The sequence below is a fragment of the Chitinophaga pinensis genome, assembly GCF_007896845.1.
GTDB classification, from domain to species: Bacteria; Bacteroidota; Bacteroidia; order Chitinophagales; family Chitinophagaceae; genus Chitinophaga; species Chitinophaga pinensis_C.
Map to the genome: position 1 here is coordinate 1 of NZ_VOHS01000033.1, position 50,619 is coordinate 50,619.

At 44.1% G+C, this 50,619-nt stretch carries 39 protein-coding genes and 1 tRNA gene; 15 read left to right on the forward strand and 25 right to left on the reverse strand.

The genetic code is table 11. The annotated features are described in order from the left end of the window. The first annotated feature begins 106 nt into the window (after window positions 1–106). Together FEF09_RS34930 and FEF09_RS22940 are read left to right on the forward strand one after the other, a co-directional pair. Window positions 107–166: a hypothetical protein gene (locus FEF09_RS34930; protein WP_409994877.1), complete on the forward strand. Its 60-nt coding sequence runs from the start codon at window positions 107–109 to the stop codon at window positions 164–166. 388 nt (window positions 167–554) lie between these two features. Then, on the forward strand, window positions 555–944 hold the full coding sequence (locus tag FEF09_RS22940) for a DUF2306 domain-containing protein (RefSeq protein ID WP_409994878.1): 390 nt from the start codon (window positions 555–557) through the stop codon (window positions 942–944). A gap of 7 nt (window positions 945–951) precedes the next feature. Here FEF09_RS22940 and FEF09_RS22945 read toward each other — a convergent pair whose 3' ends face one another. The 4 genes from FEF09_RS22945 to FEF09_RS22960 all read right to left on the reverse strand — a co-directional run bounded on the left by FEF09_RS22945 (window position 952) and on the right by FEF09_RS22960 (window position 3,805). Beyond that, the gene (locus tag FEF09_RS22945) at window positions 952–1,959 is read right to left on the reverse strand and encodes an alpha/beta fold hydrolase (RefSeq protein WP_146307274.1); all 1,008 of its coding nucleotides are present in this window, start codon (window positions 1,957–1,959) and stop codon (window positions 952–954) included. An 89-nt stretch (window positions 1,960–2,048) separates the two neighbouring features. Beyond that, entirely contained in the window at window positions 2,049–2,441 is a 393-nt protein-coding gene (locus FEF09_RS22950) for a VOC family protein (RefSeq protein ID WP_146307275.1), read from the reverse strand. Window positions 2,442–2,602: 161 nt separating this feature from the next. Beyond that, window positions 2,603–3,172, reverse strand: a complete 570-nt coding sequence (locus FEF09_RS22955; RefSeq protein WP_146307276.1) for a Crp/Fnr family transcriptional regulator — start codon at window positions 3,170–3,172, stop codon at window positions 2,603–2,605. A 15-nt stretch (window positions 3,173–3,187) separates the two neighbouring features. Continuing rightward, window positions 3,188–3,805, reverse strand: a complete 618-nt coding sequence (locus FEF09_RS22960) for a hypothetical protein (RefSeq protein ID WP_146307277.1) — start codon at window positions 3,803–3,805, stop codon at window positions 3,188–3,190. 108 nt (window positions 3,806–3,913) lie between these two features. Here FEF09_RS22960 and FEF09_RS22965 point away from each other — a divergent pair, with 108 nt between their 5' ends. The 3 genes from FEF09_RS22965 (at window position 3,914) to FEF09_RS22975 (ending at window position 6,507) form a co-directional block, all read left to right on the forward strand. Continuing rightward, a complete protein-coding gene (locus FEF09_RS22965) occupies window positions 3,914–4,498 on the forward strand; it encodes a Crp/Fnr family transcriptional regulator (protein ID WP_146307278.1) in 585 nt (194 codons plus the stop codon). A gap of 65 nt (window positions 4,499–4,563) precedes the next feature. After that, window positions 4,564–5,532, forward strand: a complete 969-nt coding sequence (locus FEF09_RS22970; protein WP_261387687.1) for a zinc-binding alcohol dehydrogenase family protein — start codon at window positions 4,564–4,566, stop codon at window positions 5,530–5,532. 249 nt (window positions 5,533–5,781) lie between these two features. After that, entirely contained in the window at window positions 5,782–6,507 is a 726-nt protein-coding gene (locus FEF09_RS22975) for a hypothetical protein (protein WP_146307279.1), read from the forward strand. 65 nt (window positions 6,508–6,572) lie between these two features. Here FEF09_RS22975 and FEF09_RS22980 read toward each other — a convergent pair whose 3' ends face one another. Next, complete coding sequence (locus FEF09_RS22980) at window positions 6,573–7,109, reverse strand: pyridoxamine 5'-phosphate oxidase family protein (RefSeq protein WP_146307280.1); 537 nt, start codon at window positions 7,107–7,109, stop codon at window positions 6,573–6,575. 128 nt (window positions 7,110–7,237) lie between these two features. Here FEF09_RS22980 and FEF09_RS22985 point away from each other — a divergent pair, with 128 nt between their 5' ends. The 5 genes from FEF09_RS22985 to FEF09_RS23005 all read left to right on the forward strand — a co-directional run bounded on the left by FEF09_RS22985 (window position 7,238) and on the right by FEF09_RS23005 (window position 13,371). Then, entirely contained in the window at window positions 7,238–7,981 is a 744-nt protein-coding gene (locus FEF09_RS22985) for an SDR family oxidoreductase (protein ID WP_146307281.1), read from the forward strand. A 97-nt stretch (window positions 7,982–8,078) separates the two neighbouring features. Beyond that, window positions 8,079–8,897 carry a hypothetical protein gene (locus FEF09_RS22990; protein ID WP_146307282.1) on the forward strand — a complete coding sequence of 273 codons (819 nt, stop codon included), beginning with the start codon at window positions 8,079–8,081 and terminating at the stop codon, window positions 8,895–8,897. A 230-nt stretch (window positions 8,898–9,127) separates the two neighbouring features. Next, window positions 9,128–11,482 carry a TonB-dependent receptor gene (locus tag FEF09_RS22995; protein WP_261387688.1) on the forward strand — a complete coding sequence of 785 codons (2,355 nt, stop codon included), beginning with the start codon at window positions 9,128–9,130 and terminating at the stop codon, window positions 11,480–11,482. Window positions 11,483–11,741: 259 nt separating this feature from the next. After that, window positions 11,742–12,824, forward strand: coding sequence for a phosphatidylinositol-specific phospholipase C1-like protein (locus FEF09_RS23000; protein ID WP_146307284.1), 1,083 nt, complete (start codon window positions 11,742–11,744; stop codon window positions 12,822–12,824). 121 nt (window positions 12,825–12,945) lie between these two features. Further along, complete coding sequence (locus FEF09_RS23005; RefSeq protein ID WP_146307285.1) at window positions 12,946–13,371, forward strand: SRPBCC family protein; 426 nt, start codon at window positions 12,946–12,948, stop codon at window positions 13,369–13,371. Between the two features lie 99 nt (window positions 13,372–13,470). Here the strand turns inward: FEF09_RS23005 and FEF09_RS23010 are convergent, their stop codons facing one another. The 11 genes from FEF09_RS23010 to FEF09_RS23055 form a co-directional block, all read right to left on the reverse strand. Beyond that, window positions 13,471–14,232: a hypothetical protein gene (locus tag FEF09_RS23010; RefSeq protein WP_146307286.1), complete on the reverse strand. Its 762-nt coding sequence runs from the start codon at window positions 14,230–14,232 to the stop codon at window positions 13,471–13,473. Between the two features lie 75 nt (window positions 14,233–14,307). Next, the gene (locus FEF09_RS23015) at window positions 14,308–14,787 is read right to left on the reverse strand and encodes a hypothetical protein (protein ID WP_146307287.1); all 480 of its coding nucleotides are present in this window, start codon (window positions 14,785–14,787) and stop codon (window positions 14,308–14,310) included. Window positions 14,788–14,962: 175 nt separating this feature from the next. After that, window positions 14,963–15,442, reverse strand: coding sequence for an HPP family protein (locus FEF09_RS23020; protein WP_222597080.1), 480 nt, complete (start codon window positions 15,440–15,442; stop codon window positions 14,963–14,965). A 148-nt stretch (window positions 15,443–15,590) separates the two neighbouring features. Next, the gene (locus FEF09_RS23025) at window positions 15,591–16,424 is read right to left on the reverse strand and encodes an aldo/keto reductase (protein ID WP_146307288.1); all 834 of its coding nucleotides are present in this window, start codon (window positions 16,422–16,424) and stop codon (window positions 15,591–15,593) included. A 91-nt stretch (window positions 16,425–16,515) separates the two neighbouring features. After that, window positions 16,516–17,061, reverse strand: a complete 546-nt coding sequence (locus FEF09_RS33485; protein WP_261387689.1) for a helix-turn-helix domain-containing protein — start codon at window positions 17,059–17,061, stop codon at window positions 16,516–16,518. Then, on the reverse strand, window positions 17,061–17,417 hold the full coding sequence (locus FEF09_RS33490) for a hypothetical protein (protein WP_261387690.1): 357 nt from the start codon (window positions 17,415–17,417) through the stop codon (window positions 17,061–17,063). Before FEF09_RS33490 ends, FEF09_RS33485 begins: the two co-directional genes overlap by 1 nt. 34 nt (window positions 17,418–17,451) lie before the next feature. Continuing rightward, window positions 17,452–18,777 (reverse strand): vanadium-dependent haloperoxidase, encoded by a 1,326-nt coding sequence (locus FEF09_RS23035; protein ID WP_146307289.1) that lies wholly within the window; start codon window positions 18,775–18,777, stop codon window positions 17,452–17,454. 3 nt (window positions 18,778–18,780) lie between these two features. Beyond that, complete coding sequence (locus tag FEF09_RS23040; RefSeq protein ID WP_186774473.1) at window positions 18,781–22,107, reverse strand: VCBS repeat-containing protein; 3,327 nt, start codon at window positions 22,105–22,107, stop codon at window positions 18,781–18,783. A gap of 87 nt (window positions 22,108–22,194) precedes the next feature. Further along, a complete protein-coding gene (locus FEF09_RS23045) occupies window positions 22,195–23,784 on the reverse strand; it encodes a SusD/RagB family nutrient-binding outer membrane lipoprotein (protein ID WP_186774474.1) in 1,590 nt (529 codons plus the stop codon). Between the two features lie 5 nt (window positions 23,785–23,789). Then, window positions 23,790–26,900, reverse strand: a complete 3,111-nt coding sequence (locus FEF09_RS23050) for a SusC/RagA family TonB-linked outer membrane protein (protein WP_146307291.1) — start codon at window positions 26,898–26,900, stop codon at window positions 23,790–23,792. An 894-nt stretch (window positions 26,901–27,794) separates the two neighbouring features. Further along, on the reverse strand, window positions 27,795–28,766 hold the full coding sequence (locus FEF09_RS23055; protein ID WP_146307292.1) for a glycoside hydrolase family 43 protein: 972 nt from the start codon (window positions 28,764–28,766) through the stop codon (window positions 27,795–27,797). Window positions 28,767–29,078: 312 nt separating this feature from the next. On the opposite strand from FEF09_RS23055, the gene FEF09_RS23060 reads away from it, so the two are divergent. The 4 genes from FEF09_RS23060 (at window position 29,079) to FEF09_RS23075 (ending at window position 36,193) form a co-directional block, all read left to right on the forward strand. Continuing rightward, window positions 29,079–29,636 carry an RNA polymerase sigma factor gene (locus FEF09_RS23060; RefSeq protein WP_186774475.1) on the forward strand — a complete coding sequence of 186 codons (558 nt, stop codon included), beginning with the start codon at window positions 29,079–29,081 and terminating at the stop codon, window positions 29,634–29,636. Between the two features lie 156 nt (window positions 29,637–29,792). Then, window positions 29,793–30,977, forward strand: coding sequence for a FecR family protein (locus FEF09_RS23065; protein WP_146307294.1), 1,185 nt, complete (start codon window positions 29,793–29,795; stop codon window positions 30,975–30,977). A 261-nt stretch (window positions 30,978–31,238) separates the two neighbouring features. Continuing rightward, a complete protein-coding gene (locus tag FEF09_RS23070; protein ID WP_146307295.1) occupies window positions 31,239–34,535 on the forward strand; it encodes a SusC/RagA family TonB-linked outer membrane protein in 3,297 nt (1,098 codons plus the stop codon). A gap of 26 nt (window positions 34,536–34,561) precedes the next feature. Next, complete coding sequence (locus FEF09_RS23075; protein ID WP_186774476.1) at window positions 34,562–36,193, forward strand: RagB/SusD family nutrient uptake outer membrane protein; 1,632 nt, start codon at window positions 34,562–34,564, stop codon at window positions 36,191–36,193. A 160-nt stretch (window positions 36,194–36,353) separates the two neighbouring features. Here FEF09_RS23075 and FEF09_RS23080 read toward each other — a convergent pair whose 3' ends face one another. The 8 genes from FEF09_RS23080 to FEF09_RS23115 form a co-directional block, all read right to left on the reverse strand. Next, window positions 36,354–37,811 (reverse strand): glycoside hydrolase family 30 protein, encoded by a 1,458-nt coding sequence (locus FEF09_RS23080; protein ID WP_146307297.1) that lies wholly within the window; start codon window positions 37,809–37,811, stop codon window positions 36,354–36,356. 22 nt (window positions 37,812–37,833) lie between these two features. Then, a complete protein-coding gene (locus FEF09_RS23085; RefSeq protein ID WP_146307298.1) occupies window positions 37,834–39,291 on the reverse strand; it encodes a glycoside hydrolase family 30 protein in 1,458 nt (485 codons plus the stop codon). Beyond that, on the reverse strand, window positions 39,288–40,148 hold the full coding sequence (locus FEF09_RS23090; protein WP_146307299.1) for a glycoside hydrolase family 16 protein: 861 nt from the start codon (window positions 40,146–40,148) through the stop codon (window positions 39,288–39,290). The genes FEF09_RS23085 and FEF09_RS23090 overlap by 4 nt, the downstream gene beginning before the upstream one ends. A gap of 181 nt (window positions 40,149–40,329) precedes the next feature. Next, window positions 40,330–41,187: a hypothetical protein gene (locus tag FEF09_RS23095; RefSeq protein WP_146307300.1), complete on the reverse strand. Its 858-nt coding sequence runs from the start codon at window positions 41,185–41,187 to the stop codon at window positions 40,330–40,332. Window positions 41,188–41,229: 42 nt separating this feature from the next. Then, window positions 41,230–42,771, reverse strand: coding sequence for a RagB/SusD family nutrient uptake outer membrane protein (locus FEF09_RS23100; protein WP_146307301.1), 1,542 nt, complete (start codon window positions 42,769–42,771; stop codon window positions 41,230–41,232). Window positions 42,772–42,792: 21 nt separating this feature from the next. Beyond that, a complete protein-coding gene (locus FEF09_RS23105; RefSeq protein ID WP_146307302.1) occupies window positions 42,793–46,146 on the reverse strand; it encodes a TonB-dependent receptor in 3,354 nt (1,117 codons plus the stop codon). A 291-nt stretch (window positions 46,147–46,437) separates the two neighbouring features. After that, window positions 46,438–47,553 carry a FecR family protein gene (locus FEF09_RS23110; RefSeq protein WP_222597081.1) on the reverse strand — a complete coding sequence of 372 codons (1,116 nt, stop codon included), beginning with the start codon at window positions 47,551–47,553 and terminating at the stop codon, window positions 46,438–46,440. Window positions 47,554–47,706: 153 nt separating this feature from the next. Further along, entirely contained in the window at window positions 47,707–48,288 is a 582-nt protein-coding gene (locus FEF09_RS23115) for an RNA polymerase sigma factor (protein ID WP_186774477.1), read from the reverse strand. A 241-nt stretch (window positions 48,289–48,529) separates the two neighbouring features. Here FEF09_RS23115 and FEF09_RS23120 point away from each other — a divergent pair. Next, window positions 48,530–48,603: transfer RNA gene (locus FEF09_RS23120), tRNA-Asp, on the forward strand. A gap of 79 nt (window positions 48,604–48,682) precedes the next feature. On the opposite strand, the gene FEF09_RS23125 is transcribed toward FEF09_RS23120, so the two are convergent. Next, window positions 48,683–50,431, reverse strand: a complete 1,749-nt coding sequence (locus FEF09_RS23125; RefSeq protein ID WP_146307305.1) for an SWIM zinc finger domain-containing protein — start codon at window positions 50,429–50,431, stop codon at window positions 48,683–48,685. Between the last annotated feature and the right edge of the window lie 188 nt (window positions 50,432–50,619).

The following is a 50,619-nucleotide window of genomic DNA, read 5'->3' on the forward strand; positions in this document are numbered from 1 at the left end:
TACCCCAAGGTAGTAGAAATGCAGCTAAGTGAACTGGAAGCCTTTGGTATTGTGAGTAAAAAGTACATAAGGATTCCCCTTACACGTAGAATATTCATTGACAGTGATGGGACAAAGTATCTTGCCTGTTATCATGTCCATGGACCAATGGGAGTCCTTATTCTGATAAGGTTAAAAGGTAGTCGGCGGAAAAATAACCATTCCTCAATCCTTACCCTGTCTGCATCCTGTTACCGAATAATTTTTCGGTTATTGATTCAGTCCTCCCCGCAACTGATTTTTGTGTTCAATCAACGACGTATCGAACATGAAAAATTTAATTGCACAAACACCATGGGGGCCTAACGATATATTTAAAATATCACTATGGGCGGTCATTGTATATATCACCTGGTATTTTATGCATGGCGCCGATCATTTCCTGACCCTTACACCTGCAGCACTTGGCAAATACTTTAAATTAAAATGGATCCTGCTCCTGCATATTACTGCCGGGTGGTGCATTAATATTAGGTCCATTACAATTCTGGGAAAGGCTACATGCCAAAAATTGGCTGCTTCACCGCATATTAGGTACACTTTATCTATTAGCCATACTCGCAAGCAGTTGCTGCGCTGTCATCCTCTCTTTTACCACCGCCTATAAAGTCAATTGGGCCTATGCGTTTTCTCTTCAGGTATGGGTAAGTGTCTGGATCTCCGCTTCCTTTATTGCCTGGTGGGTCGTACGTAAAAAACAGATCAAACTGCATAAGGAGTGGATGACCAGAAGTTACATCGTGACAATTGCATTCGTTATCTCCGGTCTGAGCTTCCGCTTACCGTTTGTGCAGGCTCTGGGAAGTTTTGAAGAGATCACGCCCTCCCTCTTCTGGATGGGATGGGCAGTACCATTGTATGTGTACGAAGTCATTTTAACACTCCGACAAAAGAAAGCACGTTAATCAACGGCTACTTTTTTTGCGCCGTTACCCGTTTCAGAAAATCCTGCATCAGACTCAGGATAACCGGCTCAGCTTCATCCAACGCAAAATGTCCTCCTTCTACAATATGTACCTCCGCATCCGGCACATTATCCTTGTATTTCCACGCGCCGGCTACAGTAAAAGAAGGATCATACTGCCCCCATATGACCTGCATGCTGGGCTGATGTTTGCTGAGCCATTCCTGCCATTTCGGGTATGACCTGACATTACTTTGGTAATCGTAAAACAATTCCAGCTGAATATCTGCCATACCCGGTTTATTCAGGAACAGGTATTCGTCTGTATAATTATCAGGATTAATCCTTTCCGGCATGGGTGTACTACCAATATGCCTTTGTCTGGTCGCCTCAAAGCTGATAAAATTCTTTTTTACGGCATCATAGTATTTCTCCTTATTCGCCCAGAATGCTTTTCTGGTCTCCCATAATGGTGAAAGTCCTTCGTTATGGCTAACGGCATTCTGTACAAGGATAGCCTGTATTTTTTCAGGATGCTTTTCCGCGATCCGCATACCAATAGGTCCACCGTAATCCTGCTGTACCAGTATAAATCTGTTTAGGCCTAACTGAGTGATAAACCTGTCAGTATAATCTGCGAGATTATCAAAAGTATAATCAAAGCTATCAACTGGTGGCTGGCTGCTATGCCCGAAGCCAATATAATCAGGCGCAATAACATGGTAGTCAGCCGCGAGCTTTTCCAATAAAGGTTGCCACATCCGTGAAGAAGATGGAAAACCATGCAGAAAGACAATAGCTGGCTGATCGCTGCTTCCTCCTTCCCGGTAAAAAATGTTATAGTTACCAACTGACACCGTTTTATATAAAACAGTGCTGGTATTATTACCCGTAGGATGATTACCTGCAGTTTGCGATTGTTCCATCTTATCGTCTTTGTGTTGAGAATAAAGGAGTGTATTGCCCATTATCAGGAATAATGATACAATGAATGCACGCTTAGCTGAGAATTTCATATACATGCTTTTGATATAGTCGGCCGGAATTGGAAATCCGCTGACAACAGTCTGACGTTATCCGTGTATATAAGCTAAGACTATTCCCTCTATTCCTCAGCATGCAATCCAACCCTATTTCCTTCAGTATCTATAATTACAGCAATATATCCCGCCGGAATCTGTGTTTTCGGTACAACTACCTTTCCTCCCGCCCCTTCTACTCTGTCTAATACAGCCTGTAAGGAAGGACTTGCATTAATGTACACCATCGTACCGGTAGCAGAAGGTTTATTCTTTTCTGATTTTGATAAAACGCCAGTCACCCTGCCAGAAGTAGCCTGTACAGTATTTGGATCATAGGGAAAAAAGACTGCTTCATTCCCTCCGTCATTACGGATTGTCATTGTGATGTCCAGTATTGTTTCGTAAAACTGCTTCGCCCTTTGAATATCTGTGACAGGTATTTCAAACCAGGTAACAATGTTCGTTTCTGCATCTATCTTTTAAGCTTTCCCATTTTCTTATATTTTATAATTGATGTGATCTATCTACAGGTATTCAAAAAACAGGCCTGTGACCAATGCAACCACAGCCCCGCAATACAGGACAAATGTCTGATTCCGGTTTGTTTTTCACCTGTGACGATCATCACAAAATATAATCAGGGAACTCTTCTCTTCCGGATCCTGCTGAGCGTTTCCCTTGCAACACCAAGAAAGGAAGCCAGCTGTGTCTGGGAAACTCTTTGTAAAAGGTGTGGATGCTTCTCCTCTATATAAGCAAGTCTGTCTTTAGCAGCATAAATATTAAACAAGGTGGCAAACTCATCTTGCTTCGCTGCAAAAAGCCGGATACAGTTTCTACCCAACGCCTCTATTTCCGCTGTCTGTGCAGCAGCTTCAAATAGTAGTTTCTTATCAAAAACAATCGCCTTTATTGGTTCACATGCAATAATACCGGCAGCGGACTTCTCTCCGCTCCCAAAACTTCTGATATTGGTGGCAATCTCATTCTCCAGATAAAAAGCTGTATTCTTCTCAACCCCATCTATCTCATAAAAACTCCGGCAGTAGCCTTTTTCAATAAAAAAGAGCGATTGACAAACCGCTCCTTCCTTTAGTAAAAATTCATTCTTTTTAAACTCCTGCGTTGACAAAGCTGGTTGTAAGCGTATCCAGCTTTCTTCAGAAAAGGTTGTCATCGCATGGATAAATCTCAACAAAGCATCCATGATCAATAATTTACACTACGCTGCTTTCTTTACCTGAAAATCTTCTGCTCTCGCGCCATAATGCAATGACAATACCCAGATCACCTCCATCACAATACCGACTTTTTGTACTACGGGTAATATCTGCATAAATTGCTGGCTATAATAAATATAAGTCATCAGATAAGAGAGCAGTAAAGTAATCACAGAGAGGATACTCAACAGATGCAGTTTTGCTTTGAATGTAAATACCATAATGTAAAATGCGCACAGCAAACCCAGTGTATCTGCAATTGTCACCATGATATCATGATAAGGCGTCACTGCCAGAAATGCAAATACCATAGCCCCGATCCCGGTATATTTAATAATATTGGCAGCTCCTTTTGCCGGAATCCTTTTCGAAAAATCAATAAAAAAGGCAACATAACATGCACACAGCAAACACCAGCCACTGATGGCCCAGATGCGGGATGTATTGCCTGCCCCATTAATGGCTTTGGGGCTAAACAAATTACAGAGATAATTATTCCCCCAGTCAAAACCGATAGTAGTGTCGCTTGCATAAGAACCGCCGGGGTAAACAATTGTGGCTATTATCAACAGGGCCAATGATATAATGACGCCGTAAATCAGCCAATACTTTCTGTTCATGTACAAAAGATTAGGGATTTAATGATCGAATTTAAGGTTTATTGTAGTTATCCACAATCTTTCGGAGATTTATTCCCCTATCTTCGCAAAAGCCATTACCTGATAAGTATGTTTTTTCATTTCAGAAATAAGTTTCCCCGCCTTAACGTCTACTGGGATAAATATCTGGAATTTCAGCAGCGACTGGATGTTCCTGCAAAGACCATCTTACTGGACGAAGGCAAAGTATCACAAAACTACATCTATATCGAAAAGGGATGTGTCAGAAGTTACTTCAATAAAAACGGCGAAGATAAAACCGTCCAGTTTTTCTTTGAAGAGGAGGGCTTAAGCTCCTTAGATAGTTTTGTAAATAACATCCCCAGCCAATTCACCATTGAAACCATCGAACCGTCAGTTATCTACTTACTACCCAAACAGTATGTCGCGCAACTGATTACAGAACTCAGTAATGAGCCGGACTTCACACAGATGATACTATATATGTCTGCACAGCGGCAGACCCACTACATTAACGAATTCGTGTCCTTTATCCGCGATACACCGGAAGAACGTTATCAACATCTGCTGCAGGAACGGCCGCATATCGTGCAACGCATAGCACAACACTATATCGCTTCTTATCTGGGTGTCAGCACCGTACACCTCAGCCGTATTAAAAGCAAACTGGCTAAAGGGAAAACCCGTTTCTGAAGTTGATAACATATGTTATCGTCCCAACCCCTGCTTCCCCACTAACTTTGTGTAAAACAAACAAAATGATGAAAGCAGCAGTAATGTACCCGCAGGAAGCACTTCCTAAATACGTGGACTTTCCCGAACCGGTTGCACAGGAAGATGAAATACTGGTGACTGTAAAAGCAGTGGCCATCAAACATTTTGATAAACGAAGAGCAGCTGGTACACATTATTCAGCAGAAACACCACAAACCAATGGACGCTTAATCGGAGGTGACGGTGTTTGTCTGCTGCCCGACGGAACAAGAGTATATGGTATTGGCGAAGGTATGATGGCGGAAAAAGCCATTATAGATAAAAACAGATTTGTAGCCTTGCCAGACAATCTGGATGATGCAACAGCGGCTGCCCTGCCAAATGCCGTATTCGGGTCGGCTATGGGACTAAAATTCAAGGCAGATATACAAGCCGGAGATGTAGTACTGATCAATGGTGCAACCGGATTTACCGGACGTGCCGCCGTACAGATTGCCAAACACTATGGCGCCGGAAAAGTTATTGTAACAGGACGAAACAAGGAATCCCTACAAGAGTTATTAACACTGGGCGCTGACATCAGCATCTCCCTGTTACAGGAAGATGAAGACTTCACCAAACAGATAAAGACCATCCACGCAGACACACCAATTGACATTGTGGTGGATTATCTATGGGGACATAGCGCAGAGATGATTCTTTCCTGTTTCAAAGGTGATGGCTCATTTACAAACCGTATCAGATATGTATCCATCGGTAGTATGTCCGGCGATGTGATACAACTATCAGCTGCCAACCTGAGAAGTGTAGACCTTCAGTTAACCGGCTCCGGACTTGGCGCATGGTCCCGTGAACAGGTCGGGCAACTGTTCAGCGAAATACTACCTGAAATGTTCCGGCTGGCAGCCGCAGGAAAACTAACAGTATCCAGCACCACCGTCCCTCTGAAAGATGTCGCCTCACTTTGGGACATGGAATTAACCAACGGCAAACGCATTGTCGTAACCATCTGATCTCACCGTTTCATAAAACACATAAACCAATAAACATGATAGCTGCATTACTGGTTGCCGTCTGGTCTTTTATTGTTTTGACACTACGGAAATCAAACCGCCTGAAGCGTCTTATGGGGAAATTATTAAGCCCCTTCCGGTCAGGAAAATAATTTCAAGAAATATAGCCGGCGCTAAGACTTTATTTCCTCCCTGTTCGTATATACTTATCATACCCCGGCATCATCAACCAAAATCTCAATATACCCCATGGTCTCAACTACCAAATTTATCCTGGAACTATTGTTATTTTCCGTCCTCAGCAGCTGTCTGTTACTTTTTGTACTTGGATTGATCTCTCCCGGACATGCGCTTTTCTGGCTCAAAGGCAACAGAACCAGACTCAGGTCTTCATTGATCTATGCATTCATCTTTGCCGTCGGTTTACTGATTGCCAATATCTGGTTTCCCGGAACGCCCAGAACCGCGCAAACACTTGCTGATGAAGCAGCATTAAGAAGTAAATATCGTAAAACAGACGAGCAGATCTCCAAAGAAGTATTTGCTGAGACAGGAAAAATTTACACGAAAGGACTCATCAAAAGTAGCATCGTGTATACGTATGATGCATTACCTGAAAGTATGCGCAAAGTGGCGCCGGAATCAGGAAAAGGTTACTATGTACAGATGGTACTGGATAATAAACTACTAGCTAAAGCCAGTGCCAGTGAGACATTTAAAGAAGATGACCTGCTGGATGACGTGAAACCGGAAAACCTGTATGGTAAATCCCGGAACTCGTTTGTGTTATACAATGCTGATAACGGAGAAATCAGCCGCACAGAAAAGAATACAGGATTTGCGCTCTTCTACATCAAACGGGATTATAATATAGATACTATCTGTATCGGCCCCTGTATAGAGAAGCCGACAAAAGTGCGTATCAATTGTTATCAACAGGCAATCGTTACCGATCCGGTTGAGTATACGTTTTAAACACTCTTTTATATAATATCAGGTGGACACTAATAATATCCACCTGATATTAATATTTTCATCTGCTAAAGCTCTAGTTTGCCCTCAATTGAATCGTCCAGCGTCTGTCCGGTGACAGCACCCATTAACTGTTTCGCAAATGCCACTATCTGTCCATGTTTGGTATCCCAATAATACCCTTCCACAGGCGTCACCTTAATAACAGATATCCGTGGATCATCCTCCCCTTCAGTAAACCATGTCTTGAATAAAGGCTCCCATAACTCTGCGATCTTAGCTTTATCCTGACTGATGGTAGCATGGCCATATATGGTCATAAAGTCCGAATGCTCACTTCCTTTAAACAATAATTGTACAGCAGGATCTGCCTGAATATGCGCGTTCTTATGGCTGTCAGTAGCACTCAGGAACCAGCAGTTCCCGTTGTCGTCTACCTGCTGTACGGCCATGGGCCGTGTATCAAATGGCTTTCCCGTAAGGATTTCCGTACAGAAAAAGCAGGTAGCGGACTTATCTACCAGTTCTTTCAATTTTTTGGCAGCCTCTGTACCCTGCAGGTCAGAATGATTTTGTTCAGGCTGCTGGCGGTTAATACTATCCATAACGTTTTTTATAAGTAGAGTCTGAAAATCATGCCAATAGAAAATATGTGATCCGTACATCTTTTAGTCCGATATATACATTGTGATACAGACACATTAGCCGGAATTTCGTCTTAAATTCTACAAGCATGCAAACAGCAGGAAAAGTAGTACTGATCACCGGCGGTGGTTCTGGTATCGGTATGGAAACAGCCAGATTATTTGTACAGAAAGGTAATCAGGTCATCATTACCGGCAGGAATAAGGAAAGACTTGAGCATGCTGCCGCAGAGATAGGGGCAGCGGCTTATTTCAGCTGTGATGTGACCAGTGAAAGCGATGTACTGGCATTGGTACAATTTATCAAAGACAAATACGGCAAACTGGATTTCCTGATGAATAATGCGGGACTGTCTTATCTGCATCAGTTACACGATGATACAGCCACGTTTATAAATGCTTCCAGAGAAATGACGACCAATTATCTGGCAGCTGTCAACATCACCGCACAATTCCTTCCCCTGCTGAAACAACAGCCGGAAGCAGGGATTATCAACATGTCTTCGATTACAGGTTTTGTACCTGCCTTTACTTTACCCACCTATTCTGCCAGTAAAGCCGCCTTACATTCTTATTCACAATCCTTGCGTTATAGCTTGTCAACAACGACAAATATTAAGGTATTTGAAGTGATGCCTTCATTGGTGGATACCGAATTTACCCGGGATATACCCACTAAAGAAAAGATCACACCGGAGGAAGTGGCCACAGCTACACTGGACGGTATTGAAAAAGACCTGTATGAAATTCATGTAGGTACTACCGGCGCTTTGCATCAGCACTTCTTCAGTCAGGCAGAACAGGCATTCAAAACGCTTAACCGCATCAGCTGACATATATTCGGACAGGGCAACTTCAGCCGGACTGCTTCCTTGTAAGCAATCCGGCTTTTTTAGTATCTTGCCTGTGCAAAATGTTCCCTGTTTACCTATGACCAAGTTTTTTAAGCGGGCATCAATAGCTGTCTTCGTTTTTATCGGACTTCCCATTATAATCGGCATTACACTCAGCATCCGTAAAGCCATTAAAAATGCCCCTCCCCCAACAATTTCAAAAGCTGATTCATTAAAAATAAGACGTGATAGCATACAGGCTGCAACGTGGGCGGCTGCGGAAGAAGAAAAGAAACATCCAAAGAACTGGTATTACCGGTCCGAAGAAGATCCTATGACATCAGATACGACCTTTTACGCTACTGTAAGTCCGAAGGAAAATATCAGTGTCAGGACAAACAGGGAAATAGTGAACGTTTCCGTTACCGAAACCAGCGATAACAACAACAGCAGTAGGGCTTATGACGATGGTTACAGAAATGGGTACAACAACGCCAAAAGAAAAACAGGCAGTTTCTGGGGAAAACGATCTACTTCTTATTCAAGTACCCCCAAAAAGCGTACGACCGTCACCTCATCTACGAATTACGCATCCGCCTATCTGACTTTTACATTGGTCAAAAAAGCAGGACGTAATACAGATGCTTATATTGATATTGCAGATGGCGCATTCAATCCCGGTTATTTTAATGGCGGACAAGGTCTTCATATCCGCTTTGATAAAGATAAAGATGCCTACTATCCAACACTTGGCGATAAAGCACAAACCGGACGCGTCCTTTATCTTGCTTCTACAAAAGGATTTCTCGGAAAACTGAAAAAGGCGAAAACGATGCTCATAGAAGTCGATATTGCCAATACCGGTCGCTTTGTGCTGGAGTTTGATGTGCATGATCTCGACTGGAAGCGTTCATAATCATACTATTTTACCACATTACCTATACTATATTGCAGCTACCTTATTAATAGCACTGCATTTTTTCCGCATTGCGTAAACCATTTTCCCAATTTGATAAACAGCCCCCTCCGCATTCCACTTAATTTTGCGGCGCGTTTACAATATTAATCAGCTAATCAGCTTATATGCATACTAAATTTAACCGACTTCTGGGGCTGTTATGTCTCCTATGTGCAATGTTTGTGGCTATGCCAGCCTTTTCAATTGATGAACCCCTTTCCGCTATCAAGGGTAAAGTAGTTACAGGTGATGGTGTTGCTGTTCCTTATGTGGCAGTACAGATCAAAGAAAGAAATAAGGGAACAGTGACCAATGAAAAAGGTGAATTCATTTTCAAAAGAATGCAACCGGGTCACTACACCATTCAGGTGATGTTAATGGGGTACAAGAGCATTACCAAAGAAGTAGATGTGCTTCAGGACCAGATCGTACATGTAGACATTCAGCTGGAAGCTACTAACCAGCAGCTGCAGGAAGTGATCATCAACAGTAACAGAAATAAATACAAAACTGAAGATGTTTCCGGTTCACTGCGTCTGAAAACGCCTATCATGGAAATTCCTCAGAATATTCAGGTAATCTCCTCCTCCCTGATCGCTGATCAGCAGGCTTTTGATATCGTTGATGGTGTTACCCGTAACGTGAGTGGTGCTACCCGCGTTGGTCACTGGGATAACCAGTACGCACAGATCCGTATGAGAGGTTCCAAGATTCCTGCCTTCCGTAACGGTATGAATATCGAAGCAAGCTGGGGTCCTACTGCTGAAGATGCAGGTATGATCGATCGTATTGAATTTGTAAAAGGCCCTGCAGGCTTTATGCTCGCAGCTGGCGAACCGGGTGGTTTCTACAATGTGGTAACCAAAAAACCTACCGGTGTTACACAAGGATCTGTTAACCTGAGCATGGGTAGCTTCAGCACTTATCGTGCAGCGCTGGACTTTGATGGTAAACTGAGCAAAGACGGTAAACTGCTGTACAGACTGAACACATCCGCCCAGCAGAAAGATTTCTATACCAAATACAACTATAGCAATCGTTATATGATCGCTCCGGTATTGAAATATCTGGTTGACGACAGAACTTCCATCACTTTGGAATATACTTTCCAGGGCTCTAAATACCTCGGTAATGGTAACTATCAGTTCTCCGCAAAAAAACTGCTGGATGAAGGTATAAACAATGACTTCTTCTATGGTGATCCTTCACTGGAACCGGGTCGTCTGAGAGACCACAGTGCTTATGTATACCTTGATCACAAACTGAATGACAAATGGCAGGCGCATGCGCAGGTAGCTTATTTCAACTTCAGCATGGTGGCCAATAGCGTATGGGCTAACAGCGTAACACAAAGCGGCGATATGGATCGTTATTTCAGCATCGGTGATGAAGCAGGTGAAAACAGATTCGGACAGTTATCCCTGTCTGGTGAAGAATACACTGGTAAAATCCGTCACAGAATTCTGGCCGGTATCGACATGGGTAACAAGAAATTCTGGGGTGACTTCCGTACGCTGGATCAGAGCCTCGGCCTGAAAGGTGGTCAGAAGTTCAATGTGTATAACCCTGTTTATGGTATTCCATTTGATTCTATTCCTACTATCGACCGTTCTAAGAGTGTAAGAACAAGAGCAGGTGCAAGTGCTTATCTGTCTTCTGTAAACTATACCTCTATCTATGCACAGGATGAGCTGGCCTTTTTCAACAACAACCTGCGTCTGTCTCTGGGTATTCGTTTCACCCGTGCAGAAACAGTTGGTCAGACAAAAACTGCAAGCCTCCTGAACAACGTTGTATCTCCAAGAGTAGGTCTTAGCTACTCCGTTAATAAATCTACAACTGTATACGCTTTATATGATCAGTCATTCGTTCCTCAGACAGGACTGGATTCTAACCTGAAAGCATTTGAACCGGTAAAAGGTAATGACCTCGAAGCTGGTATCAAGAAAGAATGGTTCCAGGGTCGTTGGATGACCTCCGTAACGGCTTACCGAATTGCCCGTCAGAACGCGAAAGTAGCACTGGGTATTAAAGACAGCCGTGGTGCAGATGTATCTGAAACACTGGGTGAAACAGTTACCAAAGGTATCGAAGCTGATATCAACGGTGAGATCGTTCCGGGTCTGAACGTTAACATCAACTACGCATATACAAAATCTAAAGTGACCAAAGATGCTCCTAACAAAACTGAAGCTAATACAACAGTAGGTAACATCACACCTAACACAGCAGCACACGTTACCAACGCATGGTTAACTTACCGCTTACGTACAGGTGTATTAGAAGGTTTTGGTGTAATGGGTGGCATTCAGTGGCTGGCAGATCGCGCATATGGTACTACCAAAGTATATAATATGCCAAACTACTTCCGTGGTGATGCTGGTCTGAGCTACCTGAAAGGTAAATACTCTATCTCTGCACTGGTAAACAACGTGGCAGATAACCGTAAACTGCTGACAGCAGCCTCCTTCTCTGCAGGTTACTACAGCTATATCGTGGAAGCGCGTCGTAACTTCCGTCTGACAGTCGGCTACCGCTTCTAATCAGACTTCAGTTATTAAATAATATAAAAAGGCCTGTTCACTTTGCAGTGAACAGGCCTTTTTATTGCAGTACAATGTTATACTATTGTAAAGCCCTTTGCTTCTTATCTTCCTTGTAAATACATTTGTCAGACTATACTCATCCTACCTTAATGCTACGTTATAATCGTAGCATTAAGGTAGGATGAGTATAGTCTAAGTATCATCAAAGCATATTTACATACCGGGCGATGTCGCCTACCTGCATAAACGACTCAATATGAAGATTTTAGGAGGAATTGCCTTAGCACTTAGCATCTGCCTGATGCATGACGAAATACCTGATAACCTGAAAATGAACAGGATACAGGTGATTGGTTCTCATAACAGCTACAAAAGAGCCATAGATCCGGCCCTGTTTAAGTTATTTCAGCAAAAAGATTCAGTGTCAGCCAGTAAACTGGATTATGAACACATCTCCATTGCAGAACAGCTGGATATGGGTTTATTAAATCTTGAAATTGATGTTTATCCGGATGAAAAAGGGGGACGTTTTGCACATCCGAAAGGATTGCAGTGGGCACCCGGACAAGCACCATTTGACGAAAAAGGTGTGATGAAAGAACCCGGTTTCAAAGTACTGCATGTACCGGATCTGGATTTCCGTAATGATTACCTGACTTTGAAGAATATACTGGCTGAATTGAAAAACTGGTCCGATAAACATCCTGACCATTACCCGATCTTCATTACCCTCGAACCAAAGGATGGTACACATAAAAACGCAGAAATGACCGTTCCGGAGCCATTCACGGCAAAAACGTTTGAAGAACTGGATAAGGCCCTGATTGAAGGACTCGGGAAAGAACACATCATCACACCAGATATGGTGAGAGGCAAATATAAGACCCTTGAAGATGCGGTGCTGCATGACAACTGGCCTACTCTGAAAGCTGCAAGAGGTAAATTTGCCTTCCTGCTGGATGATAAAGACACTAAAAGAGACATGTATATTGCCGGCCATCCTTCACTGAAAGGCAGGGTAATGTTTGCCAATGTAGATCCGGGTAAACCTGAAGCAGCCATGTTATTCAGAAACACGCCTACAGCAGCAGAAATCAAAGACCTTGTAGCGAAAGGATATATTATCCGTACCAGAGCAGATGCGGACACAAGAGAAGCGCGTCTGAACGATAAATCCAATTTCATATCAGCCTGCAATTCCGGTGCACAGATTATCACCACCGACTATTATAAGAAGAGCACACACTTCACTTCTGATTACGAGATCAGTTTTGACGGTAAAAAATATGTACGACTCAATCCGGTGTTGAATGATATAGCAGTAGGCGGTAGTAAATAAACAATGGCCGGGGTCGTAAAACGCCTCTTCTTTGTCTTTTTCACCCCTCTTTGGAACGAGGTTCTCAGCGTAAGTTTGTATCGTTAACAACAACGGACAATCACACTAAAAACTCACTGATATGACAACGCAAATAAGGACTGCAATCACCATCGAAAGTACTATTCAGGCACCGGTAGCTAAAGTCTGGGATTACTGGAACCAACCGGAGCATATCACACAATGGGCGTTTGCTTCTGACGACTGGCATGCGCCAAAAGCAGAAAATGATCTGCGCACCGGCGGTAAATTCAGTACTACCATGGCAGCCAAAGATGGCAGCTTCAGTTTTGATTTCGGAGGTGAGTATACAGACGTGAAAGAACATAAACTGATAGAATATACCATGGGAGATGGCAGAAAGGTAAGCGTACTCTTCACTACTATTGATGACGCAACCAAGGTAGTAGAAACATTTGAGGCAGAAGACCAGAATCCGGTTGAAATGCAGCGCGAAGGCTGGCAGACCATCCTGAATAACTTTAAGAAATACACAGAAAGTCACTAAGGCCCCTGAGAGCCCTACAGACTGATAAATGCCAAAAAAGCCTTTTAAGATGTAAGTCTTAAAAGGCTTTTTTGTTTGCTATGATCAATTGACGGATCGCTAGTTTTTGAAATACTCCGAAGCGGTCCGCACTTTTTCCACCCAACAACCGGTAGACGCCTGAAGGACATATTCACTTAAACCTACCTTCTTCGATCCCGGCGCCCAGTCATAGGTATAGCCCATTCTGGTCCATGGATAATGAAAATCAGTTTCAGAGGTCAGTGTATGGTAATAAGCATATATAATATAGTTGTTAAACCAGCTCTCATACTCCGGTGTCACCGTTTCAATCAGATCTGCAGTAGCAGTGGTAGTGGTGATAGAAGGATTGCCCGCAGGACGGTTCAGACGGGAAGCAGGTACCCATATTTCAGCAATATGTGTGTTACTGCGACTGTTTTTAGGCGGTAAACCCAGCAGCTGACAGATACGCATCACCGTATCTGAGGAAGCATTGAAGCTTTGTCCGATCCTGCTTTTCATCTGCGAGGGGATGAACAACCATGATTCGCCCCATGTATTGGTAATAGAATCTCCCTCCGGATAGCTGGCCGGGAAACGCATAAAGGAAGCCATCAGTACATAAGACTGCCCATTGATCGTTTTCCACTGCAGCTTTGTATTGGCAGCTGTGATGGGCCACAAAGAATCTACTGCTTCAGATGCTTCTGCATGCATCGCATCAAGGATAGAATTAGCGTACAACTGCTCATTGGTGAGGGTAGGCGGCGTTTCTTCATCTTTGGAACATGCTACAGCACCAAGGCAGATCAGCAGCATTAAAAAGAATAACTGGTTACGGGATGTGGTGTTTATCATTGGTAATCTGAATGGTTATTTAGTAAGGAGGCTAAAATTAGCAGCTATTTATATTCAGGGGCTGGTCATTTCAGATCATTTTTTATGATCGTATTCATTTTGTTCATTTACAAGGAAGTACATGTGGTAAACACAGCTGTCTTTTATAGTCCTGAACCAACTGGAAGACGCCGTCACGTCCAGCAGCAACTGACTCAACATATGCTCATCCAGTTTTCCTTTATAAGTAAGTTTGATATCAGGACGTTTTTGGGGCAATAACGTAAACTGAATCAGTACCTCCCCCGTATCCCTGCTACTCTCCAGATGATCCAATACCAGATTCTCACTCTTTCTTATATACTCCGTCAAGGTATCCGGCTCAATACGCTGACGCGCTTTCGCCTCGTCCGTCTTTAAGACAATCATGCTTTTCGTACTGGCAACATATGTTTTGTCACCATTCAATTGAGATGGATCTGATGTCGCCTTACGGGCAGTTCTTTTATCCGTGCAGGCGTAAATACAGGTAATACATCCGATAAGCAGGGATAACGTGGTTATTTTCTTAGGCATGGATACGATATGAGACTATAAAATTAGAATATATTGATATACATACCTAATAAGATCCATGAACATATACAGGTTTAATGTGCATGCCTTCTCCTCCTGATATGCCAGATACGGCGATGGGGATATTTTCTGTGAGAAGTCATGTTATTGAAAATCAGGGCGACCAGCAGCAGGATCAATACACCTGACAAACAGGGCTCAATACATAGATGTACCCCAGATCTTTAATACGCTGGGTACCGATATTGGCAATCAGTGCCGTTGCCCCTCCGGGAGGATGCAGGGTTTTAGTGATCTGCATCAGAACAATGGAAAACGCTACGGAAAGTGCTGCCGCCAGCCATAATTCATCCGGCACCAGTTTATGGATGGTCACGCCGACCAGCGCACAAATAAGGTGACCGCCTACAAGGTTTCTGGGTTGTGCCAGCGGACTATTGATAATACCATAAATCAGCACGGAAGAAGCGCCAAAAGAGCCGATCAGGAAGATATTGTCAGCTGGGTCGAGGAATTTACTCTGTAGAAAGCCAATAAGTCCAATTCCGGTAAATGCACCCAGAAATGTCCATAAATGTTCCCTGAAGTCCAGTAAGGTCTCTTTGTACAGGACATAACGTACCCTGCGCATGTGGCGCTTTACTTTTTTTCTCATTTTCCCTGAAGTTCCCGTTTTATGAGCCGCAAAGTTACGCTAAAAAATTTTTGAGACACCATGAACTCCCCACAATGAAGACACCCGAAGATTCCGGGTGTATAACACAGATTCTGATTCGTTAAAATCCTTTTTTGGATGTATGTTGCTAGAAATTAAAGTTTGCAGGATCTGGTCCCATACGGGCACCCTCATCCAGACTGTTTAATATCTCCATATCCTCCTGCGGCAACACAAAGTCAAACAACTGCGCATTTTCTATAATTCTCGCCTGACGGATACTCTTGGGAATGATAACAATACCTCTCTGCAGATTCCAGCGCAACAATAGCTGCGCTACTGTAATCTGATGCTTCGCGGCTATTCTTGCAAATAGCTCAACACCAAATGCACGACCGTGCATCAGCGGAAACCAGGACTCAAACTGTATATGATTTGCCCTAGCGAAAGCCACCAGATCCGGCTGCTGCAAAAACGGATGAAACTCCACCTGATCTACCATAGGAGTAATATGGGCACTGCCCATCAGATCTTCCAGCTGAAATTGCAGAAAGTTGGATACCCCTATCGCCCTGACCTTTCCCTCATTGTATAAGGTCTCCATAGCCCGCCACGTCTCCTTGTACTTCCCTTTGACCGGCCAGTGCTGCAGATAAAGATCAAGATAATCCGTCCCCAGACGACGCAGGGAATCATTAAAAGCCCTGATCGTAGTATCATATCCCTGATCTGAATTCCAGACCTTGGTAGTGATAAAGATGTCCTTTCTGTCCATCGGATGTTTTGCAATAGCTGCACCTACACCTTCCTCATTGTAATAGGCAGCCGCAGTATCTATATGTCTGTAACCCGCGTCCAATGCATAAGTAACTGCATCGATCACTTCCTGTCCGTTCTTCGTTTTATAAACACCCAGTCCCAGGTAAGGCATGTTCACGCCATTAGCCAATGTGACGGTGCCATTGATATCTGTTATGTTCATCTGTATAACTTTTACGTATTGAATGGTACTGCAAACTTAGCACGTATATCCACGTAAATTGCTATAATAAACAAACTAAAAGCTACAAAAATCAATCAATTGATTTCCGGAAGACAGCAGGACTGACAGTAGTGTTCTTTTTGAAAAAATTGATAAAGTGAGGTAGCTCTTCGAAACCCAGACTCCAACCTATTTCTGAGATGTTCCAGTCAGTATGCTTCAGCAGGGAACGGGCTTCCTGTAACATACGTTCCCCGATCAGCCGGGAAGTGGTCTTCCCCGTGGTTTCTTTCAGTGCCTTATTCAGGTGATTGACATGGACGGATAACTGGTTGGCAAAGTCATTCGCTGAACGCAGTTTCATCTGCTGTACAGGAGATTCTACCGGGAACTGCCTTTCCAGCAGTTCTGTAAAAAGGGAAGATATACGCGTAGCGGCGTTGGTATTGGTATATAATGTAGCAGCAGGTTGCAGGCGGATGGCTTCATGCATCAGTTCAAAGACACATGTTCGTAATACGTCATATTTGTAGGCAAAATCAGCAGCGATCTCTCTCAGCATCTTCTCAAAAATACCCTGTACCCTTTCAAACTGTTCGTCAGACAACACATAGATCGGTTGCCCGCCCGGTTTCATCACCGGATATTCATGAAGCCGGCTGGCGCCGAATTGCTGAAAAAAGCCTCTGTAAAGATGCAAAAGTAACCGTCATGTTCCTCATCCGGAACATCGTAGTGATACGGTACCTGCGGATTTGAAAAGATCAGTGCATTTTTCTCAGTCTCAATCACCTTGTCAGCATACTCATACCTGTTGCGCCCCCTGATAAGACTGATCTTGTAATATTCTTTCCGGTTGTGCGCGGAACATTTCTTCCCCGCAAAGTCTTCCAGTTTGAATACATTGAAATGCCCCAGTTCTTTCTTGAGGTTGTCAGGCATCCAATTCAGTTTGGAACGATAAAAGGTTTCAATACTTTCTACACTTTCCATTCTGTAAAGTTACAAAATTCAATCAAGACAACACTCACCTACCGTATACAGGGGTGATTCCCGCATTTTTGATCTTCTCCACCACCTTCTCCCCTACTTTGTGTCCCTGTTCAACACCATTTTCTATCGCATCCCGGAAATGGATACCGCCATATAAACGGGAAATAGCCGCTTCATTACAGGCTGCCTGAAAAGAACTGAATTTGCGGGTCGCTATTTCAAACATCTCTTCCGTATTGTCTTCATATTCAAAATGATCGCCCATCATATAAGTCAGTACCGTTGCTACTGCAGAAGATACCACACTATGTCCGCTGGTATATTCCGGGAAAGGCGGTGTTTGCAACAACGGTTTCCAGCGCACATCCATATACTTGTTGATGTAGGTTTCAGGACGGATACGGTTGCTGGTATATTTGGAATCCCAGCAACTGATAAAAGCATCCATCATGGTAACAGCCGCTACCGCATGGACCAATACAGTCTTATCGAAATCCAGTTGCACTTTCCGGGCGGCAATACCAGTGATATTCATCCAATGTCCGCCGGGGGTGATCTTTTTAAAACCAATAGCCATATGCCCATAGGTACTCACCGCAAACGGATTACAATCCCAGAAGGACGCAATAACGCGTTGTTCCATATTCAGGTTCACACCCGCGTCATGTACTTCTTTATTGAGCGCGTAAAAAGCACTGCCTGTATCCTTACTGAAAGGTACGGGGGGTAAAGGCAGGAACTGATTACAGGAATCGATCACCATGGGACGGATCGTTTTCCAATGGGGTTCCACAGCTTCAATATAAGCTGGTGGAGTGGGATACCAATACCCTTCTCCTTTCACAGGCGTATAACGCACCCTTGTACTGAGTCTGGTATAACCATCCGGACGGGCCCACTGTACCGATTGTTTTGCCACATCCACAGCTACCGCAATCGAATTACGGATAATACTGTCTGGTGTTTTATCCTTTTTGAACAATAACACCAGCTTCTCCTCATCCTTCTCCAGCATAAAGCCTGATGGCAGCATCAGTTTTCCGGTTTCCAGAATACTATATACTGCTGCAATACGATAATCATATACCCGGCCACTGTCGTGTACAGCAATACCGGGATAAGAAGCAATAAAGCGCTTCGCATCAGGGATCTGCTGATTATGTGCGGCAACAATACTATAAGCTGACATCATCGCGTAACTATAGAAACGACAGGCAGCAGGCGGATTCACTACATCATGCATCATGACCATCGATAATGAAAATACCGCAGGCTGTATATAGTCCGTAAACGTAGTTTTATGTTGTTGTGCATATCCTGTCTGACAAAATATCAGCAGTATGATGATCCATCTCTTCATAGCTTAGTTAACTTTAAACAGGGTTATTCCTTTATTATTGATACCAATCATTACATAAGGCTGGCCGCTGATATTCATCACCACAGCAGATTTCACATCTCCTTTCACACACAGACCTGACTGTGTCTGCGGAACATATGTAAAACCTCCTTTTCCGTCTCCCCTGAGCAGGCAACCATAGCCTGCATCAAAACTTCCCAGTTTGAGACGGTTATCACTATGATTACCCAGCAGCAACAGATCCATCTTACCGTCCTTGTCATAATCGGCCGGCAATATCTTTGATACAACAGAGAACTGCGCTTCTACGGGCAATGGGGTTGAGACGAACTTACCATTCCGATACAGGAGACAGCGGGTCTTTGTATCTGTAACCGTCAACTTACCCGCCTGATTCAATTCCTCCGCAGAAAAAATATCTTTCATAGTCGCATTGGAATAGTGACGGTAAGAGGAGAACTTACGACGCATGGGATAAATCTGATCATTCAACTCATCTCTGCTCACAAAGGGATAACTGACTCCTTCAATATAGAAATTCAAAAAAGGATCAATAGAACCGTTCTTGTCAAAATCAGCATAATACAATTCGGCCGGCTGTCTCACAGATGCGTGGATCTGTGTATTCTCACCCATATTACCGGCAATAATATCGTCATGGCCATCACCATCCACATCGGCCAGCGTCAGACCAAACCAGCAACCTCCTTCCGGCTGATCAAAATACTGTGCTGTGGCATGCTGAAAACCGTCCGTTTTATTGAGAAAAACAGTCAGTGGCATAAACTCTCCACACATAATAAGATCCTTTCGTCCATCTCCATCGATGTCTGTCCAGCGGGCATCTGTGATCATACCACTATTGGCAAAAGGAACACCGGCGCTGGTGAACTGGCCTTTCCCATTGTTTACCAACAGATAGGATGCCGGCGGTACAGGGTATTTACCGGGAATTATCCTTCCTCCTACAAACAGATCCATATCCCCATCATTGTCAAAATCGCAGGGACGTACACAGGACTTACTACTTGCACTTACATAGGGTAAAGCGCCTTTAGAGAGCATAAAATTACCTTTCCCGTTGTTGAGGTACAGTTCATCCTGTAAAGCCGGCGTATTGGGCTCAAAAAGGCTATAACCACCCTTTGCCACATAGAGATCAGGAGCCCCGTCACCATTTGCATCAAAAAAAGCTGCCGCCGCTACCTGAGAAGGGATATCTGTTCCTGACACGATCTTAGTGCCCGGCGTAAAACCACCACCTGCTTTTTGCAGGTAAATCATGGCAACCTGTTCATTATCTCCCGCGATATATAAATCTTCCAGTCCGTCTTTGTTGACGTCCGCTTTTTCAAACACAGGTCCTGTTTTCGAATACATGAACATCATCAGTAACTGGCGTTTGAAGTCATTCTCCGCAATATCGCTATGCTTGTAAGTAAAGAGGCTGTCTGCATTACGAAACCACGTGGGAACTGTCTTGTGTATTTCAGGAGCTGCATCCGGCGCATAAGCAACGGTCAGCAATTGATTGGCTGCTACATTTGTCAGGTGTTGTACTTTGTTATCAGGCCAGACGATACGCACAGAGTCTACCTGTGTATTATCTCCCAATCCAAACAATAAACGGGTAGATACCGCCGAAAGATAACCACGATTAGGATTGACCTCCTGATATTGGGTATTCCCCTTACTATACACATACACTTTGGCGCCTACGGCAACCGTATTCATACCTGTTCCTTTTAATTGCAGGGAAAGATATGCAGCGGACTTCCCCTGTTCACGACTCATGTTCCTGTACACAGCTGCCGGTTCATTGATCTTATTGATCACCAGATCAAGATCACCATCATTATCCAGATCCGCATATACTGCACCACTGGAAATACCACCGGCGTCAAACCCCCATTTCTGCTGCATGTTGGAGAAAGTAAGGTCTTTGTTGTTACGGAAAACGTAGTTCTGCAGCGATGTGGATGGCATGGCTGATACCAGATCCATCAACAGGACGGGTTCTCTGTCAATAGCCTTCTTTACTTTATAATCCCCCCAATAGCGGAGGAAATCTTTATTGGTATAGTCTCTTAAATAGCCATTGGTGACAAGAATATCCTTATACCCATCATTGTCCAGATCTGCAATGAGCGGGCACCAGCTCCAATCTGTATTAGACACACCGGCCAATTGTCCTATTTCACTGAAAGTACCATCTCCATTATTCAGTTGCAGCATATTGCGCATGTACTGCTTATACAGGTCCTGAGAAATCATCAGTTCAAAGGATTCATAATTCTCCTGTAGTTGTAATAACTTCTGTCTTTGGTTATCTTCCGGCAGCATGTCCAGTGTCATGACATCCGGCAATGCATCATTGTTAAAGTCAGCAATGTCAACGCCCATGGAAAAATGAGACAGGTGACTGAAGCAGTTGGTGGCATCTTCTGCAAAAGTACCGTCGTGTTTATTGATATATAGATAATCGCGTTCATTGTAATCATTGGTAACATAAATGTCCTGCCAGCCATCCTGATTGATATCAGAGATGGCCACACCCAATCCGAATGTCAGTGGGTTTTGTATAATACCAGCCTGTTTGCTGACTTCCGTAAAGTGATTATTATCGTTCCGGTATAGTTTATTGCCTGCAAAAGGGTCTGTTTCACTTTTGTACCGGGCAAACTCCATATTATCGATCTTGACCACATTATGATTTAACAGGAACATGTCAAGATCTCCGTCATTATCATAGTCAAAGAACACCGCATTGGTACTGTAGCCCGGATCATCCAGACCATATTCTTTTGCTTTTTCTGCGAATCTTGAATTCCCAAGATTAATAAACAGCTGGTTCCGGCGTAGTTCGTCACTCTTCTTACCGGAATAACAGACATAGATATCCAGTAATCCGTCCCCGTTTACATCTGCCATGGTTACGCCTGTTTTCCATCCCTCTGGTCTGCCTTCCAGTTCTTTTGCGGCGCTACGGGTAATGTCTGCAAAGACCATATTGCCTTTGTTCAGATAAAGTTTGTTGGGGGCCATATTGGCGGTAAAAAACAGATCCTGCAAGCCATCATTGTTGATATCACCGACGGCCACCCCTCCACCATTATAGAAATATTCATAGGCGAGTACATTCAGTTTCTCCGTTTCATTCAGCGTATTGCTGAACTTAATATTGGTAGCTTTTAGCGGCAACTGCTGAAACAAAGGTTGTTGGGCAACTGTAGCGACAGTGATGAATGTGAATAACAGCGTAAGAAAAATACCTTGTTGAATTGCGGAGCGTGGACTGCTTTGGTGTATTGCTGTGGAATAGCTTATCATTCGGGTAATTTTTTGCTGAGGGCGGTATGTAGGATAAAAGCTAATGCGACCACTAAGGGTCGCATTAGCATAAGTTCAATAGTTATATTACTGTGCATCCCACCATATCCTTGCGGTGTAGGTATCCCCACCCTGCAGGCGGCCAACGGCAGCTGCATAGTTAACAGGATTGGTTGACCCTTCGGTTGACTGATAAGCAATTCTCCTTGGTACAGTACCACCCGTGAAATTGCCTATGTAGTTAACCGGCGTCAGAACAGGATAACCAGATCTTCTCCAGTTAGTCCAGGCTTCAATGAAGTTAAATAATAAACCATTTGTGGCCCAGTATTGTTCATTGATCTGTTTCATTGATGCAGCGGTAGAACTTACATCCAGAGGATGGGCAGTCGCATAGGCGTCAGCTGTAGCAGCAGAAATAGCCGCGGCAGAGCTGAAAGTAGCCAGTGACTGTAAAGCTGCGGATACACCATTTGCATAGTGTGTAGCAGCGGACCCTGTTACAGTCCATCCGCGTACCGCTGCTTCTGCCAGCAATAATTCTGTTTCAGCATAAGTCAGTACAAACTCCGGTGCACTACGTCCCAGATAAACAGCGGTAGTAGGACGGGAATATTTACCCAGTGGATATATATCGCTTCCTGTACCGGTACTGCCGGGATAGTCTGATCTTTTGGTGATATCTGTTGTACCACCCGCCAGATCATAGCCATTAGGCATACCTACCTGCAGAGCGGGGGTCTTATTACCTGCCAGTGCACTGTTTGTACCATCTTTAAGACCAGCAGGAGGCACCTCAGATGCTACATTCAGACGAGGGTCATTGTTGGCTTTCAGGTAATCGATCAGTGGTTTGGACCATTTTACTTCTCTGTAATCTTCTACCACCAGCAGGGCACCGCTTGTGCCGTTACCATTACCGGTGGAGTTGTCTGTAGGGCAAACTGCATTATCAGAAATACCTGCAAACGTACCACCTGCTGCAGCTTTTTCAGCGTACTGACGAGCCAGAGTAGGATTTGCTTTCACAATACGCATTGCGGAACGCAGCATCAGCGAATAGCCAAACTTCTTCCATTTAGCGATGTCTCCACCGTAGAAGAGGTCTGAAGTCAGCTTATCAGCAGCCGGATCAAACGCATTAATAGCGGTTTCCAGTTCTGACAGCATAGAAGTATAAATAGACTCCTGTGTATCGTAAGCCGGTGTAAAGGAGCCGGTCTTGCCTTTCAGAGCTTCAGAATAAGGTACATCACCATAACAGTCAGTAATATGCTGTATGAGCAATATTTTCATGATCGTTCCGGCGCTTGCCAGATTGGTCAGGCCCTTTTCATTGGCCAATGTAACCATCTCATAAGCAAAGCTGGCACCTTTGTAATCATCATTCCACAACTGGTTCTGATAACCAATGATACCGGATGAAGCCACATACTTATCCCCATTACTATAGTAGTTATAAGTGGAAGACAGCAATTGTGCCCACATACTCTGGAACAGCAATTGTGCATATCCGGTATTAGCGTACTGATACTGTGACTTGGCCAACAACAGGTTCGCATTATATTTGGAACCATCTACAGCAACAGGGTCAGAGTTAATCTCATCAAAGTCATGGGTACAACCTGTCGAGAACAGTGTCAGACCCAGTGTTATATATAGCAGACCTTTTTTCATGTTCATTATTTTTTAAATTTTACGTTCACATTCACACCATAGGTACGGGTACTTGGTAAACTGGTACCTTCAATACCGGCGTAGTTGATGAGTGAAGAAAATCCGGATTCTGGGTCTATGTTGTCAGATTTACGCATGAGTGTAAGCAGATTACGCGCAACCAGTGATATACCGATAGATTCAAATGGCGTTTTACCCATTACTTTGCTACCCAGTGTATAACCGAATGTCAACTGACGCAGTTTTATGAAGTCAGCATCCAGTACACTGTTTTTAGAGATCTTATTTGCATATGCCTGATAATAAGACTGCGCATCTACTCTTGTAGCATTTTTCAATCCTGTGCTTTCGATGATACCATCTACTACGATACCTGACTCTCTGCCTTCAAGGGTTGATTTATCCAGACCACGGAATACAGCGTAGTCTTTTGTAGCAGACAGGATCTTTGCACCAAACTTACCATCGATCAGGAATGACAGATTGAAACCTTTGAAGGAGAAGTCGTTATTGATACCACCAAAGAACTTAGGCAATACGCTACCCATTGGTCTCAGCACACCATCATTGATCGGCAGACCGGAATTATCCAGCAGCACTTCACCTTTGTCGTTACGTTTGAAATCATATGCAAGGATCTGCGGACCGGCAAGACCTTTTACGAGCGCCGTATTCGCATTCAGAGGACGGTAAGTACCCAGTGTCAGGATAGTACTGCTACTATTGTCACCATAGATATCAAGAATCTTGTTCTTGATATAAGTACCATTCACAGAAGCATTCCAGGTGAAAGCAGAGCTGGATACGATTGTACCATTGATCTGTGCTTCAAAGCCAGTATTCTGGGTAGAGCCGGTCGGGAAGTAAGCTTTTTCATAACCAGTGGCCGGAGAGATCGTACCCTGTATAATCTCGTTCTTCGTCTTACGGTGGAAGTAAGCGAGGTCAACGCCCAGTCTGTTATTGAAGAATTTCAGTTCCAGACCAACTTCTGCTTCTTTCAGCGTAAATGGTTTCAGGAACAGGTTAGGCAGTGTTGAAGAGAAATCACCAGTACTGACGCCGCCAATAGTACTTCCCACGTTGTAGTAAGATTTCGTAATATAGGCATCCACCGGCTCGCCACTCGCATTTGCATAAGATGCACGTAACTTACCGTAGGTCATCTTAGGAATATTCAACAGCTCAGAGAAAATAAAGCTACCTGAAACAGATGGTACGAAGATACTTCTGTTATCAGAAGGCAGAGTTGAGTACACATCATAACGACCGGTTGTTCCAATAGTCAGGAAGCCTTTGTAAGAGAAGTCCGCAGTATAATAAGCAGACTGTGATTCTCTGGATTCATAATCATAGTTCCTGCTGAAATTGGTCACGTTGCTGTAAGAATATACATAAGGAATGATGTATTGGTTACCAGCTACACCTACCATTTCCCAGGTTCTTTTGCGCAGGTTACCACCCACAGCCACATCTACCTGCAGGTCTTCAACGATGTTCTTTTTAAAGCCGATCAGACCATCCGCGTTGAACTCAGTTGATTGTTCATTACGCAGATCCAGATCACCACTCACAGTTGTACCATTAGGCAGTGTGCTGGTTGAATAAGCAGTTCCCCATGGGGTTACTTTAAATTTGCGGTCATTGATATTATCATAACCAACGCGTCCCTGTGCATATAAGAAGTCAAAGAAATCGTAACGAACAGTCAACGCGGAGATCCAACGTCTTCTGTCAATGTTATTGATATACTGGTTTACAACAAACCATGGGTTTGTAACATAGTTATCATCTGTCCATACGATTTCACGACCATTGTTGTCAGGATTAAAACCTGGCTTCAGCAGATCTTCATTGATATTTGTGGCCAGAAAGACACCGTTGTTCGCATTCAGAGGACCATCACTCAACTGAGGGCGGTTCTGGGAGCGGTCATCTATATAGTTGACCATTGCGCTTACTTTGAGTTTGCTGGTCAGGTTCTGATCCAGGTTCAGGTTGAAAGTCTTACGTTTCAGACCACTGTTCCTTAAAACAGAATGATTATCCATGCTGGAAGCAGATACGCGGAAGGTACCTTTGTCACCACCACTGGATACTGCTATTGTATTGGTGAAGGTTGGACCCGTTCTGTAGAAACGGCTGATGTTATCATCAACAGCGGAATAAGCGTATGATTTACCATCAAACTGTGGCGTTTGTGATCCATCCAGTTTTGAACCCCAGCTCAAACGGCTGCTGGCCAGTGCATCCGTAGCGTTAGCAGGTTTTACACCATGCTGCCCCTGACCATATTCATATTGAAATTCTGTAAAGTCGATCGCTTTATCCAGCGTGTAGTTCATGTTATATTCCACCTGCATGGTTCCTTTCTTACCACTCTTGGTGGTGATGAGGATTACACCATTTGTAGCACGTGTACCATACAATGCAGATGCAGACGCACCTTTCAGTACGGTCATACTTTCGATATCGTCAGGGTTGATATTGGAGATACCATCACCATTATCAGAACCACCCCACTCACCAGCGGCACCTCTTTGCGAGTTATCCATCGGCACACCGTTGATAACATACAGCGGGCTACTGGCGCCAAAGCTGGCCATCCCTCTCAACAACACGCGTGCAGAAGAACCGGGACCACCGTTTGTACCACTTACACTCAAACCAGCCACACGACCACCGAGAGAGTAAGCCACGTTCGTTTCACGCGCCTGTGTGAGAGAAGCACCATCCACTTTGGTCACGGAGTAACCGAGTTTTTTGGATTCTTTGGAAATACCCAAAGCGGTGACTGTTACTTCACCTAACTGAGAAGAAGATTCTTCCATGGTCAGGTCAACAGAAGTCTGACCTGCAGCTACTTTAATTCCCTTTGAAGTATAACCTATCAGTGAAGTTTCAAGTGTAATTTCTCCGTCCGGTGCATTCTTCAATGTAAATGCGCCATCAGCACCGGTGATTGCAAAGATGTTCTTACCCTGTACTTTAATACTTACAGAACCCAGTGGAGCACCGGATTTTGAATCTTTGACAGTTCCCTGCAACTGCCTTGTCTGAGCCAATGCAACCGTGGAAAGAAGCATCGCAACAAACAGCAAATGTAGATGTCTCATTATCGATTTAGTTTTTGGTTAGAGAATAGACAAGTGACTGACACTTGCGGGCATAGAAGCTCTGGTCGCCGTGCGACATTGTTTCGTTTCATTGTTCGTTCAGTTAAAAATTGGTTGTCGAAAAAAAATACTTCCCCCTTATGCTAATTCATAGCAATGTTTACATTTTCATTGTCAATAAATTTTGGTCTCGCTTATGTTTTTCACAACGCTATCCACCTACCATGTTAAAAAGACACTTATTCTCTTTCAAACACATTTATTATGCCTTCCATAGCAGGCAGATAGCTGTAAACTCAGTAGAAATTTGAGATGATTAATAATTGTTCATTGTTCTAACTTCCCGTTTGCAAATCTGATTTTGGCTTTTTTGATTTGATTGCAGAAAGAAAAAAGTTCAAATAGTTAGCTGTTCAATAGTTTATTTATCTAAAGTCGCTCTATACTCTTACGAGTAAATACAATTCACTGTTACTGTTTGTTCCAAAAAATCGATAAATGACAAGTTTCTATACATGGACGGCTGTCAAACCGTGAATTTCATAACCAAATACCGCTTACGTTTTCTCGTAGTTCACGTTTCTCTCGTAGTTCACTTTCTTAGTTAACGCTCATTGTTCACTTTTATTTAACACAATGAATGTACTTAATTTTAACATTTTGTACAATAACAATTGCGTTGTACATAATTATAACCATTTGCGCGCATCACCAAATACTATTTTAACACTTATTGGTTGTATGTAAACCGTTTTAGCTTCTTGATCACAAAGGGTTTCAGGGTAAACGATTACTAATATTATTTTGCCTGAAAAAAAGACGCTGTACCGATATTCAGTACAGCGTCTTTTATACACTTATTCAGCAGACCGTATAGCCTGTATGTGTGACACTTTATTTCAGTTTATCTGCTTTAACACCCTCTTTTGTGATCTTCACAGGAACGATCAATCCGTTCTCGTCAAAATGCATTTCGTCAATACAGGTTACGCGGTTATTAGCTGCTGTTTCTGTCAGTGGACGTCTGTGATAAACAATATACCAACGGTCAGTGCCAGGTACATTGATCACAGAGTGGTGACCTGCACTCGTAGCTACAGACGTATCCTGTTGCAGGATCTTACCGATACGTTTAAAAGGACCTACCGGAGAATCAGCGATAGCGTAAGCAACGGAATATTCCGGACCTCCCCAGCCACCTTCTGACCACATGAAATAATATTTACCATTGCGGATAAACATAAACGGTCCTTCTACATAACCGGAAGGCGTTATCTCTTTAAAGGTATTACCGTCTTCAAAAGGTGTGAATCCTTTGAAGTCATTGTTCAGTTTTGCGATGTTGCAATGACGCCATCCACCATATATAATATAATACTGTCCGTCTTTATCGTGAAAAACGAATTGGTCGATTGGCTGTGCTTTGTTATAAAATTTGTCAATGAGTGGTTTCCCGATATGATCTTTATAAGGACCTCCCGGCTTGTCTGCTACTGCCACACCGATACCCCCTTCTTCATTATCACTCTGGATATCATTGGCTGCAAAGAAGAAGTAATACTTATTGTCTTTCTTTACAATAGCGGGTGCCCACATGGCCTTTTTAGCCCATTTTACGGCTGCAGTATCCAGAATGTGCGGATGTTTGGTCCATTTGATCAGGTCCCGGGAAGAAAAGGCATCAAAAAACACCTGTTTCTCATATTTGTCAGAAAATGTAGGATAAACCCAGTACTCTTTTCCCCATATAACTGCTTCAGGATCAGCATACCATCCCTGCACGATAGGGTTACCGGACGTCTTTTGCGCTGCCGCGGGTAAAGAAGCAGCTGCTGCCAGCAATAATAATGTTAAGACCTTTCTCATAATATATTTCCAGTTTGAGGCACAATATAATAATTGAGTCCCGAGGTTGTATGCACCGGCTGGCTTTCTCTGGCTAAAGCAGGCATTCCCGAGTCCCGAAATCAACATAAACGATTAACAAACAACAGCTTAAACCATCCCGAATGACTACCCCCCCTTCCGGAGGTCAGAGCATACGAATAAAACTATTAAATAATATATCCGCAAATAGTCAATCGAAAACCGCTATTCTGCCAATATGCTCATCACATCGGGCAGTTTCGATATCATTTTTTGTTCCTACTTTTACCGCAGCATTCAAACGATAGGAAATTGTCATATTCATCCTTACCAGAGGAGCGGGAATTATTACGGCAGATTGCCAGGGGTGACGAGTCTGCATATACACTTGTATTCAATCATTATAGTAAACAAGTGTTCAATGTGGCCATGCTTTATCTGAAAGACACCACACCGGCCCGGGAGGCCGTACAGGAAGTTTTTCTGAAAATATGGCTGAAAAGGGAAGCTATGTCCGATGTGGAAGACCTCACCGGCTATCTCTTCATTCTTACCCGTAATCATATATATGATAGTTTCAAAAAACAGGCAAACCTCCTGAAAGCGTTGGATAACTTCATCCAGTTACAGCCGGCAGTCATTGCAGATACCGACCATCGCTTACAGGAGCACCAATACGACCACCTCCTGAATAAAGCAGTCTCCAGCCTTCCCCCTGAACGTAAAAAGGTATATATCGCCCGTAAAGAAGGCCTGAGCAATGAAGAGATCTCCCATAAAATGAATATCTCTATTCATACTGTCAAGAAACAGATGCAACTTGCCGTACAAACTGTCAGAAGTTTTGTAAAACAGCAGCTCCATATCTGAGTGGCGCCCCTATTTCCCCCGAAAATCTGAAAATAATTCCCCCTCTCCCTCCTAAGCAACTGATAATCATCGCCAAAAAAAATTTCCACCCGAATACTCCTTTCGATTTTGACGATCGTCTTTATATCTATCAACCCAGTGCCAAACTAATCGTTTATGACAATATCCGAGATAAAGCGATTGCTAGAAAAGTATAAACGTCGTGAGATCACCCCGGAGGAACACCTGCAGCTAATGCAGGCCGTGAAGGATGACGCCTATACCGCCGCCATCAAAGCTGATATAATGGACACATTATATGGCGAAACGCCCGACATGGGGTGGGATGAAGGCCAGGCTGCCGCTATGCTGGAGGGTATTTTCAGCGAGGGGCTGGCTGAACGCCATCACCTGAGAGTGGTGAAACGCAGAAGACTGGTATATCGCTCATTAGCTGCGGCTGTGGTAGCCGGTCTGATCGCCACCGGGGTGTATTATATGTCCCTGACGGAAAAACAGGTGGCACCGGCAGTAGCAGTAAAAAAGCAACCACTGTTGCCCGGCTCAGACAAAGCTATGCTGACTTTGGCGGATGGTACAGTGATACCGCTGGACAGCGCAAAAAACGGCGCACTGGCACAACAAGGAAATACACAGATCACGAATACCAACGGCAGGCTTAGTTATAACGGAGGCGCCACAGAAGAAAAGGTGATGTACAATACCGTGGCTACACCACACGGCGGACAATACCAACTGACACTCGCCGATGGCAGCCGCGTATGGTTGAACGCGGCCAGTAGTATCAGATTCCCGACTGCCTTTACGGGTAGTGACAGGGAGGTAGAAATTACCGGCGAAGCTTATTTCGAAGTAATGCAACAGGCAGACAAGCCCTTCCATGTGAAAGTGAACGAAGTGCAGGTGAATGTGTTGGGTACAAGTTTCAATATAATGGCCTATCAGGACGAACAGGCCATCAAAACTACCCTGGTCGAAGGTGCAGTGCAATTAAAACACGGCAACGACGCCAGTTTGCTAAAACCGGGCCTTCAGGCCAGCCTGTCAGCGAAAGACGATCATTTTGTGATCTCTACTGCTGATATGGAACAGACACTTGCCTGGAAAGAGGGCAAGTTCCGCTTCAGGAATACAAATATCCGGACCATTATGCGACAACTGTCGCGCTGGTATGACATTCAGGTGAACTATCAGGGAGATGTGTCTGATATTGATCTGACAGGGGTAATATCCCGGAGAGAAGAAGCCGGCAATTTATTGACCGCGCTGGAAGCCACTCAAAGGGTACAATTCGAGGTCAACGGAAACAATGTAACCGTACGACCCTGGGGACAACGGTAAAGCCTTCTGTCAGAAGGGGACCGCATTATGTAAAAACTAAATTTTTCCAGTTATGACCACGTAAGAAATTAACGTCTGTCAAATTCCCGGTAGAAAAACCGGATTCCGACTGCCATCGGAACCCGGTACGAAATGGCTACCAATTTCCTTAACGTTTTTGAAAATCGATTATTAAGCCAAGAACACAAAAGTATGGAACTACGCGAGACCTGCAAGGCCTTTCCGAAGGAAGGCTTCTTGCACAGAAAATTATTGTTAGTTATGAAATTAACTGCTATTCTGACCCTGGTATTCTCACTCCACCTGAGCGCCAGATCTTATTCACAATCTGTTACTATTACAGGCAGACACCTCGCTCTTTACGACATATTCAACAGCATCAGCAAGCAGACCGGCTACGAGTTTGTTTATGATGAGAAAATGTTACAGGGTACAGGTACAATAGATATTAACCTGAAAGGCGCCAGCATTGCAGCAGTACTGGACAATTGCCTGAAAAACAAACCACTTTCTTATACCATCACCGACAAAATTATTGTCATCCGTCCCAGAGCAGCCCAAAAAGAAGCAGCTACCACTGCAGAACAACCTGCTGCTCAGGTTGAAGGTACTGTGGTGGATGGTGCAGGCCAGCCTTTACCTAATGTTGCCATTCAGGTAAAAGGTACTACCCGTGGTGTATTAACTGATGCAAAAGGTCACTTCTCCATTCAGGTAGAAAGCACTGATGTACTCGTGTTCAACTACGTTGGTTATGATAAAAAGGAAGTGCCTGTAGGTACCCAGACCTCCCTGCAGATCGTATTGCAGGAGTCTAACAAACAGCTGAACACAGTAGTCGTAACAGCATTGGGTGTAAAAAGAACCGAAAAATCCATCACCTATGCTACGCAGCAGGTGAGCGGTGTGGAACTGACCAAAGCTAAAGATCCAAACCTGATGAACACCCTGAACGGTAAAGTAGCCGGTCTGAATATCTCTTCCAGCTCTTCCGGTGTAGGTGGTTCTGCAAAGGTGATCCTGCGTGGTGCTAAGTCTGGTCTCGGTAGCAATCAGGCATTATATGTGATCGATGGTGTGCCGATGAACAACTCCCTCACCTCTCAGCCTAACAGCTCTTATGGTGGTAGCAGTTCATACGATGGTGGTGACCCGATCTCCAACCTGAACCCGGACGATATCGAAAGCGTATCCGTACTGAAAGGTGCGTCCGCAGCTGCGTTATATGGTAGCCAGGGTGCAAATGGTGTGGTACTGGTAACTACAAAAAGTGGTAAAGCCGGTCGTACTATTGTAAACTTCTCTTCCAGTCTGACACTGAACACGGTTGCCTACAAACCTGAATTCCAGAACAGCTATGGTCAGTCTACGCCTACCAGCACACAAAGCTGGGGTAGCAAACTGGCAGGTGGCGCACAGGACAATCTGGGTTCTTTCTTCCAGACAGGTAACAACCTGACCAACTCTATCAGCCTCTCCGGTGGTACTGATAAGATGCAGACATACTTCTCTTATGCCAATACCACTGCAAAAGGTATTGAGCCTAAAAATAAACTGTCCCGTAATAACATCAGCTTCAAAGAAACAGGCCATTTCCTGAACGATAAACTGACTGCTGAAGCAGATGTTAACTACATCACACAGACAATAGACAATACTCCTCTGAGTGGTTTCTATTTCAATCCGCTGAGTGGTCTGTATCTGTTCCCTCGTGGTAAAGACCTCGCACCGTATAAAAACGGTTTCGAAGTATTCGATCCGGCAAGACGACTGATGACACAAAACTGGGCTTTCAACGAAGACATTCAGCAGAACCCATGGTGGATCACCAACCGCAATCCAAACTCTCTTGATCGTAACCGTTTGCTGTTAAATGCAAGCCTGAAATATGAAGTAAACAAATGGCTGAATATTCAGGGCCGCGGAAGCATCGACAGAATCAATGACGTATACGAGCAGAAAGTATATGCCGGTACAGTAACAACCCTGTCTCCTGCGAATGGTGTATATATCTATAGCAATACCACTACAAGTCAGCAATATGGTGACGTACTGGCCAACTTCAACATCCCGATCGGAGACAAAATCCGCATCACGGGTGTACTGGGTGGTAGCATAAGAGACGTGGTGACCAAAGGTGATAAATATAACTCCGGCCAGGAAGGTCTGAATATTCCAAACATCTTTGTACTGCAGAACTTCAAAGCGATTAATCCGCTCAATACCGGTACCCTGCAGGAAAACCATAGCCAGGTACAGTCTGTATTCGGTAGTGCCAATATCTCTTATAAAGACTGGGCATATTTAGACCTGACTGCACGTAATGACTGGGCTTCCAATCTGGCATTCACACCATCAGGTTCTTACTTCTACCCTTCTGTAGGTCTGAACGTGATCCTGAGCTCCGTGGCAAAACTGCCTGAGTTTATCAGCTTCGCGAAAGTACGTGGTTCCTTCGCACAGGTGGGTAACTCTCCTCTGGCTTACCAGTCTAATCCAGCTGTGTATACATTCAGCGCAGGCGGCGGCTTCAGCATCAACCCATCCGCACCATTCACTGACCTGAAACCTGAAAAGACCAACTCACTGGAGTTCGGTACTGAATGGCGTTTCTTCGACAACAGACTGAGTGCTGATGTGACCTACTACAAAACAAACACAAAGAATCAGACATTACAGATAAGAGCACCTCAGGGTTCTTTCTATGATAACTTCTTTATCAATGCCGGTAACATTCAAAACCAGGGTGTGGAAGCAGTAGTACGCTACGACGTACTGCGTGACGGCAAATTCAAATGGAATACAGGTCTCAACTTTGCTACCAACCAGAACAGGATCAAAGAACTGGCTCCTAACGCACCAGAATTTACACTGAGCGGCGCATCCGGATCCAACTATGTATCCAAGTTCAAAGTAGGTGGCTCCTTCGGCGACATCTACGGTACCGTATTACAACGTGATGCACAGGGCCGTGTGATGATCGATGCAAATGGCAATCCAATCAAACAGGGTGGTGACTTCGTATATCTGGGTAACTCCAATACCAGGTGGCAGCTTGGCTGGAACAACAACCTGGAGTACAAAGACTTCACCCTGTCTTTCCTGATCGATGGCAAATTCGGTGGTAAAGTAATGTCTATCACACAATCTGTGATGGACCAGTATGGTGTATCCAAAGCAACCGGTGATGCAAGAGATGCAGGTGGTGTAGCAGTAAATGGTGTTGATCCTAACGGTAACGCAGTTTCTATGGTAGACGCACAGAAATGGTATTCTTCTGTAGGTGGTCGTGAAGCGGCTTCCGGTGAATACATTTATAGCGCAACCACCGTACGTCTGCGTGAAGTTGCACTGGGTTACACAATTCCTGTAAAAGGCACAAGCTTCATCAGAGCGATGAAACTGTCCCTGACAGGTCGTAACCTGCTGTACTTCTCCAAGAAAGCACCATTCGATCCTGAGCTGACAATGTCAACTGCCAACGGCCTGTCTGGTGTGGATATCTTCATGCCGCCAGCAACCCGTAACTACGGTCTGACTCTGAATGCCACCTTCTAATCATTGTTGCCACTAAAATGAAAAAAATGAAACGCTACTATAAAAAAAGCATGTGTGTGATCGCAGCAGCTGTATTGCTCGGCGCAAGCGCATGTACCAAGAACTTCGAATTATACAACACAGATAATACCGGTATCTCTCCTGACGATCTGAAAGGAGATTTTAATGACGTTGGCGCCTTCCTGACAAGGGCACAGCGTTCCATTATCAACTTCTCAGATGGTGGAGATCCAAACTCTTATCAGTTACAACAAAATCTGAATGCAGACTGCTATTCAGGTTACTTTATGTCTCCGAATCCATTTAACGGCGGACAAAACAACCTCTCCTACTCCCTCATCAGCGGCTGGAACGGCGAACCATTCAAGGTAGGTTACCTGAATATCATGTCATCCGTTAACAGACTGCGTGTAAATGGAGTAAACACCTCTTACCCTGCAGTATGGGGCATCGCCCAGATACTGCAGGTGGCAGGTATGAGCCGTATTACTGACATCTACGGTCCTATTCCTTACAGCCAGGTAGGTACAAGCAAAAGCGCTATTCCTTATGACAGTCAGGAAGACGTATACAAACGTTTCTTCCTTGAACTGGATAGCGCAAATATCAATCTGCGTAATCAGATCAATCATGTAACTGATTCACTGCCTTTCGATTTTGCAAAATTTGATCTGGTATACGACGGTGACTTCTCCAGATGGTTACAGTTCAGCAACAGCTTACGCCTTCGCCTTGCGATGCACATTGTAAAAGTTGCACCAGCAGTGGCAAAAGAACAGGCTGAAAAAGCAATGGATCCTGCTAACGGAGGATTGATCACTTCGAATACCGGCAACATGAAAGTAAAAGTAGCCGGCTCCGGTTTCAGTAACCCATTGGTGTTTATTGCACTAAACTGGGCAGATATCCGTATCGGTGCATCTATCCAAAGCTACATGACCGGCTATGCTGATCCTCGTATCAGCAAATATTTCGACATGTCTACAGATACCACTTTCTCTTCCAGATATCAGGGTATCCGTATCGGTTCTGTAGGCGGTAACGCAGCTAAAGGAGACTATACCGGTTATTCCAATCTGGATGTAACAGGTACGAACCCTTCATTTACCCTGACAACACCGACACAGGTAATGACAGCAGCAGAAGTATACTTCCTGCGGGCAGAAGCTTCCCTGCGTGGTTGGGCAAATGCCGGCGGATCTGTACAGACATTATATGAACAGGGTATCAACACTTCCATGGAACAATGGAATGTAAATGCCGGTACTTATGTAAATGACAATACACACAAGCCTGCTGGTTTTACAGATCCGAAGAACAGTGCTGCCAATGCGCCTGCTCCTTCTGAGATCACTGTGAAATGGGACGATGGTGCACTGGAAGCGGTTAAAATGGAACGTATCATCACCCAGAAATGGATTGCGATGTTCCCTGAAGGGCAGGAAGCATGGACCGAGTTCCGTCGTACCGGTTATCCAAAACTGTTCCCTGTTGTGAACAACTTCAGTGGTGGTGTAATTAACTCAACCACTCAGATCAGACGTTTACCTTTCCCACAAAACGAATATAACACCAACAACCCGGAAGTACAGAAAGCAATTACTCTGCTGAACGGTCCCGATAATGGTGCTACAAGAGTATGGTGGGATGTACAATAGTTTACCGATAACGCTTGGACGTTAGGATTGTCAAAAAGTGAAAGTTTAGTTTTAAACGGAAACCATCAGTTGAGTTGAAGAATAACTGACTGGATTAAAGAGTGATGACAAAAGGCCCGCCATATGGCGGGCCTTTTGTATGTATGATGTTGTCCACTATTTAGTCAACGATCAAAGTGGCAATAGAGTGCGGCAGACTGTTTGCAGCAGCTGCTTCGCCTTTTATCCACAGTTTGTAAGGGATCTCCTTATCAGAAAGGTTCAGCACAACAACCGCCAGTTTACCATCTTTATTGATAAAAGCAGTCGTTTGCAGATCTGTTCTGTTAGAAGAAGCGATTACACGTTTAGCACCCGGACGGATGAATTTGGAGAAATGACCGAGGTAATAATAAGCGTTGGTGTAGATCAGTTCTCCGGTTTTTGTATCTGCATGTACAGGCGCAAAACAGAAGTTACCGACGTGATTAGGACCACCATTCTCATCCAGCAGAATATTCCAGTCAGTCCATGCAACAGTACCATTGTTGAAATCATTCACCAGCGAAAGACCATAGCGCTCTCCAAGGAACCATTCATTGATACGATTGTATTTGAAAGCCTCTACACAACCTTCTGTAAAGACAAGGTTCTTACCCGGGAATGTCTCTGCTACGCGACGTACGTTGTCAAACATCATGGAACTGCCGGTCCATGTTTCATACCAATGATAACCGATACCCCATACATACTTTGCAGCTGCAGGATCTTCCAGAATGGTACTGGCACGCTGATATACCTGATCACGGTTATGATCCCATGCGATCAGTTTTTTAGCAGCCATACCCTGTTTCTGTAAGGTGGGTCCAAGGTAACGTTTGATGAAATCTCTTTCTTCTTCAGCAGAATAATTACAGGATTCCCATTTCTGTACAGCCATTGGTTCATTCTGCACGGTCAGGCCCCATACAGGAATACCCTGTGCCTCATAAGCTTTGATAAATTTCACATAGAAGTTGGCCCATGACTGGTAATACTTCGCTAACAGTTTACCGCCATGCAGCATGTCGTTGTTGTCCTTCATCCAGGCCGGAGGGCTCCATGGGCTTGCATACAATGGTATCTTTCCACCTGCAGCGCCTATTACCGCCTTAATAAAAGGGATACGGTACTGCTGGTCATGTTCAATACTAAATGTTTTCAACAGGCTGTCATTCTCCTTTACATAGCTGTAAGAACCGCTGGAGAAGTCGCAGCTCTGAATATTGGTTCTGGCCAAAGTATAACCGATACCATTCACGGGATCGTAATAAGCCTTCAGCAGTTCCTGTTGTTTCTCTTTCGGGAGCTTTGCCCATACTTCTGCAGAAGCATCTGTAAGAGCACCACCGATACCTGTCAGTGTCTGGAAACTCTTCGCCGGATCTACAAAGATGCAGACTTCTGTCTCCAGTGGCTGCTTCATTGGTGCAAAAGACAGCGTAGCTGTTTCTGACAAGCGAAGTTTGGTATTCTCAGCGGTCGTGTAAACCGTCACACCTTTGCGGAGAGTGGAATCTTTCCTGTTACTCAGGGCCTCACTTTTTGCATAGCCGGTATATGCTACCAGCAAAAAGCCCATTAAAGCATACTTTCTCATCTATGAATACTGAATTATTATGTTACCAGATATAAGTAGCTACCGCACCATTGGTCAGGGAAGTAGTTACGACTTTACCGTTGTACTGGATATTAAACGTCTGCGGCGTAGACCCGCTATTCACCACGATCAGTGCATGCTTGCCATCAGGTGTTTTGAACGCTACGTTGTCCAGCTGACTGGTAATATTGGAAGCGATCCTGACAGCACCCGGACGTACAAATTTAGACGCATGTCCGATGATATAATATGCAACGTTACGAATTACTCCTGAACCAATTGTCAGCGCGCCCAGACAGGTTGTACAACCACCGTCTGTATGCGGACCATAATTAGCGTCAGCAGCCAGATTCCATTCCAGTACATTACGGCTCCAGTTACGGGTAGCACCGACAATCAGGGTACTCACATGCCATTGCAGGTCATTGCCGAAGTTGCCGGGACCACCTACCCACTGTTCAGTGAAGTAGATATTTTTCTCCGGATAAGCATCATGCAACTGTGTCAGCGCCGTGATACTACCACCATAAAGATGGAAAGCCGAACCGTCTACATAAGGATATGCAGCAGCGTCACCAAGTATGGCAGCCGGGTATTCAGGTTTATCTGCATTGTGATCATATACAATGATTTTAGTGGTCAGCCCTGCAGCTTTAAAGGCTGGTCCGAGGTGATTCTTTACAAAATCAGCCTGTTCGTTGGCCTGCATTACCATGCTTGGATTATTACCTCCATGCAAAGGCTCATTCTGCGGGGTGATGGCATCAATAGTGATACCTTCGGCCTTCATGGCCTGAATGTATTTCACGAAATATTTAGCGTAGGCGGCATAGTATTCCGGCTTCAGACTACCACCTTTAGAGGCATTGTTAGTCTTCATCCAGGAAGGCGCGGACCATGGAGAACCCAGTATTTTAATGTTGGGAGAAAGGGCCACTACTTTCTTCAGAATGGGCAGCAGGTCTTTTCTTTCCTTCTCTATACTGAATTTCGTCATGTCCACATCCGTTTGACCGGCCGGCAGATCGTTATAGGTAAACGGCGCCACACTCAGATCGGAGGCGCCAATGCTCACGCGCAGGTAGCTCACACCCAGATGCGCTGTATCAGGCAGGAATAATTCTTTCAGCAATGCATCCTGTGCATCAGCTGGCAGTGTATTGATCAACATGGCACTACCGTCGGTCAGACAGTAACCAAAGCCATCTATTGACTGATAAGTTTGAGAGGGATCCACTTTAATGGTAGGATATACATTCAGCGTATCCTTAAAAAGCAGACTGACTTTTTGCTGCTTCAGGAGTACGGATCTATCTCCTTTTGTCAGCCACATCAATACATCAGTTGTGTCTTTTTCTACAGTTGGATCTATAGGTCTGATCGGGTTTTCGTTACCATTATCCTTACAACCGGCAAAAGCGATCATCCCTGACAACAGCAAAGCCGTCAGGCTGATACGGGTTTTATATTGCAATATCATTTTTCAATCATTTTATAAACACGGACATAATCAACATCCATGGTAACGGGATAAATAGAATCATCCATACCCTGTGCACCACCCCAGTCACCACCAACGGCGATGTTGAGCAACAGATGGAATTTCTTGTCGAAAGGCCACACGGTATATCCTTTTCCTTCATTTACAAATTTGAAGATCAACTGGTTGTCGATATATCCGCTAATGGCATAAGGCGTCCAGTCAATGCGATACAAATGATATTCTGTCGTTGCGTTCGCTATTTTCTTTGTGGCTGTTTTCTGTGTACCTATTTTGAAGTAATAGGCTTCCGTATGTGTAGTGATGTGGATAACATCAGGATCATATCCTACATGTTCCATGATATCGATTTCACCTGATTTCGGCCAGTCGCCATATGCCCAGTCGGTAGGCAACATCCAGATAGCAGGCCATGTACCTTTACCGGCAGGCAGCTTTGCTTTGATCTCAAAACGTCCATATAGGAAGTCTCCTTTCCCTCTGGTTACCAGACGGGCAGAAGTATAATTACGGTTCTCCTTTGCTTCTTTTTTGGCAGTAATGGTGAGTTTGCCATTAGCTACCGATGCGTTATCAAGACTGTTGGTATAGTATTCCAGTTCATTGTTCCCCCATCCGCCACCGCCGAGGTCATAACCCCATTTGGTATTATCGGGTAGTCCGGTATAATCAAATTCATCCGCCCATACGGGAGTTGTTTCAAATGTCCAGCCTTTGTCAACAGGTCCTTGCGGCCTGACAGGATCAGGCGAACTTCCACCACCGTCTCCTTTTCCCGAGCAGGAAAGTATATTGATGCCCAATAGAATAAAAGGGAGATATTTCAGTCTTTTCATAAACGCGATTTTAAAAAAATCAGGAATCAGGAATTAACGACTAAGAATTGGTTAGCCATACAGTTATTATATAAGGCTATCTGAGCAAATTTCGTTGCTTAAACTAAGCAGACATTTACTAAATATTGCTCGCTTTTCCGGTTCTTAATTGCTAATTCTTAATTCCTGATTCCTGATTAAATTATATTTCTTCCAGGAACTTTACATCGTCGAATACAACACCACCAGTGCCCAGTGTACCACCAGCACTACCAGCTTTAACAACGATATAGATATCTCCTGTTTTAGTAAACGACATAACACCGTTTTTGTTCTTACCGGTACCATCACAACCGATAGTAGACAGGTCGCCGGCAAATTTTACAGCGCCGCAACCAGACCATGTATTCAGGGAAATGTATTTGTTTCCGCTGTAGTCTGAACCTTGTTTAGGTACTGCTGTGTCGATGTATATCTCAAACCAGGAATTGCTGGCACCATTGCCACTTACCTGTGCTGAGAAAATGTATGACTTACCAGCTACTACGCTTACTTTCTGATAGATAGCACCGTTAGAATCACCGGTATTACTAAAATGCATTGCGCCATTTTCAATTTTTATAGCTGTTTGCGTTCCCCCTGTGTTCAGCAAAGTCCAGAATTGCTCACTACCAGTTGCCATATCGCCACCTTTCAGGATATCGCGGGTCTGCGCATTTTGTGCAATGGTTACTTTTTTCACCGCTTTGGCATAACCACCGTTGGTAAAAACCGTGAACTGGATCGTATATTCTCCCTTCTGGAAATAGCTCAGTGTATCTCTCTCGCGGGTAGATTTATGTCCATTGTCATCGCTGTATTCAAACAGGAATCCACCTGGAGTAGTGTTTGCTACGACTATTTTATTTGCATTACCTGCCAGAGGTTCTGCGGTAAAACTGGCAGTTGGTAAAGGACCCAGTGCCTTGTCAGATGACTCTGGCGTGCAGGCTGAAACAGCGCCGGCCAGCAGAGCTGCCATTGCTATTGTACGTGTATTTCTGATATAGTGAAAGTTCATTGTATGCTGTTTGTTAAATCATGAATGCTGTATACCCCTTGATTATTTCCACTCGGCGCTCTGCTCGATCTTGGTGTTTTCCATTTCTAATAATGGAATTGGAAGAATTTCGTTTTTACCGGCTACGAAACCACGGCCACCCAATGCAGCAGCAGCTCTCTTGGTACGTACCAGGTCAAACCAGCGATGACCTTCACCAGCCAGTTCAAGACGTCTTTCTTTGAAGATGTTGTCGTCAGTAGCCTCAATCGGATTCAGACCTACACGATGACGCACAGCGTTCAACAGTGCATATGCACGTGTACCTGCGGCACCGCTTTGACCACTTTTAACCAGTGCTTCTGCTTCCATCAGATATGTATCTGCCAGACGGATCTCATACAGGTTCTGTGGATAATTCAGTTCTTTGTTACCCGGACCCTGAGACTGATCACCGATTTTTGCAGCAAATTTGTTCAGGAAATAACCGGTGTTATCATGACCCGGTGCATAATCTGCAATACCAGCTGCTTTCAGGCTATCCATATCCAGAATAGTTGCGCTGAAGCGTGGATCGCCATGTAATGCGTTGTACAGACTTTCAGTTACCACAAGGAAGCTCCAGCCGGAAACCATATCAGGAGCTGTTGGATTTAATACTTTATAACCTCTTGGGCCTACCATGATGTTCAGCACGTTACCTTCAGTACATGCCACACAATCCCAGTTACCACCTGAATTGGAGCTATAGGCAGCTTCGAGAATAGATTCAGAATTGAATTTATTAGTGCTGAATTTCCAGAGATCTTCAAACTTGTCCATCAGTTTGTAACCATATTTTGCACTTGTCTGACCCGGAGTAGCACCATTTACTTCAGCAAATTCTGCTGCAGATTCTGCCCATTTCTCCTGCCACAGGTAAACTTTACCTAACAGTGCGTGTGCAGCTCCTCTTGTAGCACGGCCTCCTTCAGAACCTGCCGGTACCTGATCAGGGAAATTAGGCTCAGCGATAGCTGCTTTCAGATCTTCAATGATCTGGTTGTATACATCAGCCGGAGGCGCCTGCAGCACATCATACATTTCAGATGTAGATACAGGTTTTGTCAGCAGCGGAATATTCTTGAATAAGCGTACCAGATCAAAATAGAAGAACGCACGCAGGAATTTACATTCTGCTTCAAAACGTTTCTTCAGATTTTCGTCCATAGGGATATCAGGCAGCTTGCCCAACAGGGTATTCGCACGGAAGATACCGGCATAACCCTTTTTCCACAATTCTTCCTGTGGACCCTGTGCAGGGGTCATTGTATAGTTTGTGAACACCTGAAAGGCAGACACGTCGTTAGGGCCACCACCGCCGGCCAGATGGTCATCAGAACCAGCATCCAATGCTCCTACTTTGGTGACATAGCCACCACCCTGCCAGCCTACTACATCATATACTGCAATCAGACCATTAAAAGCTTCTGTTGCGTTACGGTAATAGTTGGCCTCCAGATCAGTACCTTTTGGTTTTACTTCGAGAAAGCTATCGCGGCAACCGCTGGCCAGTTGTAAACCCAGGGCCATTGCGATGATATATGGAATTTGTCTTGTTTTCATTTTGTAATCAGCTTTTAATAATTAGAAAGTAGCATTTACACCTAACATGAATGAGCGTGCCTGAGGATAGATACCTCTGTCGATACTGAATACGCCACCACCAATTTCCGGATCATAACCAGTGTATTTGGTCAGTGTCAGCAGGTTTTCGCTCATTACATACACGCGGAATCTCTCGATATGCGCTTTCTTTAAGAGTGAAGAAGGCAGAGAATAACCCAATTGCAGGGATTTGATTCTGCAGTAGCTGCCATCTTCCAGATAGAAATCTGAAGGGTTTGTGAAGTTTCTGTTGTTGTCTTTTGTAGTCAGACGTGGGTAATCATTGGAAGAACCTTCGCCGGTCCAGCGACCCAATGCTTTGGTCTGCCAGTTAGCTGCTCCGATATCCAGACGACGTAAGCCCTGGAAGATCTTGTTACCTGCAGCGCCCTGTACGAATAATACGAGGTCAAAACCTTTGTAAGCAGAATTCAGGGTGAAACCATATGTCCAGCTTGGAGTAGGGTTACCGAGGAAAGTACGGTCACCTTCGTCAGTCAGTTGTCCGTCGCCATTTACATCTACCCAGCGGAAATCACCAGGAACAGCATTTGGCTGGAGTTTTTTACCATCTTTACCTACATATGCATCAACTTCCTGCTGATTCTGGAAGATGCCATTTGTTTTGAAACCATAGAAGGCGTTGAATGGCTGTCCGATAGCAGTACGTGTGATAGGATAGCTGGTAGATTGGAGGGTCTGTCCACCAGACAGATACTGAATATTCTGACCGAGGTTGGTTACTTTATTTTTCAAATAAGACACGTTACCATTTACACCGAAATCAAATTCTCCAAATTTCTTGTGGTAACCCAGTTCCAGTTCCACACCGGTGTTTTCCATATCCGCTACGTTAGCCGCAGGGTTAGAAATAGCACCTACATACAGTGGGATACGTGGGTTCTGGAGGATGTCTTTGGTTGCTTTTTTGTACCAGTCAAATGACACAGTGATGTCTCTGAGTACAGTTGCTTCAAAACCAATGTTGGTCTGGCTGGTAGATTCCCATTTCAGATCCGGGTTGGATGGAGCGTTAGGGCTGTAACCGATCAGGTATGTATCTCCGGTACCGAAGCTATAGTTACGACCGCCACCGATGGTAGACAGGTAAGCGAAGTCACCGATATTATCATTACCAACCACACCGTAACCACCACGGAATTTCAGGAAGTTTACGATCTGATTGTCAGCCCAGAAGTTCTCACGGGAAGCTACCCAACCCAGTGAGAAGGACGGGAACACACCATATTTGTTGTTAGAACCAAAGCGGGAAGAACCGTCACGACGAACGATCGCTTCTGCCAGATACTTTTCATCATAAGTGTAGTTCACACGTGCAAACAGGGAAGAGATTCTGTGATCAGGGTTTTCGCTACCACCTGCATTTCTCTGATCCTGCGCCACATTATAGTTAAGAGACGCGTCTTTGAAATTGGTAACAGGTAAATCCCAGTATGTTACGTTCAGTGCGCGGGTATGGTTGTCCTGATAGGCACCCTGACCGGCTAATATAGTAACATTGTGTTTGTTGAACTCTCTGTTATAAGAGATCGTGTTTTCCAGGTTCCAGTTATAACCGGAGTTAGAGCTACGGTTAAAGTTGGTACGGGAAGAAATAGTAGAAGGATTAAGGTAAGATATAGGGGTAAATGACTCACTTCCCCAGAAGGAGATCTTGGAACCGAGCGTTGAACGCAATTTCAGTCCTTTGATCGGAGATACTTCCAGGTAGGCGTTACCTACGATATTATGAGACCAGCCATAGTTACCGAGGCGGGTTTTGATATAAGCCAAAGGGTTGGTGATTTCCTGTGCAAGTGCTCTGGAAACACCATAATAATGACCATTACCATCTGTTGGTGTTCTTGGATCGTAGTTGGCTGCTTCATTCGGATCAGTTACGATCACCGGAGTGATAGGATCGAGGTTGATAGCAGAAGCCAACGGACCACCGAACTCACTGTTCGTATTACCCAGACCGATAGATTTATCGTAAGCGTAGCCCACGTTCTGACCAAAGGTTACCCACTGGGACAGTTTGTGTGTAGAGTTCAGACGGAAGTTTACGCGCTCATATTTAGAGATATCAGTAGCTACGATACCATCCTGTTTCAGATAACCGAAGGAAGAATAGAAGGTAGATCTGTCGTTACCACCGCTGATGCTTACTTCATGGTTCTGGCGTTTTGCACTGCTGTTAAAGATCTGATCCTGCCAGTCGGTACCTTTACCATATGATGCAGGGTCAGCGTAAGGCAGCGTTGCATCACCACCCGCTTTCGCTGCTTCGTTTCTGAGAGTAGCATATTGTGTTGCGTCCAGCAGTTTCAGTTTACGGGCAGGAGCAGAAGTACCATAATAACCATTGTAGTTTACTTTCAGGGTACCTGCTTTACCTTTCTTGGTAGTTACGAGGATAACACCGGCAGCAGCACGGGCACCATAGATCGCCTGAGAAGCCGCATCTTTCAGTACCTCGATAGACTCGATATCGTACTGGTTCAGGTAACCGATACCACCGTTATCTACCACCACTCCATCTACTACCCACAGAGGGTCGTTGTTATTGAAGGTGGTCAGACCTCTCACTCTCACCGCAGAACCAGAACCTGGCTGTCCTGAGCTGGAAGCGATGGTCACACCGGAAGTCCTACCCTGCAGGGCGCTTTCCACACGTGTGATAGGCTGGTTTTCGAGATCCGCAGCTTTTACGCTGGAGATAGCACCAGTTACAACACTTTTCTTCTGTACACCATAACCTACTACTACTGTTTCTGTCAGTGCAGTTTCAGAAGTTTTCAGTCTGATGTTCAGATTGCCGTTACCAACAGCCTGTGTATAAGGAGTATAACCCAGCGCACTGAATACCAGTGTTCCATTGGAAGGGGCTTTTAAGGTGAATTTACCATTGCCATCAGTAGCAGTACCGGTAGTACCGTCTTTCACACGTACGCTTACACCAGGCACGGCTTCTCCTTTTTCGTCTACTACACGACCGGTAACGGTAATGATAGAATCTGCAGCTGCTTTATGACCAGCAGGCAGGCTTTTTACAATGATGCGGGCACCATCTATAGAATAATCGAAAGGTTGATTGTCAAGACAAATCTCAAGTGCTTCCTGAACGGATGCATTTTTTATATCAATAGTTACAGGATTTGCAGTTGCGAGTAAAGTTTCATCATAAACTATAGAAATTCCTGCCTGACGGGCCACCTGACGAAGTACTTTTTTCAGGGGCGCCTTTTTCTCCGATATAGAGATTTGCTGAGATACTCCTTTTGCGCTGATCTGTAGACATGCCACTAGCAACAAAAAGGTGGTCAGTTTCATAACGGTGACAATTTTGGTTGATAGATTTTTCCGGGTACGGAAAGTCCTACCACTAAAGTTTAATTGCATACTTTTGTAGTGTTTGGGAATTTTAGAAGATCGATAGTTAATAACGTGACGTGGTTTTCAGGATGCCCCGACAATTTCTGCCGGAAGTGTTGCAAGCGCTTCCGGTTTTTTATTATCTGGGCCTGCTGCTCCTTTAATTTGTTCCGGTTACTTCCATAACGTAATTCATTTTACTTAATTAATACCCTGTCTGTCTCACGTGGATTTAGTACAGCACAGGCTTTATTTACCCGATGTAACAGTTAGTTTTCGCCCTGACAGTGAGAATGTAGGTCCATTTGCTTCCAGCATATGCAGAATATCGGATAATGGTAAGCTCCGGCTTATACGCCCCCCAAAGAGCCTTTCATTTCCCGTCTGGTTGTAACTAACATCTATATCGTACCATCTGGCCAACTGACGTAATATGTCGGCCAGCGTGGCATTATCAAATTCAAAAAAACCTGTTTTCCATGCAATTACCTGATCTACATCCGCCTTCATAACCACCATAACGCCACTGGCAGGATCAATAACTGCCTGTTGGCCCGGTTTCAGGCGTTGTTCAATTTTTCCATACTTAACATTGACGAGTCCCTCAATCAGTGTGGTATTTATACTCTTTTCGTCGGCGTAGGCCATGATATCAAACTGGGTACCCAATACCTGTACTTCTGTATTATTTGCTTTTACAAAGAATGGCTTATTGGCATTAGGTGCCACTTCAAAATAACCTTGTCCCTGAATTTCGACTTCTCTGCGATCTCCATTGAAAGAAGTTGGATATCTCATACTGGATGCGGCATTCAGCCATACATGGCTACCATCTGACAGTACAATATTAAACTGACCTCCCCTTGGAACAGTCAGCGTATTATAGGTAACAGCATCACTGTTTCCCTGTGCAGCATAGTGCAGCTGACCATTCTGTTGACGGACAACCGTCTCACCCTGATTGATCACCTGATTACCCGCGCTATCCAGTGTTACGACATCTCCATTGGCCAGTGTCAGTATAGCCTTATTAGTACCAGGCGCAATATCTCCGGTATCAGCTGCCAGTGCGTTACTATTTGCGGTGAGGGCCTTGCGGGAGGAGACATTACTCATGTAATAATAGCCGCTGCCTGCCAGCAATAACACAGCCGCTGCCGCTATCCAGCGCAAACGCGTACGTTGCGGGAACCGGATCACTTTTTCCTGAGAAATGTCCTGTAAAAGTCTTGTTTCGATACGATCGCTCAGTTCGGAAGGAATTTCATGCTGCTCACTCATTGTCTTTTCGAACTCCCGCTGCATGGCGGCGAGCAAAGAACGATTGGATCCTGACGATTGCAGCCAGGCGTACAGCTCTTCCATTTCGGCCCTATTGCATTGACCGTCAAGGTATTTCTGTAAAAGTTCTTCGTTACGTTCCGTGGATAATGACATAAGTTACGAGCACCATTTGCGGGGCTACCTATATATATTATCCAAAAGTGAAGAGGTAGGGTACCTCAACTTTAAAAAAAGTTAAAATATTTTTCCGGCGAGATAAATGGCGAGCAAAATATCGCCATGGCGATGCACATAATCGTATATAAAACGCATCCCTAAAACCATGTGCTTTTTTACGGCATTTCTGGAAATGCCCAGCAAAAGAGCCACTTCATCATAGCTTTTCCCTTCCTGACGACATAGTTTGAACACATTCAGGCGCTGGGGAGGCATCCTGACGAGGGCTTCCTGAAAAAGACGGTCATATTCCTTCGTCCGTACCTGCTGCTCCGGCTGAACCGGGGAAACATCATCGAGCTGACTAAATAACTGGTCCCGGAAGTTTTTGTCGGTAGCGAGTTTTTCAATGGTCTTAATAACGTGGTTACGAGCTATCCTATATAAGTATCCTGTAAAGGACATTTCGGGGTTAATACGGTCCCTGATCTCCCATACTTTCAGAAAGACATCGTGCACCAGATCTTCTGCAAGGGAAGGAACCCTGCAAAAACGCAGCAAGTAAACGTAGAGCGAGGCATGATAGTGTCGGTAAATCTTCGTGAACGCAGACTCATCTCCCTGCATCATCCTTAACAACACCTCTTCCTCGGATGGCATACGATCCATATCAGTTTGAACAATTAGTAGCGGGAACCCCCTAAAGCTGTAAAACTAAAGAAAAGTAGGAAATGTACAAATTGACTAGCTGTACAGGCTGGAAGGGTACTTTGTACACATATTCGTATAGGGTTTGGAGATGAATTTTTTAGAGTTGTAAATATTTCTGCATAATTTATTTGCACAATTGAAATAATTATTCATATATTTGCACCCCCGACGAACGGGAACACACAGTGTTGGATCAGTAGTTCAGTTGGTTAGAATGCCGCCCTGTCACGGCGGAGGTCGCGGGTTCGAGTCCCGTCTGGTCCGCAGAAAGTAAAAGTGGATATATTTGAGCAGGAAACTGTTTGATTATATCCACTTTCTTCTTTTAGACATTATGTCTATTTTAGCCTCGCATGTTAATGACCCTACTTAGTTCTTCTATCATAGCAGGCCTGCGAGAATATTTCCGATTGAGTTCATTTGCTACAGCAATGACTTCATCTTTTCCTTCGGGAATGGTCTCCATTACCATTATCATTTTGATTGCCAAATCTGAATATTCACGACGGTTTCCTACTATATCACCTCTACGTTCAAATGCCGGAAGATATAATGCTAACAGTTGCAATGGATATATATTCACTAAATAATGATGGTACTGTATTAGCCGATTCAGATCGGGCTCTTTACTCATTAAGCTAAGTAGCCGGTCCCAATACCTTTCTTCAATATAGATTGGGCCTAACAGATCAAGCAGCAATATATCTGGCGAATACCACGCCTTGCCCTTATTTTTTTGGTATTGCAGTTCTATAAGAGCTATTTTTTCCGCGATATAATTTTCTATTTCCTCTTCCCATTCAACTATCGTGAAGGTGCTCTTCCACTGATTATAGTAAATTAGATGAAAACCCCGATCAAAAGCAAAATGTTTCGTATAGTACCTGATTATTTTCTTATCGCTCTCTAAAACAGCAATATCCAGCAGATTTTTTTCCCATTGCGCAACCGTTCCCGGATGTTCATTCTTTCTTGCAATTTCTATCCCCTCCACTATTAATTCCTTCGCCGCTTCTAACTTCTTTTCTCCTATCAAACGGTCCACCTCTCCCTGCCTTACATCTACAATATGTAGGTTTTTGCGAACAAGCATTTCAGCCTCGCTAGTCTTGCCGGCTGATTTTAAAAAATCTATTTTTCGTACAAGAAAATAACGCTCACTGTAAGATTCCTCATCTACTGATGACGCTTTAAGTTGCTCATCAATATATTTCAAATACAATTTCTCTTTGCCAATTTTTATGGCAAGTGTATGATACACATCTACCATGCTATATCCAAAGTCACCATACTCAAAATATACAGCATTACTTATTGCTGAACCTACAAAATTAAAAAGTTCTTCCAGCAAGTCCGTTATTACACCTTCAGTTTCCGCTACCTCTTTTATCAATTCTATGGAGGAAAAAATAATGTCCCCAATAGATCCACTCGAATCATCGCTGTAGGTAACAAGTTCAATAACTTCCGTCAATACTGATCGGACTAAAAGAAAAGCATTACGAAAATGACCTTTTTGTATAAGCTGGCGTCCTTCATCGAGCAATCTATTAATTTCATTGGTCAATCGGTGGATAGATCTATAATCGATATAATCTCCATCCGAATTATCCCGAATTAACTTTTTTAGATGCTTAGTATAACTTTTACCTACGTCAATGTTGTTATCTTTATCTGAAAAATAACGTTCAAAGAACGATTTAAATTCTTTATCTCCCGCTGCATGGGTGAGAATAAACGTTTGATATTCCTCAATGCTGATTTTTTGTACTAATTCTCTAAAATCAATTTTAGGATTAGTCTTTTTAGGCACGGGTACATTAACTAATTCTTCTCTCAAAACAAATAAGACAGCAACAACATGTTTGCAGACATCTCCGTCATAGGGACAATCGCATGAATATGATTCTATCTTATTCCTTCTGAAAAGCGTTACCTCTACTTCATATGTGTCGTTTCCCATCACTTCTGCATGCCATACACCTTTCTCTGCCTCATCCAGATCTACAACAGCACCATTCTCATAGTATTCCCTTCCGCGATGTATGATCTTGTCACTAACCTGTAATTCAAAATTTTTCAATGTGAGCATATTACCTAGTGTTTAATCATCTAAATAAATCGTCCATAGTTAAACTATTCTGAACTATATCATTAGCATAGCTATTTTTACTATTCCAAAAGTAGAGATCATAGTCAAAAAATGGCTTTATTGGTACGTGTTGCAGCCCGGAAGATGTCTATTTTGTTCTGCAATTCCTCCTGATATTTTTTATCAAT

Excerpts from the sequence above, each read along its gene's own strand:
- FEF09_RS22945 (WP_146307274.1), bottom strand. The coding sequence starts at position 1,959 with ATGAAATTCTCAGCTAAGCGTGCATTCATTGTATCATTATTCCTGATA.
- FEF09_RS22955 (WP_146307276.1), bottom strand. The coding sequence starts at position 3,172 with ATGGATGCTTTGTTGAGATTTATCCATGCGATGACAACCTTTTCTGAA.
- FEF09_RS22960 (WP_146307277.1), bottom strand. The coding sequence starts at position 3,805 with ATGAACAGAAAGTATTGGCTGATTTACGGCGTCATTATATCATTGGCC.
- FEF09_RS22965 (WP_146307278.1), top strand. The coding sequence starts at position 3,914 with ATGTTTTTTCATTTCAGAAATAAGTTTCCCCGCCTTAACGTCTACTGG.
- FEF09_RS22970 (WP_261387687.1), top strand. The coding sequence starts at position 4,564 with ATGATGAAAGCAGCAGTAATGTACCCGCAGGAAGCACTTCCTAAATAC.
- FEF09_RS22975 (WP_146307279.1), top strand. The coding sequence starts at position 5,782 with ATGGTCTCAACTACCAAATTTATCCTGGAACTATTGTTATTTTCCGTC.
- FEF09_RS22980 (WP_146307280.1), bottom strand. The coding sequence starts at position 7,109 with ATGGATAGTATTAACCGCCAGCAGCCTGAACAAAATCATTCTGACCTG.
- FEF09_RS22985 (WP_146307281.1), top strand. The coding sequence starts at position 7,238 with ATGCAAACAGCAGGAAAAGTAGTACTGATCACCGGCGGTGGTTCTGGT.
- FEF09_RS22990 (WP_146307282.1), top strand. The coding sequence starts at position 8,079 with ATGACCAAGTTTTTTAAGCGGGCATCAATAGCTGTCTTCGTTTTTATC.
- FEF09_RS22995 (WP_261387688.1), top strand. The coding sequence starts at position 9,128 with ATGCCAGCCTTTTCAATTGATGAACCCCTTTCCGCTATCAAGGGTAAA.
- FEF09_RS23000 (WP_146307284.1), top strand. The coding sequence starts at position 11,742 with ATGAAGATTTTAGGAGGAATTGCCTTAGCACTTAGCATCTGCCTGATG.
- FEF09_RS23005 (WP_146307285.1), top strand. The coding sequence starts at position 12,946 with ATGACAACGCAAATAAGGACTGCAATCACCATCGAAAGTACTATTCAG.
- FEF09_RS23010 (WP_146307286.1), bottom strand. The coding sequence starts at position 14,232 with ATGATAAACACCACATCCCGTAACCAGTTATTCTTTTTAATGCTGCTG.
- FEF09_RS23015 (WP_146307287.1), bottom strand. The coding sequence starts at position 14,787 with ATGCCTAAGAAAATAACCACGTTATCCCTGCTTATCGGATGTATTACC.
- FEF09_RS23020 (WP_222597080.1), bottom strand. The coding sequence starts at position 15,442 with ATGAGAAAAAAAGTAAAGCGCCACATGCGCAGGGTACGTTATGTCCTG.
- FEF09_RS23025 (WP_146307288.1), bottom strand. The coding sequence starts at position 16,424 with ATGAACATAACAGATATCAATGGCACCGTCACATTGGCTAATGGCGTG.
- FEF09_RS33485 (WP_261387689.1), bottom strand. The coding sequence starts at position 17,061 with ATGAAACCGGGCGGGCAACCGATCTATGTGTTGTCTGACGAACAGTTT.
- FEF09_RS33490 (WP_261387690.1), bottom strand. The coding sequence starts at position 17,417 with ATGGAAAGTGTAGAAAGTATTGAAACCTTTTATCGTTCCAAACTGAAT.
- FEF09_RS23035 (WP_146307289.1), bottom strand. The coding sequence starts at position 18,777 with ATGAAGAGATGGATCATCATACTGCTGATATTTTGTCAGACAGGATAT.
- FEF09_RS23040 (WP_186774473.1), bottom strand. The coding sequence starts at position 22,107 with ATGATAAGCTATTCCACAGCAATACACCAAAGCAGTCCACGCTCCGCA.
- FEF09_RS23045 (WP_186774474.1), bottom strand. The coding sequence starts at position 23,784 with ATGAAAAAAGGTCTGCTATATATAACACTGGGTCTGACACTGTTCTCG.
- FEF09_RS23050 (WP_146307291.1), bottom strand. The coding sequence starts at position 26,900 with ATGAGACATCTACATTTGCTGTTTGTTGCGATGCTTCTTTCCACGGTT.
- FEF09_RS23055 (WP_146307292.1), bottom strand. The coding sequence starts at position 28,766 with ATGAGAAAGGTCTTAACATTATTATTGCTGGCAGCAGCTGCTTCTTTA.
- FEF09_RS23065 (WP_146307294.1), top strand. The coding sequence starts at position 29,793 with ATGACAATATCCGAGATAAAGCGATTGCTAGAAAAGTATAAACGTCGT.
- FEF09_RS23070 (WP_146307295.1), top strand. The coding sequence starts at position 31,239 with ATGAAATTAACTGCTATTCTGACCCTGGTATTCTCACTCCACCTGAGC.
- FEF09_RS23075 (WP_186774476.1), top strand. The coding sequence starts at position 34,562 with ATGAAACGCTACTATAAAAAAAGCATGTGTGTGATCGCAGCAGCTGTA.
- FEF09_RS23080 (WP_146307297.1), bottom strand. The coding sequence starts at position 37,811 with ATGAGAAAGTATGCTTTAATGGGCTTTTTGCTGGTAGCATATACCGGC.
- FEF09_RS23085 (WP_146307298.1), bottom strand. The coding sequence starts at position 39,291 with ATGATATTGCAATATAAAACCCGTATCAGCCTGACGGCTTTGCTGTTG.
- FEF09_RS23090 (WP_146307299.1), bottom strand. The coding sequence starts at position 40,148 with ATGAAAAGACTGAAATATCTCCCTTTTATTCTATTGGGCATCAATATA.
- FEF09_RS23095 (WP_146307300.1), bottom strand. The coding sequence starts at position 41,187 with ATGAACTTTCACTATATCAGAAATACACGTACAATAGCAATGGCAGCT.
- FEF09_RS23100 (WP_146307301.1), bottom strand. The coding sequence starts at position 42,771 with ATGAAAACAAGACAAATTCCATATATCATCGCAATGGCCCTGGGTTTA.
- FEF09_RS23105 (WP_146307302.1), bottom strand. The coding sequence starts at position 46,146 with ATGAAACTGACCACCTTTTTGTTGCTAGTGGCATGTCTACAGATCAGC.
- FEF09_RS23110 (WP_222597081.1), bottom strand. The coding sequence starts at position 47,553 with ATGGAAGAGCTGTACGCCTGGCTGCAATCGTCAGGATCCAATCGTTCT.
- FEF09_RS23115 (WP_186774477.1), bottom strand. The coding sequence starts at position 48,288 with ATGCCATCCGAGGAAGAGGTGTTGTTAAGGATGATGCAGGGAGATGAG.
- FEF09_RS23125 (WP_146307305.1), bottom strand. The coding sequence starts at position 50,431 with ATGCTCACATTGAAAAATTTTGAATTACAGGTTAGTGACAAGATCATA.